At 68.1% G+C, this 52706-nt stretch carries 66 protein-coding genes and 1 tRNA gene; 31 read left to right on the plus strand and 36 right to left on the minus strand.

Features of this window, described 5'->3' with window-relative positions:
* The 6 genes from BM419_RS25700 to BM419_RS25720 form a co-directional block, all read right to left on the minus strand.
* The coding region (locus BM419_RS25700) for a transposase (RefSeq protein ID WP_139257113.1) at window positions 1–265 on the minus strand (265 nt) is incomplete at its 3' end.
* A gap of 104 nt (window positions 266–369) precedes the next feature.
* Window positions 370–1338 carry a hypothetical protein gene (locus BM419_RS25705; RefSeq protein ID WP_091928093.1) on the minus strand — a complete coding sequence of 323 codons (969 nt, stop codon included), beginning with the start codon at window positions 1336–1338 and terminating at the stop codon, window positions 370–372.
* Between the two features lie 167 nt (window positions 1339–1505).
* Window positions 1506–2354: a hypothetical protein gene (locus BM419_RS25710; RefSeq protein ID WP_091928094.1), complete on the minus strand. Its 849-nt coding sequence runs from the start codon at window positions 2352–2354 to the stop codon at window positions 1506–1508.
* A complete protein-coding gene (locus tag BM419_RS32040; protein ID WP_139257114.1) occupies window positions 2354–2680 on the minus strand; it encodes a hypothetical protein in 327 nt (108 codons plus the stop codon). Before BM419_RS32040 ends, BM419_RS25710 begins: the two co-directional genes overlap by 1 nt.
* A 30-nt stretch (window positions 2681–2710) precedes the next feature.
* Window positions 2711–4147, minus strand: a complete 1437-nt coding sequence (locus tag BM419_RS25715; RefSeq protein ID WP_091928095.1) for a hypothetical protein — start codon at window positions 4145–4147, stop codon at window positions 2711–2713.
* Window positions 4144–4527: a hypothetical protein gene (locus tag BM419_RS25720; RefSeq protein ID WP_091928096.1), complete on the minus strand. Its 384-nt coding sequence runs from the start codon at window positions 4525–4527 to the stop codon at window positions 4144–4146. The genes BM419_RS25715 and BM419_RS25720 overlap by 4 nt, the downstream gene beginning before the upstream one ends.
* A gap of 764 nt (window positions 4528–5291) precedes the next feature.
* Here BM419_RS25720 and BM419_RS25725 point away from each other — a divergent pair.
* Window positions 5292–5534 (plus strand): DUF6522 family protein, encoded by a 243-nt coding sequence (locus BM419_RS25725; RefSeq protein WP_091928133.1) that lies wholly within the window; start codon window positions 5292–5294, stop codon window positions 5532–5534.
* Window positions 5535–5575: 41 nt separating this feature from the next.
* Here the strand turns inward: BM419_RS25725 and BM419_RS25730 are convergent, their stop codons facing one another.
* The 14 genes from BM419_RS25730 to BM419_RS25790 all read right to left on the minus strand — a co-directional run bounded on the left by BM419_RS25730 (window position 5576) and on the right by BM419_RS25790 (window position 16034).
* On the minus strand, window positions 5576–6091 hold the full coding sequence (locus BM419_RS25730; RefSeq protein ID WP_091928097.1) for a hypothetical protein: 516 nt from the start codon (window positions 6089–6091) through the stop codon (window positions 5576–5578).
* A 721-nt stretch (window positions 6092–6812) separates the two neighbouring features.
* Window positions 6813–8051, minus strand: a complete 1239-nt coding sequence (locus tag BM419_RS25735) for an AAA family ATPase (RefSeq protein WP_244540860.1) — start codon at window positions 8049–8051, stop codon at window positions 6813–6815.
* A complete protein-coding gene (locus BM419_RS25740) occupies window positions 8051–8248 on the minus strand; it encodes a hypothetical protein (protein WP_091928098.1) in 198 nt (65 codons plus the stop codon). Before BM419_RS25740 ends, BM419_RS25735 begins: the two co-directional genes overlap by 1 nt.
* 32 nt (window positions 8249–8280) lie before the next feature.
* The gene (locus BM419_RS25745; RefSeq protein WP_091928099.1) at window positions 8281–8712 is read right to left on the minus strand and encodes a hypothetical protein; all 432 of its coding nucleotides are present in this window, start codon (window positions 8710–8712) and stop codon (window positions 8281–8283) included.
* 200 nt (window positions 8713–8912) lie between these two features.
* On the minus strand, window positions 8913–9140 hold the full coding sequence (locus BM419_RS25750; RefSeq protein ID WP_091928100.1) for a helix-turn-helix transcriptional regulator: 228 nt from the start codon (window positions 9138–9140) through the stop codon (window positions 8913–8915).
* Window positions 9141–9247: 107 nt separating this feature from the next.
* Window positions 9248–9832 (minus strand): hypothetical protein, encoded by a 585-nt coding sequence (locus BM419_RS32045; protein ID WP_139257115.1) that lies wholly within the window; start codon window positions 9830–9832, stop codon window positions 9248–9250.
* Complete coding sequence (locus tag BM419_RS25755; protein ID WP_091928101.1) at window positions 9829–11025, minus strand: tyrosine-type recombinase/integrase; 1197 nt, start codon at window positions 11023–11025, stop codon at window positions 9829–9831. Before BM419_RS25755 ends, BM419_RS32045 begins: the two co-directional genes overlap by 4 nt.
* 142 nt (window positions 11026–11167) lie before the next feature.
* Window positions 11168–11259, minus strand: a tRNA-Ser gene (locus BM419_RS25760).
* A 12-nt stretch (window positions 11260–11271) separates the two neighbouring features.
* Window positions 11272–12132: a glycosyltransferase family 2 protein gene (locus BM419_RS25765; RefSeq protein WP_175556373.1), complete on the minus strand. Its 861-nt coding sequence runs from the start codon at window positions 12130–12132 to the stop codon at window positions 11272–11274.
* The gene (gene lysA / locus BM419_RS25770) at window positions 12129–13397 is read right to left on the minus strand and encodes a diaminopimelate decarboxylase (protein ID WP_091928102.1); all 1269 of its coding nucleotides are present in this window, start codon (window positions 13395–13397) and stop codon (window positions 12129–12131) included. Before lysA ends, BM419_RS25765 begins: the two co-directional genes overlap by 4 nt.
* Before the next feature lie 167 nt (window positions 13398–13564).
* Window positions 13565–13912: a hypothetical protein gene (locus BM419_RS25775; protein WP_091928103.1), complete on the minus strand. Its 348-nt coding sequence runs from the start codon at window positions 13910–13912 to the stop codon at window positions 13565–13567.
* A gap of 168 nt (window positions 13913–14080) precedes the next feature.
* Window positions 14081–14383, minus strand: a complete 303-nt coding sequence (locus BM419_RS25780) for a hypothetical protein (protein ID WP_020094369.1) — start codon at window positions 14381–14383, stop codon at window positions 14081–14083.
* Window positions 14384–14526: 143 nt separating this feature from the next.
* Window positions 14527–15249, minus strand: a complete 723-nt coding sequence (locus BM419_RS25785) for a hypothetical protein (RefSeq protein ID WP_042671737.1) — start codon at window positions 15247–15249, stop codon at window positions 14527–14529.
* 158 nt (window positions 15250–15407) lie between these two features.
* Window positions 15408–16034, minus strand: a complete 627-nt coding sequence (locus tag BM419_RS25790) for a DUF1134 domain-containing protein (RefSeq protein WP_091928104.1) — start codon at window positions 16032–16034, stop codon at window positions 15408–15410.
* Window positions 16035–16248: 214 nt separating this feature from the next.
* Between BM419_RS25790 and BM419_RS25795 the strand changes: the two genes are divergently transcribed.
* Entirely contained in the window at window positions 16249–16770 is a 522-nt protein-coding gene (locus tag BM419_RS25795; protein WP_244540861.1) for a YHS domain-containing (seleno)protein, read from the plus strand.
* On the opposite strand, the gene BM419_RS25800 is transcribed toward BM419_RS25795, so the two are convergent.
* Together BM419_RS25800 and BM419_RS25805 are read right to left on the minus strand one after the other, a co-directional pair.
* Window positions 16751–17623 carry a 3'(2'),5'-bisphosphate nucleotidase CysQ family protein gene (locus BM419_RS25800; RefSeq protein WP_091928106.1) on the minus strand — a complete coding sequence of 291 codons (873 nt, stop codon included), beginning with the start codon at window positions 17621–17623 and terminating at the stop codon, window positions 16751–16753. The genes BM419_RS25795 and BM419_RS25800 overlap by 20 nt on opposite strands.
* A 72-nt stretch (window positions 17624–17695) precedes the next feature.
* Window positions 17696–20725, minus strand: a complete 3030-nt coding sequence (locus tag BM419_RS25805; protein WP_244540862.1) for a bifunctional [glutamine synthetase] adenylyltransferase/[glutamine synthetase]-adenylyl-L-tyrosine phosphorylase — start codon at window positions 20723–20725, stop codon at window positions 17696–17698.
* 407 nt (window positions 20726–21132) lie between these two features.
* Between BM419_RS25805 and BM419_RS25810 the strand changes: the two genes are divergently transcribed.
* From BM419_RS25810 to BM419_RS25835, 6 genes are all read left to right on the plus strand, one after another.
* On the plus strand, window positions 21133–21843 hold the full coding sequence (locus BM419_RS25810) for a histidine phosphotransferase ChpT (RefSeq protein ID WP_091928107.1): 711 nt from the start codon (window positions 21133–21135) through the stop codon (window positions 21841–21843).
* Between the two features lie 104 nt (window positions 21844–21947).
* Window positions 21948–24704 carry a hybrid sensor histidine kinase/response regulator gene (locus BM419_RS25815; protein WP_091928108.1) on the plus strand — a complete coding sequence of 919 codons (2757 nt, stop codon included), beginning with the start codon at window positions 21948–21950 and terminating at the stop codon, window positions 24702–24704.
* A 105-nt stretch (window positions 24705–24809) separates the two neighbouring features.
* Window positions 24810–25328, plus strand: a complete 519-nt coding sequence (locus BM419_RS25820) for a chemotaxis protein CheW (RefSeq protein WP_020094377.1) — start codon at window positions 24810–24812, stop codon at window positions 25326–25328.
* Window positions 25329–25339: 11 nt separating this feature from the next.
* A complete protein-coding gene (locus BM419_RS25825; RefSeq protein ID WP_012320961.1) occupies window positions 25340–25732 on the plus strand; it encodes a response regulator in 393 nt (130 codons plus the stop codon).
* 58 nt (window positions 25733–25790) lie between these two features.
* Window positions 25791–27008: a chemotaxis-specific protein-glutamate methyltransferase CheB gene (gene cheB / locus BM419_RS25830; RefSeq protein WP_091928109.1), complete on the plus strand. Its 1218-nt coding sequence runs from the start codon at window positions 25791–25793 to the stop codon at window positions 27006–27008.
* Window positions 27005–27868: a CheR family methyltransferase gene (locus BM419_RS25835; protein ID WP_091928110.1), complete on the plus strand. Its 864-nt coding sequence runs from the start codon at window positions 27005–27007 to the stop codon at window positions 27866–27868. The genes cheB and BM419_RS25835 overlap by 4 nt, the downstream gene beginning before the upstream one ends.
* Window positions 27869–27972: 104 nt before the next feature.
* Here the strand turns inward: BM419_RS25835 and BM419_RS32995 are convergent, their stop codons facing one another.
* The gene (locus tag BM419_RS32995) at window positions 27973–28287 is read right to left on the minus strand and encodes a hypothetical protein (RefSeq protein ID WP_244527049.1); all 315 of its coding nucleotides are present in this window, start codon (window positions 28285–28287) and stop codon (window positions 27973–27975) included.
* Here BM419_RS32995 and BM419_RS33000 point away from each other — a divergent pair.
* The 4 genes from BM419_RS33000 (at window position 28286) to BM419_RS25855 (ending at window position 31987) form a co-directional block, all read left to right on the plus strand.
* Window positions 28286–28690, plus strand: a complete 405-nt coding sequence (locus BM419_RS33000; RefSeq protein ID WP_244540863.1) for a hypothetical protein — start codon at window positions 28286–28288, stop codon at window positions 28688–28690. The two genes, BM419_RS32995 and BM419_RS33000, sit on opposite strands and share 2 nt — an antisense overlap.
* 192 nt (window positions 28691–28882) lie before the next feature.
* Complete coding sequence (locus tag BM419_RS25845) at window positions 28883–29899, plus strand: asparaginase (RefSeq protein ID WP_091682811.1); 1017 nt, start codon at window positions 28883–28885, stop codon at window positions 29897–29899.
* A gap of 347 nt (window positions 29900–30246) precedes the next feature.
* Complete coding sequence (locus BM419_RS25850; RefSeq protein ID WP_091928112.1) at window positions 30247–31149, plus strand: tetratricopeptide repeat protein; 903 nt, start codon at window positions 30247–30249, stop codon at window positions 31147–31149.
* A gap of 304 nt (window positions 31150–31453) precedes the next feature.
* Window positions 31454–31987: an isochorismatase family protein gene (locus BM419_RS25855; RefSeq protein WP_091928113.1), complete on the plus strand. Its 534-nt coding sequence runs from the start codon at window positions 31454–31456 to the stop codon at window positions 31985–31987.
* A gap of 32 nt (window positions 31988–32019) precedes the next feature.
* On the opposite strand, the gene BM419_RS25860 is transcribed toward BM419_RS25855, so the two are convergent.
* The 4 genes from BM419_RS25860 to BM419_RS25875 all read right to left on the minus strand — a co-directional run bounded on the left by BM419_RS25860 (window position 32020) and on the right by BM419_RS25875 (window position 35185).
* Window positions 32020–32616, minus strand: coding sequence for a sigma-70 family RNA polymerase sigma factor (locus BM419_RS25860; RefSeq protein WP_020094385.1), 597 nt, complete (start codon window positions 32614–32616; stop codon window positions 32020–32022).
* Window positions 32613–32870 carry a NepR family anti-sigma factor gene (locus BM419_RS25865; protein WP_042671734.1) on the minus strand — a complete coding sequence of 86 codons (258 nt, stop codon included), beginning with the start codon at window positions 32868–32870 and terminating at the stop codon, window positions 32613–32615. The genes BM419_RS25860 and BM419_RS25865 overlap by 4 nt, the downstream gene beginning before the upstream one ends.
* Before the next feature lie 324 nt (window positions 32871–33194).
* Complete coding sequence (locus BM419_RS25870) at window positions 33195–33953, minus strand: SDR family oxidoreductase (protein ID WP_020094387.1); 759 nt, start codon at window positions 33951–33953, stop codon at window positions 33195–33197.
* A gap of 17 nt (window positions 33954–33970) precedes the next feature.
* Window positions 33971–35185, minus strand: a complete 1215-nt coding sequence (locus BM419_RS25875; protein ID WP_042671735.1) for an ABC transporter substrate-binding protein — start codon at window positions 35183–35185, stop codon at window positions 33971–33973.
* A gap of 512 nt (window positions 35186–35697) precedes the next feature.
* On the opposite strand from BM419_RS25875, the gene BM419_RS25885 reads away from it, so the two are divergent.
* From BM419_RS25885 to BM419_RS25900, 6 genes are all read left to right on the plus strand, one after another.
* The gene (locus tag BM419_RS25885; protein WP_091928137.1) at window positions 35698–36903 is read left to right on the plus strand and encodes a tyrosine-type recombinase/integrase; all 1206 of its coding nucleotides are present in this window, start codon (window positions 35698–35700) and stop codon (window positions 36901–36903) included.
* Complete coding sequence (locus tag BM419_RS32050; protein WP_139257116.1) at window positions 36900–37340, plus strand: hypothetical protein; 441 nt, start codon at window positions 36900–36902, stop codon at window positions 37338–37340. Before BM419_RS25885 ends, BM419_RS32050 begins: the two co-directional genes overlap by 4 nt.
* A 129-nt stretch (window positions 37341–37469) precedes the next feature.
* Window positions 37470–37676: a helix-turn-helix transcriptional regulator gene (locus BM419_RS25890; protein WP_091928138.1), complete on the plus strand. Its 207-nt coding sequence runs from the start codon at window positions 37470–37472 to the stop codon at window positions 37674–37676.
* 3 nt (window positions 37677–37679) lie between these two features.
* Window positions 37680–37883: a hypothetical protein gene (locus BM419_RS32055; RefSeq protein ID WP_139257117.1), complete on the plus strand. Its 204-nt coding sequence runs from the start codon at window positions 37680–37682 to the stop codon at window positions 37881–37883.
* Entirely contained in the window at window positions 37880–38173 is a 294-nt protein-coding gene (locus BM419_RS25895) for a hypothetical protein (protein ID WP_091928114.1), read from the plus strand. Before BM419_RS32055 ends, BM419_RS25895 begins: the two co-directional genes overlap by 4 nt.
* Before the next feature lie 50 nt (window positions 38174–38223).
* Window positions 38224–39399, plus strand: coding sequence for an ATP-binding protein (locus tag BM419_RS25900; protein ID WP_244540864.1), 1176 nt, complete (start codon window positions 38224–38226; stop codon window positions 39397–39399).
* A 124-nt stretch (window positions 39400–39523) separates the two neighbouring features.
* On the opposite strand, the gene BM419_RS25905 is transcribed toward BM419_RS25900, so the two are convergent.
* The 3 genes from BM419_RS25905 to BM419_RS25915 all read right to left on the minus strand — a co-directional run bounded on the left by BM419_RS25905 (window position 39524) and on the right by BM419_RS25915 (window position 40568).
* The gene (locus BM419_RS25905) at window positions 39524–39769 is read right to left on the minus strand and encodes a hypothetical protein (protein ID WP_091928116.1); all 246 of its coding nucleotides are present in this window, start codon (window positions 39767–39769) and stop codon (window positions 39524–39526) included.
* A 78-nt stretch (window positions 39770–39847) separates the two neighbouring features.
* Window positions 39848–40090 carry a DUF6522 family protein gene (locus BM419_RS25910; protein ID WP_056533453.1) on the minus strand — a complete coding sequence of 81 codons (243 nt, stop codon included), beginning with the start codon at window positions 40088–40090 and terminating at the stop codon, window positions 39848–39850.
* A gap of 109 nt (window positions 40091–40199) precedes the next feature.
* Window positions 40200–40568 carry a hypothetical protein gene (locus BM419_RS25915; protein ID WP_091928117.1) on the minus strand — a complete coding sequence of 123 codons (369 nt, stop codon included), beginning with the start codon at window positions 40566–40568 and terminating at the stop codon, window positions 40200–40202.
* A 33-nt stretch (window positions 40569–40601) separates the two neighbouring features.
* On the opposite strand from BM419_RS25915, the gene BM419_RS32595 reads away from it, so the two are divergent.
* From BM419_RS32595 to BM419_RS25950, 7 genes are all read left to right on the plus strand, one after another.
* Window positions 40602–40991, plus strand: coding sequence for a hypothetical protein (locus tag BM419_RS32595; RefSeq protein WP_175556374.1), 390 nt, complete (start codon window positions 40602–40604; stop codon window positions 40989–40991).
* A 645-nt stretch (window positions 40992–41636) separates the two neighbouring features.
* A complete protein-coding gene (locus BM419_RS25925) occupies window positions 41637–42440 on the plus strand; it encodes a flotillin family protein (protein ID WP_091928118.1) in 804 nt (267 codons plus the stop codon).
* Between the two features lie 2 nt (window positions 42441–42442).
* Window positions 42443–42715, plus strand: coding sequence for a hypothetical protein (locus BM419_RS25930; RefSeq protein ID WP_091928119.1), 273 nt, complete (start codon window positions 42443–42445; stop codon window positions 42713–42715).
* Between the two features lie 231 nt (window positions 42716–42946).
* Entirely contained in the window at window positions 42947–43189 is a 243-nt protein-coding gene (locus tag BM419_RS25935) for a hypothetical protein (protein ID WP_132369076.1), read from the plus strand.
* Between the two features lie 159 nt (window positions 43190–43348).
* Window positions 43349–43906: a terminase small subunit gene (locus tag BM419_RS25940; protein WP_091928121.1), complete on the plus strand. Its 558-nt coding sequence runs from the start codon at window positions 43349–43351 to the stop codon at window positions 43904–43906.
* Between the two features lies 1 nt (window position 43907).
* Window positions 43908–45020: a phage baseplate assembly protein gene (locus BM419_RS25945; RefSeq protein ID WP_091928122.1), complete on the plus strand. Its 1113-nt coding sequence runs from the start codon at window positions 43908–43910 to the stop codon at window positions 45018–45020.
* A 27-nt stretch (window positions 45021–45047) separates the two neighbouring features.
* Window positions 45048–47549 (plus strand): hypothetical protein, encoded by a 2502-nt coding sequence (locus BM419_RS25950; protein WP_091928123.1) that lies wholly within the window; start codon window positions 45048–45050, stop codon window positions 47547–47549.
* Here the strand turns inward: BM419_RS25950 and BM419_RS25955 are convergent.
* Window positions 47546–48148, minus strand: coding sequence for a hypothetical protein (locus BM419_RS25955; RefSeq protein WP_091928124.1), 603 nt, complete (start codon window positions 48146–48148; stop codon window positions 47546–47548). The genes BM419_RS25950 and BM419_RS25955 overlap by 4 nt on opposite strands.
* Window positions 48149–48721: 573 nt before the next feature.
* Here BM419_RS25955 and BM419_RS32060 point away from each other — a divergent pair.
* Together BM419_RS32060 and BM419_RS32065 are read left to right on the plus strand one after the other, a co-directional pair.
* The gene (locus BM419_RS32060) at window positions 48722–49126 is read left to right on the plus strand and encodes a helix-turn-helix domain-containing protein (RefSeq protein WP_139257118.1); all 405 of its coding nucleotides are present in this window, start codon (window positions 48722–48724) and stop codon (window positions 49124–49126) included.
* A 49-nt stretch (window positions 49127–49175) separates the two neighbouring features.
* The gene (locus tag BM419_RS32065; RefSeq protein ID WP_139257119.1) at window positions 49176–49520 is read left to right on the plus strand and encodes a hypothetical protein; all 345 of its coding nucleotides are present in this window, start codon (window positions 49176–49178) and stop codon (window positions 49518–49520) included.
* Between the two features lie 53 nt (window positions 49521–49573).
* On the opposite strand, the gene BM419_RS25960 is transcribed toward BM419_RS32065, so the two are convergent.
* The 5 genes from BM419_RS25960 to BM419_RS25975 form a co-directional block, all read right to left on the minus strand.
* Window positions 49574–49762, minus strand: a complete 189-nt coding sequence (locus tag BM419_RS25960) for a hypothetical protein (RefSeq protein WP_091928125.1) — start codon at window positions 49760–49762, stop codon at window positions 49574–49576.
* A gap of 149 nt (window positions 49763–49911) precedes the next feature.
* Window positions 49912–50106: a hypothetical protein gene (locus tag BM419_RS25965; protein ID WP_091928126.1), complete on the minus strand. Its 195-nt coding sequence runs from the start codon at window positions 50104–50106 to the stop codon at window positions 49912–49914.
* A gap of 58 nt (window positions 50107–50164) precedes the next feature.
* Complete coding sequence (locus BM419_RS32070) at window positions 50165–50347, minus strand: hypothetical protein (protein WP_139257120.1); 183 nt, start codon at window positions 50345–50347, stop codon at window positions 50165–50167.
* 68 nt (window positions 50348–50415) lie between these two features.
* Window positions 50416–50724, minus strand: coding sequence for a hypothetical protein (locus BM419_RS32600; RefSeq protein ID WP_175556375.1), 309 nt, complete (start codon window positions 50722–50724; stop codon window positions 50416–50418).
* Window positions 50725–50750: 26 nt separating this feature from the next.
* Complete coding sequence (locus tag BM419_RS25975) at window positions 50751–50930, minus strand: hypothetical protein (protein WP_244540865.1); 180 nt, start codon at window positions 50928–50930, stop codon at window positions 50751–50753.
* Window positions 50931–51037: 107 nt separating this feature from the next.
* Between BM419_RS25975 and BM419_RS33005 the strand changes: the two genes are divergently transcribed.
* The 4 genes from BM419_RS33005 to BM419_RS25995 are packed head-to-tail and all read left to right on the plus strand — an operon-like array spanning window position 51038 to window position 52216.
* On the plus strand, window positions 51038–51394 hold the full coding sequence (locus tag BM419_RS33005; protein ID WP_244540866.1) for a hypothetical protein: 357 nt from the start codon (window positions 51038–51040) through the stop codon (window positions 51392–51394).
* On the plus strand, window positions 51391–51684 hold the full coding sequence (locus tag BM419_RS25985) for a hypothetical protein (RefSeq protein ID WP_091928127.1): 294 nt from the start codon (window positions 51391–51393) through the stop codon (window positions 51682–51684). Before BM419_RS33005 ends, BM419_RS25985 begins: the two co-directional genes overlap by 4 nt.
* Entirely contained in the window at window positions 51681–52043 is a 363-nt protein-coding gene (locus tag BM419_RS25990) for a hypothetical protein (protein WP_091928128.1), read from the plus strand. Before BM419_RS25985 ends, BM419_RS25990 begins: the two co-directional genes overlap by 4 nt.
* Entirely contained in the window at window positions 52034–52216 is a 183-nt protein-coding gene (locus BM419_RS25995; protein WP_091928129.1) for a hypothetical protein, read from the plus strand. Before BM419_RS25990 ends, BM419_RS25995 begins: the two co-directional genes overlap by 10 nt.
* Window positions 52217–52706: the final 490 nt, after the last annotated feature.

Consider the following 52706-nt stretch of genomic DNA (forward strand, 5'->3'; position numbering starts at 1 on the left):
GGGCCGCCTCCTGCAGGATCAACTTGTCCAGGGTGAGATCCGCGATGGCTTTTCTGAGCCGCTGGTTCTCCGTCTCCAGATCCTTCATCCGCCGGACCTGATCCGACTTCAGGCCGCCGTACTCACGCCGCCAGCGGTAGTACGTCACCTCGCTCACGCCGATCGCGCGGATCGCCTCCGCCACGCTCTGGCCTTGGCCGACCAGCACGTCCGCCTGCCGCAGCTTTGCGACAATCTCCTCAGGCTTGGGTCGCTTCCTCGACATCGATCCGTCCTCCAGGCTCGAAAGCCATACCAAAGGGCGGACCACTTCATTGGGGGCGGATCAAAACTGCGCTGAGTCGAGGAAGATTTGCTCGGCTTTCGTGTTCATGTCGGCGGCATCCCAATTCCGCGAGAGGATAGCGCGTAGGAAGAGGATAGCGCTTCCAGTTTCACGCAGATGAAGTTGGTAAAGAACGGCTCGCCACGGCTGTCGCCGACGTGACCCACGTAGAAAACTTTGTAGCGGCCGTCGCGGGAGATGCCGAATTGGTCGAGCAGCTTGTTGTTTGGGTCGCCCGTGACGCTCGGATCGTATTCAGCTTGCTGGATGGACTTCTGGTCGATCCGCACGACACAGCCGGGGAGCATGTTGCCGTTGAGTAGGCATACGCCCTCAATGCCCTGGATCGTCTGAACAGGCATGCCCACGAGACCGGTGCGGCTGTTCAGGACGATCTCGCCGCCCGGCAATGCCTTGTCGTTCGCCAGAACCTGCAGCTTGCCCTGCTGGATGGACCACGACGTACGCGTCGCCGCGCAGGTCTGCCGGAGCCAATCTTTTGCATTGCCGAACAGGGCCGCCCCGCGCGGGAATTTGGTCTTGGTCAAAGCCTCGGTGTCGATATAGCCGAGGCCGACGCCGAGGGCCTTCATAGGCTCGTAGCAGGCCATCACGCGGTCGTTGTAGGTGTGGCCGGCAGAGAGCGTCTTATTGACGACCGCATAGTTGCGCGCGTCGCCCTTGTCCGTGGCGAGGATCGCCAGCACCTTATCGGTGACGTCGGCGCGCAGGTTGCGGGACTGGATGATCTCGCCGTCGAACAGGACGTAGGACTGCCCGGTCACGTAGCCGGCGCTCACCTTCACCCGCTTGCCAACGTAAAAGGCCGGGTTGGTGGTGGCGTCCGTCAGATTGAAGATGCCGATCCGGGCGACGTTCGGCGTGCTGATGTCCTTCATGGTGATCTCGAACGTCATGCGCAGGCCCTGCCCGCCGTTCTCGTCACCGCGATAGGTGAACGTCTTTCCGCCTTCGATCTCGACGGACATGTTGCGCAGGTACTGTTCGGTCATCCGCCACCTCCAGGGGGCGCCCCCGGCACGTTGAGCGCGCCGGGGGCCTGCTCGGGGAGGATTGCCGGGAAGGAGCCGGCCCGGTCCTCCGACGCGGCATGGTCGACCGCGCCAGCCGAAAGATCCGATCGCCCGTCCCCACGGATGGCCGGACCCGCTTCGGCGTCTCAGTCCGGGTTGATCCCCGGAAGCTCTAGGCGGGCGTCGGCATCGGTCGTGAGCGCCGTCACGTAGGCGCCCCACGCCTCCCGCATCCGCCGGTTGGATGCCGTCTCGACGTTGGCCGCCTGCACCTTGATGATCGCGCCGCCGACCAACCGAGCCGTGGCGGATTGATAGGGGGCGCCGAGGCTGGCGTTCGGCCCGAAATGCATGCCGATCTGGCCAATGCCGCCAGCCAGGGCATCCGCCTCAGCCCGCATCGCCTCGACCCGGCGGGCGATCACCTCGGCGTCGCGGGTGACGACACGGTAGACCGCCTGCTGCACCCGGAGGCCGGCATCCGCGGCCGCCTGCTGCCGGGCCGTGGCAGTCGCCGCCAGGGCCATGCACGCCTGCTCGGCAGAGGCTGCGCGGGACTGGGCGGTGACGTGCCGGCCGTGCGCCTCACTGCTGTCGTCAGCTGTAGGGTGGGGGACGCTTTCCCCACCTTCGGCCCACCGGGCGAACCGGTTCGCCAGATCGTCGCCGATCCGGCTCACCTCGGCGGCAGCTTCCTCGACCGCAGCGACAGCCTGCCGGTGCAGCTCGCGCCCGCGCTCGGCCGCCTCAACAGCACGGGCATGGTCGGCATCCCGCAACGTGCGCTCGGCGATGGCGAGGCGCAGACGGTCGCGAAGCTCAGCCTCTCCGCCGATGTCGCTCTCCGGTGCCGGCAGGGCCCGGATCGGCTGCTCTCGTCGCTGCCGCTCCTCAATTCGAGCGCGGCGCTCGGCGAGCTGATCCGGCGTTGCGATCTCACCATCATCGGTGAGCGTGCGGACGCCCTGGCGCCCCATGCGGTCGAGGTAAGCCATCAGCGAGCCCTCCGGCCGGACTGGAGGAAGGCGCGCAACCGGCGCTCGTGGTCATGGCTGGCAATGGCATCGGCGACGCCCGCGCGAACCGCATCGGCCAGCGCAGCACGTCGAGCCGCCCGCCGGGCCGCCCGGTCGTTCGTGTGAGCGGGGTGGATGTGGCCGTGGCCGCCGCAACCGCAGGTGCCACCGCAGCCGCAATCGTGGGTGGCGGCGGGTGTCCGCAAATCTGCGGAGACACCCTTCAGCATCACGTCGGTTACGATGGCATCGCCGAACTGGTGGCGGGCCGCTACCGGGCCTTGGGTTTCGATGAGACGCTTCACAGCGCTTCGGTCAGTCACGGTCTCAGACTCCTATCCGGCTAATCGTGCGTAGAGGTCGAGGATCGACGGTTTGGACGCGAGCAGCACGAGGATGCCCGCCACGGCGTTCGCTACGTCGTCGTGCGCGACCTTCACCTGCGGGTGGTCGATGATGTCCCGGCCCGTGCCGCGGCTCGTGCGGCGCTCCAGGGAGACGAGCTGCTGCTCCAGCTTCGGCACCGGCAGCATGCTGCACCGCTGGCTGTTCAGGACCGGCAGAAACTCGCGGTAGATGTCGGACTTCGAGCGCTCGGACACCTCGTAGGTGATCCCGTGCGCCCGGAACCGCTCACGGGGCCACTCGCCCGCGTACCGGTCGCCCGTCACCGAGCCCAGGCCGTAGGTCTTCAGCAGATCCGCGAAGCTGGAGACCACAGCGTCCGGCGAGCCGCCGGGGTACATCTCCCGAACCGCGTCGAGGTAGGCGATGCCGTTCTCCGAATGCCCGATCGCCAGCGTCATGCTGTCCGCGCCGCCGCCCGACGGGTCGCAGAACGCCTGATAGGTCAGGCCGGGCGCAGGCGCCCGCTCCAACAGGTCGCCTGCCATACAGGCCTGCACCGCCTCCAAGCTGATGAAGGCCTCCACGTCCGCCCGGAACTCGGCGCCGTACTCAGCCGAGGCCGCTGCCGGGTCGCGGGTGTAGGCCCGCTTCACCACCGCAGGGTCCAGGCTCGGGTTCATGGTCTGCGACGGCGCCCGCAGCACCAGCACAGCCGGATCGCCGGTCGGCCCGAAATCCCGCTGGTGGGTGCGGTACAGCTCGCCCTTCCGGGCATACGGGCTCGACAGCACGCACAGCGGGCCGCCCGTCGTCGCCAAGCCAGGCCGGATTGCGTCCAGGATCAGCGTGTCAGGGTTCGCGCTGTTCTCCAGGTGCCAGAAGGCCACCTCGTCCGCGAGGCAGCCCGCCAACGTCTCGCCGCGGATCGTCTTGTAGTTCGCTGGCCGCACCTCGATGTCGATGCCGGACAGCAACCGGATGGTCTCGGAGGTCGGATCCCCGTCCACCATGTCGCGCAGCTCGGCCGAGTGCTCGAAGACGCCCAGCATGTAGGAGAAGATCTTGGTGGCCTGGACCGTCGTCGAGGCCATGATCGGGAGCTTGATCCGCTCGCCCGGAGCCTGGACGGCGCTGTAGTCCACCAGCCCGGCCAAGTAGGCGCCCAGCACGGAGAAGGCGCGGGACTTGCCGCCGCGACGGCCCACGATGCCCCACAGTTCGTCGACGGGGCGCTCAGGCTCACGCTCGCGGCCCGTCAGGGCAGTGAAGGTCGCTCGCTCGCCGTCGGTCAGTGTCTCGCCCCGGGAGGCGATCAGGATGGCGCGCCACGGCGCCCAGGTGTCGCCCGGCAGGATCTCCGCGAAGATGGCGGGGTCGGCCAGGGCCTCCCGCATGGTGCAGAGGGGGCGGCAGGCGGGGTTCATGCCGGGCGCCTCGCATAGCGCTCACGGACGCCAGGACGCTCGGGAGGGGTCGGGGGGCCCATGCGGCGGGCCTGCCGGTCCATCCGGTCCCCGATCTGCCCAAGGGCCTCCAGGTCGACGTTCTGGCCGGCAGCCATGGCCGCGTGCAGCTTGGCCAGCTCGACCGCGAGGCCGGCATAGGCCCGAGCCGCCTCGCGCTGGGTGACTGACATGGCCGCCTTGCCGCCCCGCTCGGCCTCCACCTCGTCCAGCACGCACTTGAAGTGCCGAGCCGCCTCGGTGCTGCCCGGCACGGTCACGAGGAACGGCCGGCTACCGTTGGCGAGCGCCGAGCGCTGCTTAGGCGAACGAGTACTGGCAGGTTGAGCTTGGAACGACATTCGACCGCCCGGCTACGACTATCTGAATATAAGCCAAAACTTTTCAAATGTCCAGTATTCGGCAGTATTGTCCGTAGACGTTCGCAGGCATTCGCAGGAGTTCGTTTTGAGTGGTGCCTCAAGTGCGCGCGATTGCTGCCTGATGCCCGAGAGTGGGGCCCGGGATATGCTAACAACGGGAAAACTAAGCTTGTTCGTGTTTTCAGTTGTTGCCAATATAATTACGACCAACGATTGTATTTTGCGTCCATGTATGGACTATCGGAAACATTTAGATGCATATTGGATTGCGAAGATACCGAAGTCGCCGCAGTGTCTATTGGGGCGGGTCCTGTGCGTTCTGTATCGGCTTGGCGGGCCGGCGAGTGAGACTTGTGTGCCCATCTTTCTGAGGGGTTATCATGTGCAATGATCAGTCGCCGGTTTGGATCAAGCGCCGTCTGCAAAGACTCATAAATAGAGGTGTCGATGTAAAAATAGCTCGGCGGTCCCTATTAAGGATCGAGAAAAGCCTGAGAAAAACTCAGAAAGAGGCCTCTCTGGCTAGCAACGTCATACTTTTTCCGAGCGTCACGACTTTGCGTGTGGTCGAGATCATCACTGACTAGCGGCCGTCATCGAGCGGCGTAGATCGCAGGTCTCTGCGTCGCCCGATGATATGACCGACGTACCTGCTCCAAGGGCCTTGATGGGTAAAGCGGGCCGATGTGCTATCCTCAGTCTCAGCCCCGCATCTCCTGCCGAGCTTCATGGAGGACTGCTCCATGAAGCTCACATTCGGTCACCAAGGCGATTGGATCGTCGACCCCCGGGAGTTAGCCGCACGGCTCGGCGTCAGCACCTCGATGTTGAAATCCTTAGAGCGACTCGGTCGCGTCGATGCCCGGATTGCCCCAGGCAGCGGCGACGATGAGGATCACACGCGTGTGACCGTCCGACTGGATAGCTGCGGGTGGCGAGGCACGTTCGATCAGGGCGGCTCGCTCATCAGCGAAGAGATGTGGTGATCGGCATCGCACAAGCCATTGAGCAGTTCGCAAGGCGCGACCTAGTGGTCGTGCGCGATGTTGCGCCTGTTGATCGTGTACTGGAATGACCGGCGATAAGCGCCCGTGTCGATCAGGGGCTTCGTGCCGGTGCGGCCGCGACGGATCCGGGCTTTGATGGTCCGCTCGGCCAGGGGCGCAAAAGCGCCGTCCGTGATCTCCTGCTGAACCGCAGAGACGCCTAGCAGGCCGGTGGCGTGCAGGGCCTTCTCCGGTGCGTCGAGGTCGCCCGCCAGGGCCTTGGCCGCCGCCGCCTTAAGCCGGGCAGCCGCTTCCTCGGCGATCCGCTCCACACCCGGCACGAGGTGCGCGCGGGCGGGCAGGTTCTTCTCAGGCTGGCCGTGCTCAAAGAGGTAGCCCAGGGCGGCGTTGCTGATCGGCGCCTCGCCCTTCTCGGCCGGGTGCATGCTGTCGCCCGGAATGCCGATGACGACGCGCTTCTCCAGCTCGCGCATGATGGCGCGGCCGAACGGGTCGAGCTGGCTGTCCTTGATCGTGAGCTTGCTGGTGATCGGCATGGCGTCCCCCGTGTGAGCCCGAAATCTGGTTAGAAATGCCCTCGAACGTGGGGGCGGATGTGGGTAGCAATCTACCTCGAAATCTAACGCTCTGAGACCGCATGGATTTCCGGCGAAGTCGGCGGATAGCGGTTCCGCCATCTGGGGTTTTCGGAGAGTCGCGCTACCCGAGCTAGATTAAATCGGCGGTGCGACCCGCGTGTGGGGTCATCCCTCAGCCCCAATCCCGGAGTGGGCTGCACAGCGCGCGGGTGGATCGCATCGCCCCTGAGGCCGCTCAGCAATTCGCCTTCGTCCTAGCGGCTGTCGTCCGGCTTTCCCGCATCAATGGGCCAACTAACCGGCCTCGTCTCCTCGCTGCCTGCCTCACCTCTCAAAGGTGTGGCGTTGCAAGGTGAGGCGGTGAGGCGCTTGAAGTGTTTTGCCCCACTGCCACACCTGCCACACCCCCTTTAGGGGGTGGCAAGGTGAGGCGTGGCAAAACACCGGCATTTCAGACCTCATTGGAGTGTGGCGGGATGTGGTCAACGCTGAGGTTTAAGGTGCCAGCCGCCCAGCGGCATACAATGCTAGATGACGCCGCGTTCCTGGCCGCAATACCCGGCCTTCGGTGCGCACCAATCATAAAAGAGCAGGTCGATGGTGTGGCGCTCACGATTGATCCTCGAGATGCCGTTTCGATAAATCTTCGTCGCCCGCTTGGATGGAAGCGGAAGCGTTTCTAATCACAAGCCGCCTCGCCGACCTCAATGAAGCTGCGCTTGTTCCGCTTCTCATCCTGGCCCTCGACGACCACGAACATTCCGGTGTCGATCCACGTCCGTAGCATCGCCTTCACGCGGTTCTTGCCGGCAGTGTCGAGGTCTATGCCGAGCGCGGCGGCGATCGGAATGCCGGCCCAATCCTTCGATTGAGCATTCTCCCGCCACCGGCCTTCAGCGACTGCGCGCTGGGCTTTGCGGAGGTGATCGACAGTCAGTCCTTCGAGCATGTCGGGCCACTGCCAGGGCTCGACGACCGCGACGTGATCGCCACCGTCGATAGAGTCCGCTGGGCCATTGCCGAGTTCGACCGGCACGAGGTGAAACCACTCGCTGCGCTCGGGTGGCGGGGCGAGGTTCGCCTTGCCGTTGTCGGCACGGAAGTAGCCACGGTTCGTCGGCAGCCCGGCGCGGTCCGCCTGCTCCTTGGTCATGGGGTTGAGCACCCGAGCGCTACGGGCGGCTGCCAGCAGGGCGCCGGCTCCGCGGCCGTCCTCGACAGTGTATTCGCCCGTGGAGCCGCTCTGACCCTTCCGGACATGGTGGATCAGCTCAACGGCGGCGCGGCCTTCCTCGGCGACGCGGTTCCAGGCCTTGGCGACGATGTCGATGGCAGCGTTGTCATTCTCGGTGACGCGGTGCGAGCTGACGAACGGGTCGATCACCACCACGTCGATCCGGTTGTCGAGGATGGCGCGGGTTAGCCCCTCCACAACTGGCTCGGCGACCTTGGTACCTTCGCGGGTGGTGGTGGCGATGACGATGCTGGTGGTCCGGCCGGAGTTGAGGAACAGGCGCCCTTCAATCTCGGCCGGCTTGATCCCGTAGTGCAAACAGATCGCTACGACGCGGCGCTCGATCTCCTCCATCGGGTCTTCGAGGTTCAGGTACCAGCACCGGAGCGGCTTCGGGACCGACACGCCCAGCAGGGGTCTGCCGGTCACCATAGCGATGACCTCGACCAGCGCGAGGCTGGACTTGCCGACGCCGCCGGGCGCCGCCGTGGTGCTCAGGAACCTACGGATCAGATGCCGGCCATAGACCCACTCGCGTGGCGGGATCGTCGTCGGATCCCGCCACCGGAAGGGTTGGGCACGGATCACCGGCTTGGCTTCCGGCATGGAGTCGGGATCCGGGCCGGGCCAGCCACAGAACGGGTCCACGTCGACCGATGCCCGGTTGAACGAGCGCTCTGACATCAGGCACCTCCGCGCGAGCCGGAGGGCCGGAGCGTCGCCGCCACGTCTGCGGCGCTGGCGATTGCCATGGCGGCCTGCCGGAGGGCGTAGTTCATCCCTCTGCTGTCGCCGATCATAGCCATCTCGACTGCCGTCCGGGCGTAGGTCTCGGCGATGCCGGCCGCTTCCGCGATGGTCTCGAAAGTAAGGGCTTGCATGGCCGCGCGATCGGGGTTGCGGACGGGCGCATTCATTCCGAGCCTCCCTGGTTGTGGAAGGCCTGCATGGCCCAGGCGAACCGGTCCTGCGTGTCCGGCAGATGCGCCGTGAGCGCGTTCATCGCGGCGACACCAGCACGGGCGTACTCACGGTCGACGAAGTCGGGCGTCGTGGTGATGCCCTTCCCAACTTCTTGAGCCATGCCGATCAAGCCCTGAGCGACGAAGTGCGGCGCAAGTAGCACCGGCTCTCCCTCGACCTCGACCGTGTGGCAGGCATCCTTCCAGCCCTTCAGAAGTGCCGCCTTTAGGGCCCGTCGCAGGTCGCGTGGCAGCGCGAGCGCCGCCAGCAGCTCATCGTGGGCGTGCCACGGCATGTCGGGTCCATCAGCCGGCCCGCGGAAGAAGCGGACCGACACGCCGTTGATGGTGGTGACGTGGATGGGGGTGGCGCTCGCGATCATGCGCGCCCCCACCGGTCGGTGACGGCGAACGCCAGCTCAGCCACAACGCCAGCCATAGATGGCGTCAATCCAAACCGGCTCGCGAGATAGTCTTGCCGTAGCGCTTGGGCTGTCGTATCTCTGTGCGTGTCGACTTGCCGGAAGACACTTTCAGAGACCCGCCGCAGCCCGCGCTGTGCGCGGGTTTTCTGCTTCATGGCTTAGGCGGCCTCCTGCACCAGCGAGGCGACGTAGGCCCGGATGCTCTCGTCGGGCACAAAGGTGGCCGACCCGATCTTTACGATCTTCAGCTTTCTGCTCGCGACCAAACGATAGAACGTGGTCTTGCCGATGCTGAGTAGGTTCAAGACATCGGCCGTCCGATGCAAAAGCTTACCGCTCGGCGCGCGCAGTTCTCCTGCGGCGCCCTGAAACCCTTGGAGGCTCATGGCTGAAGTCCTTGTGACTCCGCTGGTGCCCCAGCGGATGGCTACGAACGTGGACAGCCGGGACTGGAATGAAAATACGGCTCGTACAGGTGGTTTCTTCCAGCCGCTTAGTCGGAGAGCGGTTCTCCGTGGAAATCTTCGTAAGCGGCCTTCGCAAAACCACTCGGTTTGACGTCGAGATCTAAAATCTCGATCACCAATCCAGATAGACGCAGGAATTCACCTGCCGACGAGGGCTTTTCTCCGCTGACGCGATAGTATGTATCCGCTACAATCCGGCGAATAATCTTGATGGGTCCTCTGGCGGGCCTTCCCAGTTGCGCGGATGTGTTATCTGGATCAATAGCTGCTCGGCTCGCGAGCGATGCTATGACCTTCAGCTCCTCGGCGACGGCACCGAGCCGGTCACGCGTGAGCCCGGCTTTAGCCAAGGCTATAATCGTAGGCCTGTGCAGATTTTCAATTTGCGCAGCAAGGTTGCGAGCGGAGTGCGAAATCAACTTTTTCTCGCTATCCGCATCGGCAAAGCTGGTGTTGCTGAAAGCCGCTGGCACAGTAGTGGAATGCGGGCCTGCCATTAGGCTCAGCTTGTCTGTGGCGATTTCAATTAACTGACCGGCAGCCTCGCTGCTTAGCCCGGGGCGGATTTTCAGTGTATGAAATGCGCTGGCCAGCGCCTCCTTGCGGCTCATGATGACCGCACGTCGATAGCGGCACACCACGAAGCCCAAGCCGCCATCAGCTCGCGCCGTTTCTCGAACAGGTCGCCGCGCCGATAGGCCCGCTCGACCTTGGACTCGACGGTGTGGGCAAGCGCCATCTCAACCACTTCGGACGGGAAGTCCGTGGTCTCTGAGGCCCAATCCCGGAACGAGCTGCGGAAACCGTGGACCGTCAGATCCTCGCGCTTCATCCGCCGGAGTAGCACCAGCATGGCCATGTTGGAGAGCGGCTTCCCCCGCCGACCGCCCGGGAACACGAACGTGTCGTCGAGGCCCTGCAGCTCGGCTAGGACGCCCACCGCGCCCGGCGACAGCGGCACCCTGTGCTCGGCGCCGGCCTTCATCCGCTCGGCCGGCACGGTCCAGACGCCAGCCTCAAGGTCAATCTCGGACCAGCGGGCGCCCAGCGCCTCACCCGTGCGTGCGGCTGTCAGGATCGTGAAGGCCATCAGCTTCGCGGCGAGGCCGGGCTGCTCGCCGACCTTCTTCAGGAACGCTGGGACGTCCTTGAAGGGGAGGGCGGCGTGATGCTCGACCTTCCGGACCTTGGATCGCTTCGGCAGCAGGTTCGCGAGGTGACCTTTCCAACGGGCTGGGTTCTCGCCGCGCCGGTAGCCCTGAGTCGCGGCCCAGTCGAGAACCGACTCGATCCGGCCGCGCACGCGCGTCGCCGTCTCAGGCTTCGAGGTCCAGATTGCCTGCAGCGCCTTCAGCACCAAGCCCGTGTCGACCGCCTGCACCGGCAGGTCTCCGAACACCGGGTATGCGTAGGTCGCCAGCGTCGCGGTCCATTGAGCGGCATGCTTGTCGTTGCGCCAGCCGGCCTTGTGAGCCTCGATGTAGCCTTCCGCGCAGGTGCAGAAGGTGATCGCCTTGGCGGCCTCTATGGCGGCTTCCTGGCGCTGCCCACGCCGCATCTCGATCGGGTCGATGCCCTCGTAGCAGAGCTTCCGGCAGGTCAGGGCTTTGTCGCGGGCTTCGGCGAGCGTGAACGTGCCGGCCGAGCCGAGGCCCATCTCGCGCGATTTGCCGCGCAGGGTGTAGCGGAAAATCCAGCTCTTCCCGCCGGCCCCGGTGACCTGAAGCCACAGGCCGCCGCCGTCCCCGTACATGCCGGGGTTCTTGAGCTTCGCGACCCCAAGTGCCGTCAGCTTGCCCGCCATGTCGGTTCTGCCCACGTCGCTACCCACATGGTAGTCGCGGATTTGGGCGAACGCCAGCGGCCCGCCGCGAACGGCAGGCTGAAAAATGCTGAGTAATTTGAGGCCGTTACCGGTCCGCTGCGGATGGCTGCGGACGGGTAAATGGCGGAGACGGAGGGATTCGAACCCTCGATACCCATTTCTGGGTATGCTCATTTAGCAAACGAGTGCCTTCAGCCGCTCGGCCACGTCTCCGGCGCTCTGGCTCTAGAAGGTCGGATCCGGCGGGTCAACCCGATCCTGGCGGGCGGCGGCCACGCGGCGGCGCTCGACGTGCTTGGCGACGCGCAGATGCCGCGAGATCGCGTAGTTCATCGCCGTCAGGAAGCCGTAGGTGCCCCGCACGAAGTGGCGGCGGCCGAGATAGGCCTTTAGGAAATTGCCCGGCAGCTCGACGAACACCCGCCAGGTCGGGATCACCACGCCCCGCGACTCCAAGTCGTCCGCCTGCTGGTCGGAGTAGCGGTTCAGCTTGTCGAGCTGGTCGCCGAGCGAGCGCACCGAGAAATGGTGGATCACGCCCCGGAGCCGGCCCGGCTTCACCCCCGGTTCCAGCGCCACCCGGTCGTGGACCGGCGAGGCGGCGTAGCGGCCCTTGTCCTTCCGGTAGAGCCGGACCGGCGTCAGCGTGTAGGCGAGCGGGTGCGGCTGGCCCTCGCCGGGGAAGATCTCGGCGATGCCGATCCGCCACGCCGGCCGGCGCGGCTCGCCCGCGGCCCAGAGGCCCCGGATCTCCCGGGCCAGCTCCGGCGGCACCACCTCGTCGGCGTCGAGGTTCAGGAGCCAGACGTGCCGGCACTGCTCCTCTGCGAAGCGCTTCTGCGGGCCGTAGCCCGGCCAGGGATGGTGCAGCACCCGCGCGCCCAGCGACTCCGCCAGGGACTGCGTGCCGTCGGTGGACCCGGAATCGACCACCACGAGGTCGTCGGTCAGGCCGCGGACCGCCCGAAGCGTCGCGCCGATCCGGTCCACCTCGTTGTGGGCGATGATGAAGACCGACAGCGGCAGGGGCCCGTCGGCTCCCGGGACCGGCCTGGGGGCGGCGGTGCCCGCCGGAGCGCGGCTCACGCCAGCCAGTCCGGCACCCGGTCGAGGGCGATCAGGGCGTCGACGTCGAGGCGCGGGCGGACCACCGCCGCGCGGTCGCCCCGCACCAGAACCTCCGGCACCAGCGGCCTTGTGTTGTAGGTGCAGGACTGCACCGCCCCGTAGGCGCCGGCGCTCATCACGGCGATCAGGTCGCCGGGCCTCACCTCCGGCATCTCGCGATTGAGGGCGAGGTAGTCGCCGCTCTCGCAGACCGGGCCGACCACGTCGGCGACGAGGCGCGGCGTCTCGGGACCCGGCTCGATGACCGGCCGCAAGCCGTGATAGGCCTCGTACAGGGTCGGGCGGATCAGGTCGTTCATCGCCGCGTCGACGATCACGAAGGTCCGCCCCTCGCTGTGCTTCACGTAGAGCACCCGCGTCAGCAGGATCCCGGCATTGCCGACGATCATCCGGCCGATCTCGAAGACCGGCCGCAGGCCGAGCGGGGCGAAATGCGGCCGCAGGGTCGCCGCCAGCGCGGCCGGGTCCGGCGGCGGCGCGTTATCGTCGCGGTAGGGGATGCCGAGGCCGCCACCGAAATCGATGTGGCGCAGGGGATGGCCGGCCGCCAGCAACTCCCGGGCGAGGCCGGCGAGCAGCCGGGCCGCGTCGGCGAAGGGCGCCAGATCGGTGATCTGGCTGCCGATATGCATGTCGACGCCGTGCACCGCGATCCCCGGCAGGGCGGCCGCAGCGGCGTAGACAGCCGGCGCCCGGGTGATCGGGATGCCGAACTTGTTCTCGTACTTGCCGGTGGAGATCTTGGCGTGCGTGCCGGCGTCCACGTCGGGGTTCACCCGGACCGAGACCGGCGCGCGGAGGCCGAGGCCCACCGCCACCTCGGACAGGACCGCGAGTTCCGGCTCACTCTCCACGTTGAAGCAGAAGATGCCGGCCCTCAGCGCGGCCTCCATCTCGGCGCGGGTCTTGCCGACTCCCGAGAACACGATCTTGCCGGGGTCCACACCGGCCGCCAGGGCCCGCTGCAGCTCGCCGCCGGAGACGATGTCCATCCCGGCGCCCCGGGCCGCGAGGGTCCGCAGGACGGCCTGGTTCGAGTTCGCCTTCATGGCGAAGCAGACCAGCGCGTCGTCGGCCGCGAACGCCTCCGCGAAGACGCGGAAGTGCCGCTCCAGCGTGGCGGTGCTGTAACAGTAGAACGGTGTGCCGACCTCCGAGGCGAGGCCGGTCAGGTCGACATCCTCGGCGTGCAGGCGGCCGTCGCGATAGTGAAAATGGTGCATCTCGGCCGTGTCTCGTCGCCGTATCTCGTCCCGCCGGAGCGCGGGCTGTTTCCCGTGAAACACCCCGCCGCAGGCCGCGGCGGGCGCGCGCCGGTGGCGGGGTCCGACCGAGTCCGAGCGGGGTCACCGGGCGCGCGGCACCGCGACGGCGTTCCGGCCTCCGCCCTCTACAGCAGCGGATCCAGAATGAAAGGCTCCTTCGGCACCCGGTAGCCGCGCCGCGCGCCGCGGCTGGTCTCGACCGGTGCCTCGGTGCCGCCCGGCGGGACCGCCGCCGCGGAGAGCTCGTCGCCGGCGCGCACCGAGGCCGGGTCCGGCTCCGGGGCGCCGCCGCCGAGGCCGACCGAGACCGGCAGCGTTCGCCGCCCGGTCGGCGCGTCCGCGCCGGTCTGCGCACCCGCCCGCGGGGCCGCCGTCTGGGGCGGCTCCAGCGCACCCCGCCGCCCGCAGGCGGAAGCCGCCAGGGCCACGAGGCCGGACACGGCGAGGAGTTTCAGGGCGGGTTTCGACAACATCGCGCGAGGGTCCGGCGGGCTCGGCACCGGCACGCGAGGGCCGGCGGGAGCGCTACCTTAGCCGTTGCCGCGTCCCGGCGCGAGCGCCCGTCCGCCACAGGCCGGCCGCGGCGCATGGTTGGGGCCCGTTCCCGCGGCTCCCGGCCCGGCCTCGACAGCCGGAAGGCGTCAGCCCCGACGCTCCTTGCCGCCCTGCGAGCCCTGCCGGTTCTTGGCGGGGGCGTTCTGCTGCTGCTCGGCCTCGTAGGCGTCGATCGCCCGGCGGCAGTTCTCGCTGAGCTTCTTCCAGTTCTTCTGGAAGCAGGCATCGGTGGCCGGATCGTCGGGGGCCAGGTTGCCGCAATAGGTCAGGTAGTCCCCGGTGCAGTACTTCTTCAGGGTCTCGTTGCCGCGCTTCGTCTGCTGCGCGGCTGCCGGCAGCGTCAGGGCAACGGCCGCCGCGACGGCGAGGACGATCGGCTTCAGGCGCATGGGTATCCGTACCATCTGTCGAAGTTGTGAATGCAGGACGCGTCGGCGATGCGATGATGCCTTTGCGTGGTCGAAACAAGGCAGTCATCGCAGGTTTTCGGTTGCGTTCCGGTCGCCAAACCCCGTTTCGGGGGTGGATCGGCTCAGACCCGCTCGGGTTCCGGCATCGCCGCCGCGGTCCGCGGCATCCGGCCCGGGGCCGTGAGGGCCTCGGCGACCTCGACGATTCGCCGGCGGAGATCGGCGTTCTCGCGCTCGATGCCGGCCTGCCGGTCCGGCGACAGGTTTCCGGCCCGGTCGTGGCGTTCGTTCTGGCGGTCGGCCACGGTCAGGGCCAGAGCTTCCTCGGCCGCCTTCAGGCTCGCGCGCAGGTCGTCGCGCTCGGCCGCCAGCGCGGCGGCGTCCGGTGCCGGCGCCGCGCCCTGCCGGAGCGCCAGGAGACTGTCGAGCAGGTCGGCATGGGCGTCCTCGAGAGCCTGGAGCGTGGCGAGGCTCGCGCTCCCGTCCTCCCGCGCCAGCGTCAGCTCGGTCTCCAGCTCCCGGGTCTTGGCCTGGGCCTGGGCGATCTCGGCGTCGCGGGCAGCGACGTCGCGCGCCAGGGCGGCGACCCGCATCGTCCCGGCCCCGATCGCCGCCATGTCGGCCTGCCGCCGCGCCTCGACGGTCTCGACCCGGCGCTCCAACCGGCGCTGCTGCACGGCAAACTGCGCGCGCAGGAAGTCGCGCTCGGCGGCGATCTCGGCCGGCGACAGGGGCAGGCGCGCCTCGGCCCGCCGACGCTCCAGGCGCGCGGCGCGGGCATTCAGGGCCGGCAGAAGCAGCAGGCCGCACAAGCTCGCCGCCAGGAAGCCCAGCGCGAAGATCATCACCGTTTCGATCACGAGGGTGCAGCCCGCGCATCCGGCCGGAAAACCCGACCCAACTCCACTCTAGCCCAGGTTGGCCGCGAGGGTGAAATCCCGCGGGGCCGGTCAATCAGAACGCGTTCCGACGCCGTCCCGGATCAAGGCCGGCTCAGGCCGGATCAGAACGGGTTCCACGTCGGCTCACGGGTGAACTTCAGATAGCCGACATTGATCCCGAGCCGCGCGCCGACGCCGCTGCGGATCGGCACGACGATGACCCGGTCGTTGACCACCGCGGTCATCCCGAAGCCGCCCACCAAGTAGGCGGAGCCGTCGACGCCGGCGAAGCGGCGGTACAGGTCGCGCACGTTGGGCAGGTTGTAGACCAGCATCATGGTGCGGGCGCCGTCGCCGCCGACATCGAAGCCGAGGGACGGGCCCTGCCAGTAGATGCGCCGCTTGCCGGCGTTGCGGGTGTAGAGCGTGCCCTCGCCGTAGCGGACGCCCGCCACCACGGCGCCGCCGCCCTCCTGGCCGAGGATGTAGCCGTTGGGCTCGCCCCAGCGCCGGCCCGCCTCCTCGACGGTGAGCGCGAGGCCGCGCGACACCGTACCGAAGAACCGGTGGCCGGATTCCACGATCTCGCCGGGACGGAAGGTCTCGGGCGTGTCGAGATCCTCGCCGGCCGCGCGGGCCGCGCCCGCGGCGCCGAGGAGGGAGCCGCTGAGGGGCGCACCCAGCGCCAGGCCGAGGCCCGCGCGCAGGAGGGTGCGGCGGTCGGTGCCGCGATCGTCTCGTGCCGTCATCGTTGCCTCCTCGCCCGGTTCGATTAACGGTTCGTGCGATGGACCTGTGCCGCTCTGTCCCGCCGGGCCGGCAGAGGCCGCGCCGGGCGGATGAGTCGGACCAGCTTCTGAGGGAATCCGCAAGATGTGGTTAACGCGTCCTGACCCCGCACTCCGCACGGCCGGGCGGTCGGGCGCGGGCGTCCCGCGTGCGGCGCTCACGCTCGCGCGGGCGGTGGGGCTGTCAGCCGCGCTGTCAGCCGCGCTGGCGGCCCTGCCGGCGGTGGCCCCCGGCCGCGCCGCCGCGGAGGAGGGCCTGACGGCCCGGACGCGGATCGAGCTGCTGACGCTCAACGGCTTCGACCCGGTCAGCTACTTCCTGGAGGGCGGGCCGCAGGCCGGTCTGGCCCGGTTCGAGCTGTCCTGGGGCGGCCAGGTCTGGCGCTTCTCCAGCGGCGCCAACCGCGCCGCCTTCCGGGACGACCCGCCCGCCTACGCGCCGCGTCTCGGGGGCTACGACGCCGCCGGGATCCTGGATGGCCGGCTGGTGGACGCCGATCCCCTGGTCTTCGCGGTGATCGACGAGCGCCTCTACCTGTTCCGGGATGCCGGGCGCCGCGCCCGGTTCCTGGCGGAGCCCGGTCTTGCCCGGCAGGCGGAGGCGGCCTGGCCGGCCGTGCGCCGCCTGCAGGATGTCCCGCCCGACGCCTCGCCCGACGCCTCGCCCAAGGTGCCGCCTACGGATGCGCCGCGCTGAGCGCCGCCGCCGGCCGGTCGCTCGCGCGGGCCGGCAGGGCGAGCCGCGGGGCCAGGGCGGGGTCCCCGAGGGCCGCGAAGGGACCGTTGCGGTGATCGGGTCCGTGCTGGCCGTAGCGGATCGGGCCGCCGCCCGGCACCACCACGCAGCCGCCCGCCGCCGCGACGATGTGGTCGCCCGCGGCCGTGTCCCATTCCATGGTCGGGCCGCAGCGGACGTAGATGTCGGCCTCGCCTGCGGCGATCAGCCCGAACTTCAGGGCGGACCCGACCTGGCGCGTCTCCACCACCGGCAGCGCCGCCAGGCAGGTGGCGGTCTCGGGATCGCCGTGCCGCCGGCTGCCCAGGGCGACGAGGCCCGTCCCCGGCGCCGCCCGCGCGCGGACCGGCCGCCCGGCCCCCGGCCGGCCCGCGATCACGGGGCCCTCCAAGGTCGCAGGGCCGGCCCACCAGACGCGGCCGAGGCCGGGGGCCGCCAGCGCGGCCGCCACCGGGCGGGCGCCAGACACCAGCGCGATGTTGACCGAGTAGTCCGGCGTCCCGGCGAGGAAGTCGCGCGTGCCGTCCAGGGGATCGACGAGGAAGAAGAGATCGGCGGGGCGGGTCGCGTCGCTCTGGGCGCGCTCCTCGGCCACGACCGCGATCCCGGGGAAGCGCCCGGCGAGGGCCTCGACGATCAGGTCCTCGGCCTCGACGTCGGCAGCGCTGGAGGGTGAGCCGTCCGGCTTCAGGGCGTGGGGGCAGGGACCCCGGTGGTAGCGGCGCAGGATCTCCCCCGCCGCGCAGGCCATCTCGGCGAGCGCCGCGGCGATCCGCTCACGCTCCGGTCCCGAGATCGTCGCCGCGCCCATCATGATGCCTCCCGACACCGCCCTGAATGCCCGAGCGGGGGGTGAATGTCGACGGCCACCGGCCGGAGCGCCGCCTCATTGGCGCTCCGGCAGCTCCCGCGCGGCGGCCGGCATCCGAACCGTCCGCCGGATCCGCGCCAGCAGGGCCTGGCTCCGGCGGCGGTGGCGGCGCAGCTCCGCCGCGAGGCCGCGCGCGTCCGGGAGGCCCACCGCCTTGGCGATCTGCCGGGACGCGGTCTCGGACGGTTCCGCGGCGGGATCGGTCATCACGAGCCGCTGCCACTGGTAGACGGCGTCGAGGAAGCCGTAGGTCTCGGCGAGGGCCTCGCCCGCCGCCGCGGGCAGGAGGCCGCGCGCCGCCGCCTCGCGGAAGAGCGACTCCGCGCCGAGGCCGATGCAGCCGGGCCAGTCGCGTGCCTGGCTCAGCACGATGGCCTGGGCGAGGAAGTCGAGGTCGAACAGCGCGCCGGGGGCGAGCTTCAGGTCGTAGGGGCCGGCATGGCCCCGCTCCCGCGCGACCAGGGCCCGCATCGCGCCCGCCTCGGCGCAGACGGCGGCGGTCTCGCGCGGCTGCCGGAGGATCCCGGCGATCGCGGCCGTGACGTCGGCCGCCAGGGTGGCGTCGCCGGCGACGACCCGGGCACGGGCGAGGGCCATGTGCTCCCAGAGCTCCGCCTCGCCGCCGTGATAGGCCGCGAAGCCGCTGAGTTGCACGGCGGGCGGGCTGTGGCTGCCGTAGGGCCGCAGCCGCAGGTCGACCGCGTAGAGCCGGCCGCGCCGCGTGGCCGTGGTGAGCGCCGCGAACACGCGCTGCGCCAGACGGTTGTAGGCCACCACGGCGTCGAGGGGACGCCGTCCGTCGCTGGTGCGGTTCTCCGGGTCGAAATCGTACAGGAACACGAGGTCGAGGTCGGATTCCGCGCTGAGCTGGCGGGATCCGAGGCGGCCGAGCGCCAGGATGCAGCAGCGCCCCGCCGGCACCGCGCCGTGGTCCAGGGCGAATCGGCGCTCCTCCGCCTCCAGGCTCAGCGCCACCGTGGCCTCGGCGATCGCCGCGTAGGCCTCCCCGGCCTGGCGCGGGGTGAGGATGCCCGACAGCAGGCGGGCGCCCGTAACGAAGGCCATCTGTCGGGTGGCGTCCCGGCAGCGGTCGAGGCTCTCCTCGTGGCTTGCCGGCTGGCCCAGGAGCGACCGGTACTGCGCGCGGACCTCGTCGGGATCCGTGGTCGGCGTCACGAAATCGGCGTCGAGCACGGTGTCGAGGACGTGCGGGCTCAGGCCGACCGTGTCGGCGAGGCGCGGCGCCGTCCCCAGGATGTCGGCGAACAGCAGGCGCAGGCGCTCGTGCGAGCGCAGGATGGCGAGGAGTTCGGCCACCGCGGGCATCCGCGCGAAGGCCCGGTCGAGGGCGAGGAGCGCCGCGTCGGGGTCGGCGGTGCCGCCGAGCGCGCGCAGCAGCGCCGGGAGCATCTCGGCGAGGATCTCCCGGGCCCGGCCGGTCCGCAGGGCCGGGCGGCGCCCGAGATGCCAGCCCTGCACGGTCTCCCAGGCCAGGGGCGGATCCCGGAACCCGAAGGCGCCGAGCCGCGCCAGGGTCTCGGGATCCGGCTCGCTCTCGCCGAAGACCAAGGCGGTGCCGTCGGCGCCGGCCTCCGGCTCCGCCTCGAACAGCAGGGCGTAGTGCGCCTGGACCCGGCCGGCATGGTGGAGCAGGGCCGCCTCGAAGGCGGGCAGGTCGGGGAAGCCCGCGAACAGGGCGAGCGCGGTCAGCGCCTCGGTCCCGGTGGGCAGGCGCTGGGTCTGCTCGTCCCGGATCATTTGGATCCGGTGCTCGAGGGTGCGCAGGAACGCGTAGGCCGCGGAGAGCTCGTCCCGGGCCCGCCCGTCGATCCAGCCCTCCGCGACGAGCTCGCCGAGCATCGCCACGGTCCGGCGGCCCCGCAGGGCCGGTTTGCGGCCGCCGAAGACGAGCTGCTGGGTCTGGACGAAGAACTCGATCTCCCGGATGCCGCCGCGGCCGATCTTGATGTCGTGGCCGCCGACCGCGATGGTCTCGTGGCCGCGGACCATGTGGATCTGCCGCTTCAGGGCGTGGATCTCGGCGATGGCCGGGAAGTCGAAGTGCCGGCGCCAGATGAACGGCGCGAGTTCCGCCAGGAAGGCCTCGCCGGCCGGGATGTCGCCGGCGATCGGCCGGGCCTTGATGAAGGCCGCGCGCTCCCAGTTCTGGCCGAGCGTCTGGTAGTAGTCGAAGGCGAAGCCGGTGGAGAGCGCCACCGCGGTCGAGCCCGGGTCCGGCCGCAACCGGTAGTCGATGCGGTGGACGTAGCCGTCGGCGGTCCGGTCGGCCAGGAGCTTCACCAGCCCCTGCGCCAGCTTGACGAGGAAGGGCTTCGGATCGCCCCCGGTCGCCGCGGCGGCGGGCTCGGCCTCGTAGAAGACGACGAGGTCGATGTCGCTGGAGTAGTTCAGCTCGCAGCCGCCGAGCTTGCCCAGGCCCAGGACGATCAGGCCCGAGCCGTCCTGCGGCGCCTCCGGATCCCTGGGCCGGTACCGCCCGGCCGCCATCCCCTGCCGGAGGAGCGCCTCGACCGCCCCGCTCACCGAGGCGTCGGCGAAGGCCGACAGGGCGCCGGTCACCGCGTCGAGGTCCCAGCAGCCGCCGAGATCCGCCAGGGCGACCAGGAGGGCGTGGGCCTCCCGGTTGGCGCGCAATTGCCGGCCGACCTCGGCGAGGTCGGGATTCGCCCCGCAGGCGGCGCCGACGGCGCGCTGCCGCGCGATGATATCCCGGCTCGCCGCGTCCGGCGGCTGATCCAGCAGGGCGACGAGCCGCTCGGGCGACCGGGTGGCCGCCCGCCAGAGGAAGGGGGAATGATCCGCCAGCCCGAGGAGCAGGTCCCGGCAGGGCGGCGTCAGGAAGCCGGCCGGCAGCGCCGGCGCGAGCTCGGCGAGCCGGGCCCGCGCGGCGTCGGGGTCGGCGAGCCCGAGCTGGGGGCGCAGGCCCGCGCGCAGCGGCGTGGCTGACCCGGCGGCCGCTCCCTTCGCCGCTCCCTTCGCGGGGGCCTTCGCCGGTCCGTTCGGGAGACCGGTCTCATCTTTCATGCCGCATCCTCCCTGGCGCGACGGGGCCGGCATCGTAGCCGACCGGGCCGCCCGTGTCCGGTCCGGCGCGCATGGCTTGCGGCGCCCGCCGCGCGTTCGCGATGCGGCCAGGACCGGGCAGCGGCGACGCGTTCGCGGCCGCGCGGGCCCGGAATCGGGGGCCGTCCCGGCCTTCCGTCCGATCCGGTAACGCTTTTCAAAGCCGACCGTGGCGTCTATCCGTGCGGACCGGTCGTCGCCCCCGGTCCGGCCCGCGGGCCGCGCGGGATCCCTTCGGGCGACTCGATCGCCGCAGGGGCGGCCGAGGACCGGGCGACCGAGAACCGGGCGGCCGGGAACCGGCAGCCCCAATCGGGGCCCCGGCCCGCAGACGTCCGCACCTCAGATCCGCCCGCCCGGAGCGCACCATGTCCTCCCCGACCTCGCCCACCCTGACTCTCGACGGCCTCGACCTCGCCGCCCTGCTCTGCTCCCGCGTCTGCCACGACGTGATCAGCCCCGTCGGCGCGATCGTGAACGGGCTCGAGGTCCTGGAGGACGACCAGGACGAATCGATGCGGACCTTCGCCCTGGAGCTGATCGGGAAGAGCGCCCGCCAGGCCTCGGCGCGGCTGAAATTCGCCCGCATCGCCTTCGGGGCCGCCGGCTCGGCCGGCGCCTCGATCGACCTCGCCGACGCCGAGAGCGTGGCCAAGGGCATGTTCTCCGACGACAAGACCAAGCTGACCTGGAGCGCCCCGCAGGCCCTGTTCCCGAAGAACAAGGTCAAGCTCCTACTCAATCTCGTGATGGTCGCCACCTCGGCGATTCCCCGGGGCGGCCTGATCGACGTAGTCGTCTCCGGCGACGGCGAGGCGCCCACGCTGGTGCTGAAGGCCAAGGGCTCGCATGCCCGCATCCCGCCCCACGTCGAGGAGCTGATGGCCGGCAGCCCCGAGAGCGGCACCGTCGACGCCCACGGCATCCTGCCGTTCTACGCCGGTCTCGTGGCCCGGGCCGCCGCCATGGATGTCCGCTTCGCTATCGAGGGCGATGAAGTGACTATCACCGCCACGCCCGCAGTGATCGACGCGCCCGAAGGCCGCGATGGAGAGGCTTCGGACACGGCGCTGGCGTGAAACTCTGAAAAAGGTGCCGCGCGGGGCCGGGATGGAAACGCTTCCCTAACCCCGCGCGAGTAAGTAGGTTGCGCGAGACCTTCTCCGCGTAACGAGTAGCGCCTATGGACGACCTGCTTCGCGAGTTTCTGACCGAGAGCGGGGAGCATCTCGACACGGTCGATGCAGAATTGGTTCGATTCGAACAGGATCCGAACAACGAGACTATTCTGCGGAACATTTTCCGACTCGTTCACACGATCAAGGGAACCTGCGGGTTCCTCGGCCTCCCGCGGCTGGAAGCTCTGGCGCACGCTGCCGAGACCTTGATGGGTCGCTTCCGCGACGGGCTGCCCGCCACGTCGAATTCCGTCACCCTGATCCTGCTGACGCTGGACCGGCTGAAGGCGATCCTGGCCGATCTGGAGGCCACCGGCACGGAGCCCGCGGGCTCGGACGACGACCTCATCTCCGCCCTGGAGCGCATGGCCGAGGGCTCGCCCGAGCCGGAGGCCGCCGCCCCGCCGCCGCCGCCCGAGCCGGTCCTGCCCGATCCGGTGGTCCGCGAGCTGAAGCCCGGCGAGGTCTCCCTCGACGACCTGGAGGCCGCCTTCCTGGCCGCTCCCGGTCCGGACGAATCGGACTTCCTCCCGCCGCCGGCCCCCGTGGCCGCGATGCCCGCCCCCGCGGCCGCCGTCGCCCCGGCGCCCGCGCCCGCCGTCAGCGCGGCGCCCAAGGCCGAGAAGAAGCCCGAGCCCGTCGAGGCCGAGAAGACCGAGAAGGCCGAGCCGGCGCGCGCCGAGAAGGTCGAGGGCGCCGAGGGCGAGACGACCGCCGCCGCCAAGAACCAGACCATCCGGGTGAACGTCGACACGCTCGAACACCTGATGACGATGGTCTCCGAGCTGGTGCTGACCCGCAACCAGCTCCTCGAGATCGCCCGCCGGCACGAGGATTCGAGCTACAAGGTTCCGCTGCAGCGCCTGTCGCACGTCACCGCCGAGCTGCAGGAAGGCGTCATGAAGACGCGCATGCAGCCGATCGGCAACGCGTGGCAGAAGCTGCCGCGCGTGGTGCGCGACCTCTCGGCCGAACTCGGCAAGCAGATCGACCTCGTGATGGTCGGCAACGAGACCGAGCTCGACCGCCAGGTCCTCGAGGTCATCAAGGACCCGCTGACCCACATGGTCCGCAACTCGGCGGATCACGGCCTCGAATCGACCGCCGAGCGCGTGGCGGCGGGCAAGCCCGCCCGCGGAACGATCCGCCTCGCCGCCTACCACGAGGGCGGCACGATCACGATCGAGATCGCCGACGATGGCAAGGGCCTGAACCTCGCGGCCATCCGCAAGAAGGCGGCGGAGCGCGGCCTCGCCTCCCAGGCCGATATCGAGCGGATGACCGACGCCCAGGTCGCCAAGTTCATCTTCCACGCCGGCTTCTCGACGGCGGCGGCGGTGACCTCGGTCTCGGGCCGCGGCGTCGGCATGGACGTGGTCAAGACCAACATCGAGACCATCGGCGGCCTGATCGACATCGCCACCACCGCGGGTCGCGGCACCACCTTCACCATCAAGATCCCGCTGACGCTGGCGATCGTGGCCGCCCTGATCGTCCGGGCCGGCGAGCACCGCTTCGCCCTGCCGCAGGTGGCGGTGCTGGAGCTGGTCCGGGTCGATGCCGGGGCGCAGCGGGTCGAGCACATCAACGGCGCGCCGGTGCTGCGCCTGCGCGAGCGGCTGCTGCCGATCGTCTCGCTCACCGGCCTGCTCGGCCAGACGAGCCCGGGCGCGGAGACGGACCAGGCCGGCTTCGTGGTGGTCGCCCAGGTCGGGCGCGAGCGCTTCGGCATCCTCGTCGACGAGGTCTTCCACACGGAGGAGATCGTCGTGAAGCCGATGTCGGTGAAGCTGCGGCACATCCCGATGTTTGCCGGCAACACGATCCTCGGCGACGGCGCCGTGGTGCTGATCGTCGATCCGAACGGCGTGGCCCGTCAGGTGGCGCAGGGCGTCCAGGGCAGCGGCGGCCACATCGACGCCGACGCCGACGAGGCCGTCGAGATGGCCGACACCAAGACCACGCTCCTGGTGTTCAAGGGCGGCCAGGGCAGCTTCAAGGCGGTGCCGCTGTCGCTGGTCACCCGTCTCGAGGAGATCGAGTGCGCCAAGGTCGAGTGGCTCGGCGGCCGCGCGCTGATCCAGTACCGCGGGCGCCTGATGCCCCTGGTCCCGGCCGACGCGGCGATCACCATCAAGTCGGAGGGGACGCAGGCCCTGGTGGTGTTCTCCGACGGCGAGCGCGCCATGGGTCTCGTGGTCGACGAGATCGTCGACATCGTCGAGGAGCGCCTCGACATCGAGATCGCGGCCGACCGGTCGGACCTGATCGGCTCGGCGGTGCTGCGGGGCCGGGCGACCGACATCATCAACATCGCCCACTTCCTGCCGCTGGCCTACGACGACTGGGCGCGCGGCCTGAAGCGGCCCGAGCAGATCTCCACGGTCCTTCTGGTCGACGACTCGGCCTTCTTCCGCGACATGCTGAGCCCGGTGCTGAAGGCCGCGGGCTACCAGGTGGTCACGGCGTCGAGCGCCGAGACGGCCCTGTCGACCCTCCAGTCCGATCTGCAGATCGAGGTGGTGGTCACCGACCTGGAGATGCCGGGTCGCAGCGGCTTCGACCTCGTCGCCGCGATGCGGCGGGCCGAGCCGCGCCTCGCCGGGCTCCCGGTGATCGGCCTCACCGGCGCGATCGGCGCCGACGCGGTGGAGAAGGCGCGGGCGCTGGCGATCAGCGACCTCGTGGCGAAGTTCGACCGCAGCGGCCTGATCTCGGCGCTGGCCGAGATCGGCGCCGCCACGGTGTCGAAAGCCGCCTGAGCCGCCGCGCCGCCCGCCCCGGGCGATCGACCCCGGCCGATCGCTCCAAGCCGATCGACCCAGGCCGATCGCGACGATCGCGACGAACGAATCCGGAGAGTTCCGATGCAGGCTGCCAACGCCAACACCAGCGGCGCCACCACCAACGGCGCCGAGACCGGCGCCACCGACGACTTCGTCACGGTCTTCGTCGGCGAGACGCTGTTCGGCCTGGCGATCGAGCGGGTCCACGACGTCTTCGTCCCGTCGGGCGTGACGCCGGTTCCCCTGGCGCCGGCCGAGATCGTCGGCCTGCTGAACCTGCGCGGCCGGGTCGTGACGGCCATGAGCCTGCGCCGGCGCCTGGGCCTGCCGGACGCGGAGGCCGAGGCGGACGGCAGCAAGGCCAGCCCGAAGATGGCGATCGGCCTGGAGCAGGCCGGCGAGACCTTCGCGCTGGTGGTCGACGGCGTCGGCGAGGTGCTCAAGCTCGGCGCCGACAGCCGCGAGGCGGTGCCGATCAACCTGGATCCGCGCTTCCGCGACCTCGCCACCTGCGTCCACCGCCTCGACGGGCGGCTCCTGGTGATCCTCGACGTGGACGCGCTCCTCGGCTTCACGCCCGCCGGCGCCAAGGCGGCTTGAGGGAGAGGTCGATGAAGGCGCCCCACGAGACCACCTGCCTGGTGGTGGACGATTCCGCGGTGATCCGGAAGGTCGCCCGGCGGATCATCGAGGATCTCGGCATGAACGTCAGCGAGGCCGAGGACGGCAGCGCCGCCCTCGAAGCCTGCGCGGCCAGCATGCCGGACGCGATCCTGCTCGACTGGAACATGCCGAACATGGACGGCTACGCGTTCCTCCAGGCCCTGCGCCAGAGCGAGGGCGGGGGCGCGCCGAAGGTCCTGTTCTGCACCACCGAGAACGACGTCGGGGCGATCGCCCGCGCCCTCCGGGCGGGGGCCGACGAGTACATCATGAAGCCCTTCGACCGCGACATCCTGACGGCCAAGCTCGAACAGGTCGGACTCGTCGCCGACGCGGCCTGATCGCCTGCTCCCTGACCCGCGGCCCGAGCCCCGCGACCCTGCACCCGAGGCAATCATCATGGCCCTGAGTCCCGCGGTCGCCCCGCTGCGCACGCCGCCAACCCAGAGCACGACCTCATCGGCCACGGCGATCCGTGTCCTGGTGGCCGACGACTCGGCCGTGGTGCGCGGCCTCGTGGCACGCTGGATCGGCGAGGCCGGGTTCGAGCTCGTCGGCACGGCCTCGAACGGCCGGATCGCCCTCGAGCTGATGGCCAAGCACGACCCGGACGTGGTCCTGCTCGACATCGAGATGCCGGAACTCGACGGCACGACCGCGCTGCCGCGCATGCTCGCCATGAGCCCGAGCGTGCAGGTCGTGATGATGTCGACGCTGACGACGCGCAACGCCGACATCTCGCTGAAATGCCTCGCCCTCGGCGCGGTGGACTACATCGCCAAGCCGGAGAGCAGCCGCGGCGTCACCACCTCGGACACGTTCCGGGTCGAGCTGATCGAGCGGGTTCGCGTATTCGGCTCCGCCCGCGCGCGGAACCGGCGCCCGGTCACCGCGCCCGCGGGCCACGCCCCGGGGCATCACGCCGCCCCCGCGCCGGCGGCCGCGCCGGCCGCGGCGCATCCGGCGCCGGCCGCCGCGGCGCGCCCCGCGACCCCCTTCACCCTGCGGCCCAAGGTCCGCACCCGGACCCAGCCCCGGGCCCTTCTGATCGGCTCCTCCACGGGCGGGCCGCGGGCCGTGGGCGAGATGCTGGAGGGCATCGGCGCGGCCGCCCTGCGGCGCCTGCCGGTCCTGATCGTCCAGCACATGCCGCCGATCTTCACGGCGGTCTTCGCCGAGCACCTGTCCACCCGCACCGGGCTCCCTGCGGCCGAGGGCAAGGCCGAGGAGCGGGTCGAGCCGGGCCGCATCTACGTGGCCCCGGGCGGCCGCCACATGGGGCTGGCCGCCGGGGCCGGCGGCCCGATCATCAAGCTCACCGACGGCCCGCCGGTGAATTTCTGCCGTCCCGCGGTCGACGTCCTGTTCAAGGACGCGGCGGTGGTGTTCGGCGCCGCCACCGCGACCGTGATCCTCACCGGCATGGGCTCGGACGGGACCAACGGCGCCCGGGCGCTCACCGAGGCCGGCGGCCCGGTCCTCGCCCAGGACGAGGCCACCAGCACGGTCTGGGGCATGCCGGGCAGCGTCGCGCGGGCCGGGCTCGCCGAGGCCGTGCTGCCGCTGCCCGAACTCGCGACGGCGCTGCGCGCCATGATCACGGGGCAGCCGGCATGACCGAACTCGAGTTCGAATTCCTGCGCACCTTCCTGAAGCAGCGCTCCGGCCTCGCGCTGACGCCGGAGAAGCGCTACCTCGTGGAGAGCCGGCTGACCCCGGTCTGCCGCCGCTTCGGGCTCGCCAGCCTCGGCGACCTGATCGGCACCCTCAAGCTCGCCCAGAACAGCACGATCGAGCGGGCCGTGGTCGAGGCCATGACCACGAACGAGACCTTCTTCTTCCGCGACCGGATCCCGTTCGACCTGTTCCGCGACACGCTCCTGCCCGACGTGCTGGTGCGCAATGCCGGCCGTCGCCGGCTGCGGATCTGGTGCGCGGCGGCCTCCACCGGGCAGGAGCCGTACTCGCTGGCCATGCTCCTCCAGGAGGCGGCGCCGCGGCTCGCCGGCTGGCAGGTGGAGATCGTCGCCACCGACCTGTCGACCGAGGTGATCGAGAAGGCCAAGCTCGGGCTGTACAGCCATTTCGAGGTCCAGCGCGGCCTGCCGGTGCAGTGGCTGATCAAGTACTTCACCCAGGTCGGCGAGCAGTGGCAGATCGCCCAGAGCCTGCGCAGCATGGTGGATTACCGGCAGCTCAACCTGCTGCACAGCTTCGCCTCGCTGGGCCAGTTCGACGTGATCTACTGCCGCAACGTGCTGATCTACTTCGACGCGCCGACCAAGTCGGACGTCCTGGCGCGGCTCGCGGCGCAGCTCGCCCCGGAGGGCGCGCTCCTGCTCGGCGCCGCCGAGACGGTGATCGGCCTGACCGACCGGCTGTCGCCGAACCCGAAGCATCGCGGCCTCTACGGCCACGCCGAGGCCGCGGCGCGCCCGGCCGAAGCGGCGCCGCTGCGCATGGCCGCGAGCCTCTGAGCGGCGCGATCGGGGTTCTTCCCGGCCGCGCCGACGCGGCCGTCCCGTCACCGAGGCCGTCCCCTCACCGCAGCGGGGATCCGGGCGATCGCGGAAACGCGGCCTTAAGGATCGCGTGGGTAATTTGCACACGGACCCGCCGCCGGGCGAATCCGGCTCATCCGTGACCCGAGCCCCCCAATGAGTACCGTCTCATCCACCGCGACAGCGCAGCTCGCCGCGCAGCGATGGTCGCCGCCGCCGTCGCCCAAGACACAGATGTCGGACACGATCAGCAGCGCGCTGTCGGCCGGCACGATCAGCAGCACTGACGCGACGGCGCTCACGAGCGCCCTGAGCAGCATCGATTCGAGCCTGTCGTCGGACAGTTCGGCCTCGAGCAGCACCGCGACAGGGTCGAAGCTCGATCCGTCCTCCATGAAGGACCGGATCGACGGCCTGATCGCCGATCAGGTCAGCAGCGGCAGCCTCACCGCCGACCAGGCCACGGAGCTGAAGAACCTGTTCGCCAGCCACGGCCGGAGCACCCAGAGCACCGACGCCGCGGGCGACGAGACCGGCGCCGTCGCCGGTCCGGACGGCCCGCCGCCCGGGCCCCCGCCCGGCCCGCCCCCGGGAGACGCCGCCGCGGGCGGCGCCGGGACTGGCATGTCGGCCTCCGCGTCGGCGACGACCACCTCGGCGGCGGGGACGACGAACGACCTGCTGTCCACCTTCATCCAGCAGCTCCAGAGCAGCCAGTCGGGCAGCGCCGGCTACGGGGCGAGCGGCACCGCCAACAGCGGCACCGTCTCGGCGCTCCTGCTCGACTTCCGCAGCTGAGGCCGCGGCCCGTCCCGGCGAGGGGCCGGGGCGCGAGGTCGGGGCGCGAGGTCGGGGCGCGAGGTCGGGGCGCGAGGTCGGGGCTCGCTCGGCGGGCCTCCCGCCCGGCGCATCGCCCGCCTGCGCGCGGCGGGGTCGACCCCGGCCGCGCGACGCGGCATCACGGCGTCGGACAGGGTCGGGAGAGACGGCATGGCGGCAGGATCGGGGACCGGGTTGCCCAAGGTCGCGTTCATCGGCACGGGCGGGACGATCTCGTCCCTCGGCCGCGACGCCCTCGACATCCTCGACTACACCGCCACCGACCGGCGCCTCGAGGCCGGCGCGATCCTGGACGCCGTCCCGGAACTCGCGACGGTGGCCGCGGTGGTGCCGGTGCCGTTCCGGGCGGTCCCGAGCCCGGCGATCGGCTTCGCCGAGTGGCGCGACCTCGTGCGCCTGTGTGAGCGCCTCGCGGCGGAGCACCCGGATCTCGCCGGCATCGTCATCGGGCACGGCACCGCCACCCTGGAGGAGACCGCCTACGCCCTCGGCCTCACCCTGACGGTGGATCTGCCGGTGGTGCTGGTCGGCTCGCAGCGGCCGATGAGCGCCCTCTCCACCGACGCCAAGCTCAACCTCGTGGCGGCCGTGCGCACGGCCGCGGCGCCGGCCTCCCGCGGGCGCGGCGTGCTGGTGGTGCTCAACGACGAGATCCAGGCGGCCCGCGAGGTGACCAAGACCTCGGTGGCCCGGCTCCAGACCTTCCGGACCCCGGATTTCGGCGTGCTCGGCCACGTCGATGGCGAGTCCGTCCGCTACTACCGCCGCTCCGAGCGGGCGCACGCGCCGGGCACGCCCTTCGACATCCGGACCCTGCCGGCGCTGCCGCGGGTCGACGTCGCCTACGGGTACGCCGACGCCGACGGCACCGCGGTCCGGGCCTTCCTGGCCGCGGGCGCGCGCGGCCTCGTCGCGGCCGGTCTCGCGCCGGGCATGACCCCGCCCGCCGAGGCCGAGGCCCTGGAGGCGGCGGCAGCCGCCGGGATCGTGGTGGTGATGTCGACCCGGGCCGGCAGCGGCGTGGTCCCGCTCACCACCCGGCTGCGCAGCCGCGGCATCCTCAGCGCCGACAACCTCACCCCGCAGAAGGCCCGGATCCTGCTCGCCCTGGCGCTGACCGTCACGGCGGAGCCCGAGGCGGTGGCGCGGCTGTTCGCGACCTACTAGCGACGCGTCCCGGGACCGGTCGCCCGCCCCGCCGAGCCCTCAACGCCTCCTTCCGGCCGGTCCCGCACGGTCCCCGCCGCGCGCGAACCCTGTCGCGGCCCGTGGCGCGCGCCGGCGATGTCGGCCGACCATGCGGGCCGCATGTGCGATTTGGTCCAGAAAGTCCTGCCGGGCCCGGATAGGTCAAGGATCAGTCCGGTGCAGTCCAGCCGAAGGGTTTTTCGCCCGGAAGACTGTCAGCGGACGAAGAAGGTTCGGGAACACGCCTTCAGCATTGCGGAAGATGCTCGGGATCGGCTTCCGCGCAGGGCATGACGGTTCGCGTGCCCGCACAGGGATTCACGGCCATGCGCGCGACATCCATCGTCTCCATGTCTCTGGCGCTCTCGGTCCTGTCCGGGCTGGGCGCACAGGCGGAGACCGCCGGGAGCCTCTCCACGACGACGGCCGTCAGCGGCAGCGCCGCCGCGATGTACAATCTCGGAATCCTCTACATCAACGGCCAGGGCGTGAAGCAGGATTTCGGTACGGCCGGACGCTGGTTCGAGAAGTCGGCTGCCGGCGGTGACGTCGACGCCATGCTCAACCTCGGCAGCCTGTACTACAACGGCCAGGGCGTGAAGCAGGACTACGCCGCCGCGGCCGCGTGGTTCGAGAAGGCCGCCCTGGCGGGCAACGCCGAGGCCATGAACAACCTCGGCAGCCTCTACGATGCCGGCCAGGGCGTGACGCAGGACTACGCCACCGCGCGCAGTTGGTACGAGAAGGCGGCGGTCGCCGGCGCCGCGTCGGCCCTGTACAATCTCGGCCTACTCTACGCCAACGGTCAGGGCGTCGGGCAGGATTACGGCGCGGCCGCGTCCTGGTTCGGGAAGGCCGCCGCCGCCGGCAACGTTGACGCGATGAACGCCCTCGGCAGCCTGCACCTCAACGGTCAGGGCGTGAAGCGGGACGCCGCGGCCCGCCGCTGGTTCGAGCGGGCGGTCGCCGGCGGCAACGTGGACGCGATGAACAACCTCGGCAGCCTCTACCTGAACGGCCAGGGCGTGAAGACGGACGCCGCCGCGGCCCGCCGCTGGTTCGAGAAGGCGGCCGCCGCCGGCCACGCGGAGGCGATGAACAATCTCGGTTTCCTCTACGTCAACGGTCGCGGGGTGAAGCAGGATTTCGAAGCCGCCCGGCGGTGGTTCGAGAAGGCCGCCGGCGGCGCCGCGGCGGCGAACATCCCCGGCGACATCGCGCTCCGCTAGAGCCGTTCCCTGTCGGTTCGGGACGGAGGTGATCGCCGGGCCCGTGCCGAACGAGGCACCGGTGCCCTCTTCCGCGAGGGAGAGGGGGCCTGGCGCGGCTGCCGGGACCGGAGTTGCCGCCCTTCCCAACCGTCGCAAAACGATCGGGAGCGGCTCTTGGGCGGGGTCGCGGTCGGGGCGCGCACGTGTCATGCCTGCGGGCGCGGTCCCCACCGGACCGGATGGGGCGAGGATACGGCTCGGATGGGGCCAGGATGGGCCCCCTCCGTCTCCGACGCGACCCGTCCGCAGGGACCAGACATCGATGCCGCTGATCGACCCCGCCCGCTCGCTCCTCCTCGTCATCGACGTTCAGGCCCGGCTGATGCCGACGATCGCGGAAGGGGACGGGGTCGTCGCCAATGCGGGCCGCCTCCTCGCCGCCGCGCAGCTGCTCGACGTCCCGGTCCTGGTCACCGAGCAGAATGCCGGCGGCCTCGGGCCGACCGTGCCGGCCCTGGCGCCCGAGCCCGGGACGGCTTTCGCGAAGATGAGCTTCGGCGCGACCCGGACGCCCGGCTTCCTCGAGCGCCTGCCCGCGGACCGCGACCTCGTGGTCAGCGGCTGCGAGGCGCATGTCTGCGTGCTGCAGACGGTTCTCGGGCTGCGCGAGTCCGGCCGCCGCGTCGCCGTGGTGGCCGACGCCGTGGGCTCGCGGCGGATCGAGAACCGGGAGGCGGCGCTCGCCCGTATGGCGGCCCACGGCACCGAGATCGTCACGACCGAGATGGTGGCGTTCGAGTGGCTCGGCACGGCGCGGCACAGGCGGTTCCGCGACGTCGTCAGGCTCATCAAGTAGGCGCCGCGGCGGTCCTCGCAGCGGCGCGCGCCTCAGGAGCCGTCGAGGGCCGCGCGGGTCTGCGGATCGGGTCCGATGTCGTCGGTGCCGGTCATGCCCAGCACCTCGATCAGGCGGGTCCGGGCGCGGCTGACCCGGCTCTTGATCGTGCCCACCGCGACGCCGCAGATGGCCGCGGCCTCCTCGTAGGTGAAGCTCTGGGCGCCGACCAGGACCAGCGCCTCGCGCTGGGCCGGCGGCAGCCGGTTCAGCGCGCTCTGGAACTGCGCCATCTCCATCCGGATCTCCTGCTCGGGGAGGGCGGTCAGGCGCCCGGCATGGAGGCCGTCGGCGTCCTCCACCTCGCGCTTGCGCTTGCGCTGCTCCGAGTAGAACAGGTTCCGCAGGATCGTGAACAGCCACGCGGTCAGGTTGGTCCCGCGGCGGAAGCTTGCGGCGTTGACCCAGGCGCGCACGAGCGTGTCCTGCACGAGGTCGTCCGAGCGGTCGAGGTCGTAGGTCAGCGAGAACGCGAAGGCCCGCAGCGCCGGGATCGCCCCCAGCAGGAGGTCGCGCATCTCCGCGTCGGCGCCCCGGGGGGCCGGACCGGATCCGCTCCCCGCGGGGGCGGCTTGCAGCATCAGGGTCATCGCGAGGCCTCCGTGTCGGAGTGTGCGGCGAGCTCGTCGAGCAGCGTCCGGAGCCGGTCCGGGATCGGCAGGGCCAGGACGCCCGCGTAGTGCAGGCGCAGGCCGCGCCCGATCCGGTCCCGCGCGCCGTCGTCGATCGGCCGGCCGGGTCCGCCGACCGGCACCGGGCGTGATGCGGCCGCGGCGCCCGGTCCGGCCGGGTCCGCCGCGCCGGCGGAGCCCGGAATCCCTGGATCGTCCTCGGTCCCTGACATGGTCGCGCCCCCCGGTCGTGCGCGATGGGGCCCCGAGGGGCCCGGCGGTCCGCCGGACCGTTGTCCCCATCGGTTCGGCGAAGACGCGTCTCATCGCCTTCCGGCAGCGCTGGTAAGCGCGACGGATTTAATCGGTTCTGAACCCCGCATTCATCCAATTTTAATCTTAAAATAGCCCAGCTTGCGCCGAGTTTAGTCCATAAAGTCTCAGATACAATTCAGAAATACTTGTGTTCAGCTTGGCCGTGGCGACACTCGTCCTCCGTGCCTGAACGCGGGATGAGCGCACCGCGCCCCCGGCCAAGCGCGCCGCGACGGCCCCGCTCAGAGCTTCACGCCCTCGAGATAGCCGCGGTTCCAGGTCGGGCTGATCAGGATCTCGTTGACGCAGACGGAGGCCGGCAGGCGGGCGACGAACAGAATCGTCTCGGCGAGATCCTCCGGCTGGAGCATGCGCCCGCGATCCTCCGCGGTGACCGGGACTGGCCGCTTGTCGAGGAGGGGCGTCGCGACCTCGCCGGGGCAGATGCAGCAGGACCGGATGCCGTGCCCGCACTCCTCTTGGTTCAGGCTCTCCGAGAGCGCCACGAGCCCGTGCTTGGCGGCGGAATAGGCCGGTCCCGTCAGCTTGGAGACGTAGCGGCCGGCCCAGGAGGAGACGTGAATGATCAGGCCGCTCCGCTGCGCCCGCATGGTCGGCAGCACCGCCCGCGCCGCGTAGAAGGGGCCGTTGAGATTGACGCCGACCACGGCGTCGATCCCGGCCGGCGTGATCTCGCTCCAGCCGCGCCGCGGCACGTTGAGGCCCGCCGAGTTCACCAGCAGGTCGCAGCGCCGCCACGCGGCGTGAACCGCCTCCCAGGCGCGCTGCACGTCGTCGGCCACGCCCATGTCGGCCGGGGCGACCAGCGCCTCGCCGCCCGCCGCGCGGACCATCTCCGCGGTGCGCGCGAGGGCCTCCTGACCCCGTCCGGTGAGCGCGACCCGCATGCCGGCCCGCGCCAGCGCCACGGCGGCCGCCTGCCCGATCCCGGATCCGGCCCCCGTCACCCAGGCGGCCTGCCCTTCGAGCGCGCGCATCATGGCGTTCGGCTCCCGCCCTACGGCTTGGCGACGAGCGGGCAGCCGCCCTCGGCGAGGGGGCGGAAGGCCTGCTCGGCGGGGATCGTCTCCAGCACCTTGTAGAGGTCCCACGGGCCCTTCGACTCGGACGGCGCCTTCACCTCGAACAGGTACATCGGGTGGATCTTGCGCCCGTCCGCCCGGACCACACCCTTGCCGAACAGCGGGTCGTCGGTCGGGTTGGCCTTCATCCAGGCCATGGTCTTCTGCGGGTCCGTCGACTTCGTCGCCGCCACGGCCTTCAGGTAGTGCAGGAGCCCGGCATAGACGCCCGCGTGGTTCATCGTCGGCATGCTGTTGCCGTTGCGCGGGTAGAAGCGCTCCGAGAAGGCCCGGGTCTCCGGGTTGAGATCCCAGTAGAACGACTCGGTCAGCACGAGGCCCTGCGCGGTCTGCAGGCCGATCGCGTGGACGTCGACGGCGTAGATCAGCAGGGCGGCGAGCTTCTGGCCGCCGTCGGTCAGCCCGAACTCGTGCGCCTGCTTGACCGCGTTGACCGTGTCGCCGCCCGCGTTGGCCAGACCCACAACCTTCGCGCCCGAGGCCTGCGCCTGCAGCAGGAACGAAGAGAAGTCCGTGGCGGGGAACGGGACCCGCGCGGCGCCCAATACGCGCCCGCCGCCCGTATCGATCACGGCCTTCGCCTCGTTCTGAAGGGAGAGCCCGAAGGCGTAGTCGGCGGTGAGGAAATACCAGGTGTCGCCGCCGCGCTTGAGCATGGCGCCGGCCGTGCCGTGCGCCAGGGCGTAGGTGTCGTAGGTCCACTGGATCGTGTTCGGCGAGCACTGCTTGCCGGTCAGCTCCGTGGTGCCGGCCCCCGAGTCGATGAAGACCTTGTTCTTCTCGCGGGTGACCTGACTCACCGCCAGCGCAACCGAGGAGGTCGGCACGTCGAGGATCGCGTCCACGCCGTCGCGGTCGTACCACTGGCGGGCGACGGCGGCGCCGATATCGGGTTTGTTCTGGTGGTCGGCCGAGACGATCTCGACCTGCACGCCCGGCTCGGTCTTGGCGAAATCCTCGACCGCCATCTGCGCGGCGACGACGGAGCCCTTGCCGCCGGTATCGGCGTAGACGCCCGACATGTCGTTGAGGACGCCGACCTTGACGCGGATCGGCTCGGCAACGGCCGGCCCGGCGAGCGCGGCGAAGCCGATCGCGACCGAGAGCACGCAACTCCGGATCGACGCCATGGCAGACCGTCCTCCGCGGCAGTTTCTGTCTTTCGGCCAGGAGGGCACGCTGGCATCCCAGCGTCAAGCAGCGGTCCGCGACCGGATCCGGGAGCGGTGAGACAGGCCGGCGCCGGATGTGTCGCGGCGGCGGTGCCGACGGAATCGGGCCGGAACTCCCACCCGAGACCGGCCCGTCGCGACATCGGGATCGGCGCGGTGGCGCGGCCTCAGCCGACGCGCTGTGCCGGACGACGGTCACGCCCCACGGGCGCGAGGCCCGGCCTCGGCGATCGAATGTCGTGGTGCCGGCGGAGGGGATCGAACCCCCGACCTTCGGTTTACAAAACTGACGAAATACCATCTCGCAGCCTAACACAGCCTCACAGCGTGCGGCATATATAAGCCGTTGTGAAAGATTGTTTTTTCCGGAGTGTTGGCTAATGTTAATCACGGAGCCTAACAGGGCCAAACGCGCCTCGGGTGTTACCCTGGTGATACCCCCAGAAGGCCAGCGGTTTCGGAGCGAGGTCATGCCGAAGGCGCTCACGGTCAGAGGGATTGAGGCCTTGAAGGGCGGACCGGTCCGGACCGAGGTCCCGGACGGTCTGATCCCTGGCCTCTATCTCGTCTGCCAGTCGTCAGGTGTGAAATCCTGGGCCGTCCGCTACCGCGCTGGCGGCCGGACCCGGAAGCACACACTCGGTCGCTACCCAGCCATCGATCTCGCGAACGCCCGCGAGATTGCTCGGCGCACTCTCGTGGCAGTCGCATCGGGCCGTGATCCCGCTGCCGACAAGGCCGAGGCGCGGCGCTTGGCTGGCGAACTGGCCGGGCCCGCACGGGATCGCTTCGACGCTGCGGCTGCACTGTTCATCGAGCGCTATGCCAAGGCCAACACGAAGGAGCAGACCTGGCGGGAGAGCGAGCGGCTGCTCGCGACCCATGTCCTGCCGCTCTGGCGCGCCCGCCGAGTACAGGAGATCGCAAAGCGTGACGTTGTCGAACTGATGGATGCCATCGTCGACCGCGGTGCGCCGGTCTCCGCTAACCGAACCCTCGCGGTAGTACGGCGCATGTTCGGGTGGCTGGTCGAGCGCGGCGTGATCGTCGCCAATCCCTGCGCGGACGTGAAGGCGCCGACGGCGGAGAAGAGCCGGGACCGCGTCCTGTCCGATGTCGAGCTGCGAGCTATCCTGCAGGCCTGCGACAGGCTCAACGAGCCGTTCGGTGCGCTGATCAAGCTGCTGGCGCTCACCGCTCAGCGCCGTGACGAGGTGGGCCAGATGACTTGGCGGGAGGTGGACCTCAATGCGCGGCTCTGGACGATCCCGAAGGAGCGGGCGAAGAACGGGATCGCGCACGACGTGCCGCTCTCCGACGCGGCAGTGACGGTGTTGACCGGGGTCCGCCGCATCGCGGGCAGCCGAGGCTTGGTGTTCACCACCACAGGCGAGACGCCAGTCTCAGGCTTCAGCAAGATCAAGAAGCGCCTCGACGACGCCGTACCGGATGCGCCGCCATGGGTGCTGCACGACCTGCGCCGCACCGCTGCTTCGGGCATGGCGCGGCTCGGAGCTAATCTGCCGGTGATTGAGAAGGTCCTGAACCACACGTCCGGCTCTTTCGGGGGTGTGACCGGGATCTATCAGCGCCACCATTTTGCGGATGAGAAGCGGGCGGCGCTGAATGCGTGGGCGGCGCATGTCGAGGCGATCGTCGGCAAGGAGGCTCGGTGAGCGACAAGCCCGACATGAAGGCGTTGGCCGAGCAGGTGCGAGCGTTTGCTCAAACGCCGCGCATGCAGGAGCTTAGACGGCAGTTAGAGGCGCTTCAGCAGTCACCGCCGGAGCATATCCGCAAATTGCGGGAAGATCTCAAAGAGTTCAGTATTAGACAAAGAATGCAATTGGGCCAACGCGGTCAGTCTGGCGTTGAGCCATCGAAGCCTAAGAAGCGTTCTCGGGGACGTCCTCCCGGTGCGAAATACCCAGAAGATGCAGCGCTGGTCGCCGCAATGCATAGAGAAATACTGTCAACCGGAGCGAAAAAAATCCTGCCGATCGCTCGCAAATTCGCCAGTTCCGCAAAGGGCAGCTTTGAGGAAGAGAATAAGGCCCGCCGTCTAGAGCGAGCCTACCGCAAGCGCTTCGGATCAGCCGTGGAGAGAAAATAGCCGAATTTCTCTCCATATCAGCTGATTATTACTCCATAGAATTCAATTTTAAATCCTTCGCAATCCGCGGCGACCGCGAGCATGTTTGCTTTGCGGTGCGAGAGTTCGCGCGCGTTTGGAGGTGTGAAGATGAGCGAACGACAGAAGCTCTACTGCACCGCGACCCAGGTCCGCCGTCGCTATGGCGGGATCTCTGAGATGGGTCTGTGGCGCTGGATCCATGATGGGAAGATCGACTTCCCGAAGCCCGATCTGATCGTGAATGGCCGGCGACTCTGGAGCGAGGAAACACTCGACCGCTTCGACGCTCGCCTTTCGGTGAAGGAGGCCGCGTAGGCCATGAAGCAAGAAACCCGCGCATCGCGCGGGGCGATGGCGGGTCTCGAATTGTCTGCTGTGGCGGCTGACAAGTTCGTAGATACCGCGAAGCCCCTCACTCTTCAAGCATCCACGCTCGCAAAGCGCTTCGGGTTGACGCCAGCGGTGGCCAATCTTGTTGCCGAGCTGGCGCTCACCACCACAGATCGTTGGGGGCGCGCATGAGCGCCCCCACCCTCAATCCCGACGACTTCGAATTCGGCGACCCGAACAAGCTCCGCGCCTACATCGCCGAGCGGATGGCGGCCGTCGCCATGCGGGCCGATCTCGTCAACACCTACGCCGTTTTGGGCGACGACGCCGGGCTCCGGTACTCGATGCGCTGCGCCGCTGCCGAGTTTCGAGCTGCCCTGAACCTGCTCGGCGACCTGACCGAGCAGACCGAACGCGTGCGCCAGCGGCGACAGCCCTCGCCCGCTTCCCATCCCCAACCCAACTCGGAGGCGCGCCAATGAGAGCGCCACATTTTGCAGCCGAACTGGACCGGCTCAGCGAGCCTGCCCCCGTGCCCTTCAAGCGCGATCCGCCTCACGTGGTCAGTTCATCCCCCATCACGCTTCGATGGCACGGCGAAGCGGACCCCGACGCCGATCGTGCTTGGCTGGTCCAGGATCTGATCAGCGAGACCGGTAAGGGTCTGATGCCCGGTCAGTGGGGGTGCGGGAAGACCTTCACGGCCATCGACTTGTCAGCGTCCGTGATGACCGGCCAGCCGTTCGCCAGGCGGCGCGTTGTCCGGCAGGGCGGCGTCCTGTTCGTTGCCTCCGAAGGAGCCTTCGAGATCCCGATCCGGCTTCGCGGCCTCGTGCAGGGTAAGCTTGGCTCTGACCCCGCCGAGCACCTGCCTTTCGCTTGGATCGATGATTGCCCCCGCCTCCTCAGCACTGAGGCGGTCACTCAGCTGGTCGCGGTAGCCAAGGCAGCGGCCGAGCATCTGCGCCAGGTGTTCGACCTGCCACTTGCGCTGATCATCGTTGATACCGTCGCGGCTGCAGCCGGCTTCGGAGATGAGAACTCGGCCGCCGAGGCGCAGCGGGTGATGAACGCCATGGAGGCGCTGAGCCGTCAGACCGGCGCGTTTGTCCTCGGCGTGGATCACTTCGGCAAAACCACCGAGACTGGCACTCGAGGATCCTCGGCGAAGGAAGCGGCTGCGGACGCGGTTCTCGCCGTGCTCGCCAATCGTGATGAGGGCGGCGCCATCAGCAACACGCGCATGGCGATCCGGAAGGTGCGTGGCGCTCGCTGCGGGTATGAGATCCCGTTCGATCTGGAGGTGGTCACAGTCGGCGAGAACTACGACCGCGAGCCGATCACTACCTGTGTCGTGAACTGGCAGACGGACCGCACGTCTGCGGCAGCCGTCGCGGCCGGCAAGGAGCGTTGGCCGACATCGTCGAAGGTATTCCGGCAAGCGCTCCTGACGAGCCTCGCCGACCACGGCATCCGCGCGTGGCCGTTCGGCAATGAGGGCTCCGAGGTTCGTGCCGTCCCGCTGCAGGCCGTCAGGACGGCGTTCTTCGCCATCTACCCGGCGGATGGCGACGACGAGGCCAAGCGGACAGAAGCCAAGCGCAAGGCTTTTAAGCGAGCCGTCGAAGCATGCCTCGGCCGCAGCCTGATCGGCTCGGTGGCTCTCAACGGCGTCGACCACCTCTGGCTGATTGAGGTGTCAGAGTGACCCGCCGACCGGACGGACAGGACAAAACCCTAGGGATCTGTCCTGTCCGTCCGGTGCCGGACGCCGGACAAACGGGACATCTGTCCGGAATGTCCGGTTTGTCCGCATCTTCCGGCCGCGAGGCTTAGGCGGCTTTGTCGTCGACCACCGGCACGGCGAAGAACTTGAACGGGTCCTCGACGACCCCGCCCTGCGCATCCATCGCGTCGGCACAGTGCTGGCTCTCGATTGTCGTCGAAGGTCGAGACGTGAAGGTGGCGGTAGGCGCCTCTAGGCTCGCGGCTCTGATTTGCTTTTCCACTTCGCCCTCATGGGTCGAATGGCAGAACATCCAAGGCTCGCCATCCTTCTCGATCGTCACGTAGGCCATGTCGCTCCTCCTGCGGTTCGGCAGGGACAACGCAGCAGGATGCGATTGGGAAGCGGGGGGGGAGGCGTCGCGGTGACGTCACCAAAAATCTTCGCCGATCAGCGCGCCGCTCTGGTCGAAGGTGCCGCGCCAGCCTCTATCGGTCAGGCGGACCGTCACTAGCGTCTGACCGGCATCCTTGCCGCTGCCGGCTTTGATCCGAGCTTCGACCTGGCCTTGACGTTCCATGCGCTTCAGGTCTGTCGCGCTCACACCGAGACACAACGCCAGTTCGCGCGGGTCGACGATCCAATCGCCCTGATGTCCGAAGGTGAGCCTCATGGAGCCGCCCTCCATCAGCTCGGCAGCAGATGCGGGGCTGAAATCGAAGATAACACTTCATACAGTCTTCGGCACGGTCCTCGGGTGAGGTCGTGCGCCAATCCGTGCTTCAGATGCCAGCGCTCGCGGCGCCCGCTTCCGCTGCCTGCCTGACGGTGGCCCCGTTTCGAAGCGCCGTAGCTATCTCGGACGACATGGTATCGACGGCGGCAGCACGATCCTGGCCATGGTCGTAGGTGCCGCTCCCGTCCGTTCCCAGTCTCGCGCGGAAGTTGTCCGGAAACCGTCTATCCATACGTGTCTTCAGTAACTCCGTGGCTTCCCTGTAATCATCATCGAAGTTCCTGGCTCTGATGAACCTGCTCCCTCCAAGCGAGCTATTTTCCTGCTCAACATTTTCCGATGTGCTTCTTCGCTTATCGCCACCGTCAGCGAAGAACTGGATGAACCTGCTGATCAGCAAAATGAGAGCGTTCATCTCGGTTCCCCAATCGGACGAGGCTTAATCTATTTGGGCCGGCACGTAGGCGGCGGGCGCAATGACAATTTTCACAGCGATGACAGCTGTGCCGTTGTTCCTGAGTTTGCCAAGTACAGCATCCATACGATCATGAAGATTATGAAGGCGGACACCGTCGTGATGATCAGCGTTTTCCAGGTAGCTGGAGCGTGGTCGACATGGTCGGTGGGCATCTGCAATTCCTCGCTCTCGTCAAGTGAAAGCGATGGCAGGTGCGAAAGGTCCAGTTTCAGTGCGCGCGTGTCGAATGGCCACGGAGAACGCGGGCGCGGATCTGAAGCCTTGCACAGGTGGCCGATGTTCAGCGACGCGGTGATGGGCTACGCCGCGCCGCAACGCTCACCCAATTACCAATCGGATTATCAAAGCAGCTACCGCTGAGCCCGCTAGAGCGATGCCAAGCAGGTACGGGCTGGGAAGCTGGTCCGTTGTGTCGACGTCCTCACCCTGACGGTGAACAGTCCTATTTGCGGCTCGGTTGCTCGCCGAACTCGTGTTCACGTCGGGATAGATACGCGCTTTCATGGCGAACTCCTTTCAGCAAATTGGCTGATGCGGAACTCTCTGAACGTTCACGGCGCAGCTCGGCTGTTAGACCCCTAAATGAACGTTGCCTTTCAGGGTGCGGCATATTGGCATAAATATGCCGGGCTGAATATCACAAAACATAACATCGCATAACTATGGACGAACAGGCAGTGGCGAGCGAGATTTAATTAGTATCGGCAACTGCTTGCCGCATCGCAGTATAAGATCCATCGTTCTAGCTACGCAGTGATTGAGGCGTAGCCACATCATGACCAATCCTCTCCGACGAGACGCCCTGCTCCGGCTGAAGGTCGAGACAGACCTCGCCCGAGCGGTGGAGATCACAGCCCGCCAGCGCGGCCAGACCATGAGTGAGTTCACGCGCCAGAGCCTGCGCGCGCATCTCGCCCGTCACGGTGTTCGGCTCGGTCCCGACGACGGCCCCCGCACCCCGCCGGCCGCTCCCGCTCTCGCTCGTGCAGCTTGAGGGAGACCGGCATGCAGTACGTCAACATCCGCCACAACCGTCACGACGGTAACGTCGCGCCGCACGTCAGCCTAGGTCGCAGCTACCTTGACCGTCTGCCGGTGACGGTGCCGGTCGAGCCTCGGACCGCCGCGCAGATCCTGGTGGAGCGTGACGCCGCCCAGGCCGAGCGCGAGTCCTTGGAGGCTTCTCGCTTCGACCTGCTGGTGAACGGCTCGGTCGAGGATCTGCTCGCACTCGACACCCGCATCGCGTTGGCGAAGGCCAAGCAGGATCAGGCCGAGGCACAGCACGCCGCTGCCGTGATCGCAGAGTCCGAAGCCAAGGCCGAGAACGAGGCCGAGCAGACCCGCCGCAAAGCCCTTCGCAAGGTCGGCATGAAGGCCAGCGCCGAGGCCGGCAAGTTGGCCGAGCGGTACGTCACGATGGCCCAGGAGATGGCCGGGCTGCTCGGCCAGTTGCGCGAGCACGAGCGGGCAATCGCTGAGGCCAATCGGAACCTGCCTGAAGGCGCCGAGCCCGTGCCGCCCGGCGAGCCGTTCAATGGCACCGAAGGCACGCCCACCCGCTACGAGACGACCCACAACCTCGTCTGGGTCGACAGCCGCGACGGCTCCCGTGCGAGCGCAATGGCTGGCGACGATCTCCGGCACCGCGTCGCAAAGCGGGTTGAGCAGGAGGTCTACGTGCCCGGCACACCCGGAGAGCCGCACATCCCGCTCTCTCATCGCGTCACGCTGCCCGGCCTTGGCCGCGACGCTCCCCGGATCTGGGGCGGCATTCCCTCTCTCATCAACTCCAGCGCGGGACGTTGAGCATGACCATCGATCGACAGAACCCCGGCGAGCACGCTGCCTTTTGGCGCCGCGTCCTCAATAAGCCCGAGCCGGTGACCGCCGAGCGCAAGCCGACCCAGGCCGAGCGCATCGCGGCATGGTCGGCACAGAACCGCCAGAACGAAGCTAAGGCTACCCAGACCCGGGCGGCTGTCGAACTGACCCGGCGCGATCTCCACACTCCAGGTGCCGCCTACAAGGTCGGCGCCGAGCGCTTCGCAATGGATGGCACCCGCTGGAAGCGCGTCGCCTGATCCAGAATTGCGTGGGCCAGACCCGCAAGGGCCTCCTTCACCCGCGCCATTGAGGGCGACGCAGTCAGCCCAACACCGGAAAGCCAGCCTGTCCTCCACGCCATGGGAGAGGATCCAAAGGCCGGCGCGACTGCACTCCCGTCGACCAAGCGGCGGACCATCGGAGATCGCGGCGGTGTAGTGGCCTGCTGCGGTCTCCTTCCCGCACACCACAGGGAGATGGACAGCGTCATGTCGAAGGACACCCGCAAGCAGGTCGAGGCGGCCATCATCGCCGTCATGGCTCAGGCCGAGGTGGACAGCCGATGCCCGCTCGCCGCTGCCGAGGCTGCCTTCCCCGGCACGCCGGCCATGGTTCTCGGTGGCTGCTACGCCGAGCTTCAGATGGCCCAGGAGGACGCGTGGTGGGAGGCGGTTGAGCGCACCATCGACAGCACGGTGATCCGCGATGCCGTCGCCGCTGCCGCCCAGTGAGGTGGGACCCAACGGGGATCTCCGCACGGAGGGTGCCCTGATGCGAGTTCCTAGGTTCTTCCGGACCACCCCCCAAGCCGAGGGTCCGCCCGAGCGCAGGTTCTCTCTAGGTGCAGAATTTCAAAACCGCTTTATGTTATTTATTCCGAGGCTTGACGCATGACCGAAGTCGTCTCGCGCAATGATCTAGCCAATCAGCTTGGTGTCAGCTTGCCGACGGTCGACTCTTGGGTTCGACGGGGCTGTCCGATCTTGAAACCTGGTCGCCGTGGCGTCGCTGCGCAGTTCGATCTGCGCGCCGTCCGTGGCTGGGTCGAGCGGTACATCTCGACGGGGCGGGTTATCCGGCACGAAGGGCAGACTTTCCAGCTGCCGTCGAACGAGCAAGCGCTACTCGTCAAAGCGTTCGGCCACCTAATCACGGAACATTACAGCCGCATAGCAGAGGCCGCCTTCGCGATGGGCCTGACCTCGAAGCAGATCTTCGCACTAGAGTATGTGTCCGCCACTCACATCGGTGGATGCATGGCCGACTATCTCGCCGAAAATGGCATCAGCGATTTTGTGATGGACCGGTACAACAAGCCGAACACAGAGCCTGATTGGGACCGAGTCGCCGCTATGCGCGGCGAAGCCTACGATCACGACGATTTCGAGCGCTATTTCAACGAAGTCCAAGAGCGCATCGTTCGTCTGCCTCGAACCGGAGAGGCCTGACATGCCCAAGCCGCAGGAAGTCGCCTCCATCAAGGTGAAGGGCAAGAACTACCTGAACTGGCAGACCGTCAGCGTGACGCGGAGCGGCGTCGAGCTGTTCCCGAAGTTCGCCTTCACCGCGGCGGCGCCGGCCGAGAGTGCCCCGGACTTCGCTTCCATGAAGCTCGGGATCGGCGATCCTTGCGAGGTGATCCTCGGTGGTCGGCAGGCCGTCTCCGAGGGCCGTATCACCGGCCGGCAGCCGGCCTACGATGCTCGCGAACATGGCCTGCAGATTACGGGCACGACCCGCTCGCAGGTGATCGCGAGATCGGCGGTCAACCACGAACAAGGTGAGTTCAAAGGCTACAGCCTCAGCCAGATCGCGAACTCGGTGCTGAAACCCTACGGCGTCAAATTCAGTCTGAAGGGCGACACGTCCGACGCAGACAAGGTGTTTCCGAAGGTCAACGTGCTAGTTGGCGAGAGCGTGTTCGACTTCATCGAGCGTCTGTGCCGGTTCCGGAACATCTACCTGCTGCCCGGCCAGGGCGCCGACATCGTCGGCTACCGGCTGAAGCCCCAGGCCGGCGCCATCGCCGAGTTGCAGGAAGGCAGGAACATCCTCGCGGCCAACGCGGTGTTCGACTACGCCGACGCCTTCTCTGAGATCCAGTCTATCGGTCAGCAGCCTGGCAACGATCAGACGTTCGGCGACGCCTCCCGGGACGTGACCGCCACGGTGAAGAACTCGGCCGTCACTGAGCATGCGCCGTATCGCTTCCTCGCTGAGCAGCCGGGCGACCAGGCCGACATGAGGATGAGGGCGGCGCACGAGAACGGGTTCAACCTCGCCAACCAGATCAGCGTGAACATCAAGGTGCAGGGCTGGTTCAAGGACCAGAACAGCCTCTGGCTGGAGCACATCGGCGATGTCGTATCGGTCTACTCGCCGATGCTCTTCACCAAGGACCACATGCTGCTAGCCATCCAAGCTGTGACCTCTTCGCAGGGGCCGCAGGGCACCACCACCGACATCAACCTCGTCTTGCCGGAAGCCTACAACGGCGGCGGCCAGACCCAGTCCGGCGGCGCTCAAGGCTCCGGCGGCACCCCTGCGGGGCTCTACACCTGAGCGCCCTCAAAGACATAGGAGGCCGGCATGGCCGATGAGACCCTGCGGATGCAGGCCGAGGTGGTCGACCGGTTCAGCGGCCCATTGAAGAGCCTGCGGGCGCAGCTGCTCGACACCAGCCGGCAGGGTGCCTCGCACGGCGAGACCTTGGCAAAGGGCATGGGCAAGGCCGAGGCCGCGATCCAGTCCACCGCGCGCTCGGCGACGACGATCCTGAACCCGGCGCTGGCGACGGTCGGTGTCACCGGCCTGACGGCGGGCGCGGCGGTGGCCGGCGTGGCGATGTCGCTGAGCAAGCTCTCCAGCAACCTGTCGAGCCTCGGCGCACTGTCGCGCGAAACCGGCGTGGCTGCCGGCACGCTGCAGACCTTCGGCGCCGTCGCCCGCAAGTTTGGCCTTGAGCAGGACGCGGTTGCCGCCGGTACTAAGACCTTTGCCGGGAACATGCGCGAGTTCTCCCGCGGCATCGGCGACACCTACCAGTGGATCAACCGGCAGGGCACGGACGCGGCCGGGCGGAAAGCCTTTCAGGACTTCGCCAAGGACATCCGTGGCACCTCGGACGAGGGCGAGAAGCTCCGCAAGAGCCTCACCTTCATGGAGACCATCAAGAACCCGGTTGAGCGGGGCATCTTCGCCCAGCACGTGTTCGGCAACGCGGATTTCGGTCGGCTCGGCGACGAGCACCTCGGCAAGCTGGCTGATGTCTGGAACAAGCAGAAGGAACGGCTGGGCCCGCTCGACCCGAAGGCGATCCTCCAGGCCGAGAAGTTCGAGCAGGCGATCGCCGACCTGCGCACCTCGATGCAGACGATCGGCATGACCATCGCCCGGCAGGTACTCCCGTTTGCGTCGGAGCTTACCCAGTGGATCGATAACATCGCGAAGGACCAGCGCGGCGACTTCGTGAAGGGCCTGCGCACTGGCTTGGAGGATGTCAGCCGCGAACTCAGGGCTATCGATTGGAAGGGGGCCGGCGACTCCGCGAAGGAGATGCTGTTGGCGACCACGGCGCTGGTGAAGCCGCTGGCCGACGACATCAAGGAGATCGCGGCGGCGATCCGCTCGTTCGGCGAAGGCAAGTACGTCGAGTCGTTCCGGCACCTGGACGGTGGCAGTGGCCCCCTCGCGCGCCGGCTCGCGCCCATGAAGGGTGACGACGAGATCGCGGCGCAGGAGGATGTGGATCGCCTTCGTAAGCTGCGGGACGTGGCAAAGGATGCCTCGGACCACCTCATCGGTCGCACGCAGCAGCGCATGGGCCTGATCGATAGCCCGGAGGCGGCGCAGCAGAAGCTCACGGCCGCGGAAGCCGAGTTGGCCCGCCTGAAGGCCCGCACGCCGGAGGAGCGCGACCGCGATTATAGGGAGTCGACGGAGAAGCTGCGCCGATCGATCGAAGGCCTGACCGACGAGATGAAGGCGCGGCGGGATGGCGCGACCGCGCAGAAGTCGTCTGCCGATGGCGATGGGCTCTTCGGTGGAGCGCGCGTTCAGTCCGCGGCCTACCTGGGCGGTGGAGGCTTCCGCAGGCCTCCCGGCCTCGGTGGCGGCGCGAACCTGCCGGGGGGTGGCTCTGGGCCGGGCTACAGCGGTGAGCAGGGCGAGCGCGATGCGATGCGCGAGCGCTTCCGTGAGCACCTGAAGCGGACCGTGCCGGGATATAACGGTGGCGATACCGTGCCACTCGCCCCGGGCAGCAAAGTGCCGGAGATGGAGGGCGGTAACGGGCGCCTGTCGGGAATAGGCCGGGGGGGCGGCTCAATCCCGGGGGTTCCTGACAACGTGCCGATGACGGCCGACGAGCGCAACACGCTCGGGCTCATCATGAAGTACGAGGGCGGCGGCAAGAACCAGATGAACTACATGGGCAAGCGACTCGGCGTCGACCCCATGCAGGCCAAGGGCTACACCGCTCAGGGCTACTACCAGATGCTGAACTCGAACTGGCGCCGAATTGCGCCGGGTCTCGGGATCACGGCGCCCAACGCGATGTCAGGCAGCCTGGAGGAGCAGACTCGCGTGGCGCTCCACCTCTTGCGGAACGGCGGGATCCGCAACTGGTCGAACTACAATCCGGCGCTTCGAGGCGCGCTCGCCCGCGGTGAGCGAGCGCCGGTTGCGAGCATCCCGCCAATCGGCGAGCGCCCGCGCATCTCATCGAACGACCCTGATTTCCTGCCGAATGGCACACCCCGCGTCCTCAAGCCCAACAGCATGAAGGATGCGCCTGGGATCACGATGGAGGAGGCTAACCGCCTCCGCGGCGGCCAAGCCGACGGCGAGGGCTGGGCGGCCCGGGAGAAGGCCAGGAAGGCATTCGAGGCGATGCAGCAGGGCGAGGGACGCCTCGATGCCTCGGCTGGCAGGGCCGGCATCGTGGCTGGGCCCAAGGTCGAGAACAACGGCTCTGTGGTGGTCAACGTGCAGAAGGCCGGGCCGGACGCGCGGGTCACAACCTCAGCCACCGGCAACCTCTTCCGCGACATCGTGCAGAACCATGGGCGGCAGATGGCGAAGGCGGATTAGTTTTCCGCCCAGCACGCCTCACGATCACCAAGATCCCTGACGGCGCCTCTTTGGAACGCATTCCCCGTCCAGACGATCTCCTCGAACTTGCACCGCTCGTTCGATATGTAGCGAGCGGCGATCAGTCGGCTGTCGATTTGGTATTTCATGTCGAGCGACAGCATATCCTCGCCTCCCAGAGGGGAGTCGAGCACGCGTCCTGTCTGCACGTCGACCACCGGCACGAAGACGCAGCTTGAGCCACAGCCGATCGGCACGAGAGCGAGGTGGCCCGCGAAGTTCGGACCGGCCTTGGCACCAGCTAGGATGCGGGTTCTGTACGAGGCATGCTGGCGATCACGGCCCCGAAAATCCGGAAGGCCTATGGGTCCGCGGTATGGAGCGACGGCGTAGGCCGCAAAGTCGGGCACCTTCGCTTTAGTCGTGTTGGCACCCGCAGAGGGCGCCGCCTGGGCGGCCGGCTTTGAGACATCATCGAAGCACCGCAGGCGTAGCAGCGAGTCCTTCACGTCCCGGCAGGCCGCGATGTCCGCTGTGCTCTGAGCCTGCGCCCCACCGGCAGTGACGACGAACGCGATGGCGGCGAGAGCGTAGCGCATCCCGCCAAGATAGCCACCGAGATGGCGGTGTCGAGCAATATGGCTCGTTGCGAGCCTGTCAGTTAGCCGCCATTGTGACGGGCGAGCCACTGGTCATGCAGGCCGTGTTGACTTATATGGCAACAATTGCGAGCGCGGTTGCAGATGGCGTCTTGGTGCCATTCACGTTGCCCAGATGGGAGCTGCGACAGGCGATCCGGCCGATCTATGTTGCCCCGGCCCTTCGGGAGTGGATCCTAGAAACTGATGAGCTCTGGGATGAAAAACTTGGTAGCGGGCGAAGAGTGCGAGCGGACCATCTTGAGCAAATGTTCTGCGACTTCTGTTGCGCCGAACATCCGGGAGCCGGGGAGATCAGGCGCGTAGTACCGACAAAAGACGGTATTCTAAAATTTCAACCATTCGGATCGCGTGTCTTAGGATGGTGTCCGGCACCACATCAGTTCGTCGCCGTTGCAGGATGCCTAAAGCTTAAGGAAGGAAACGCTCAGCTCGTAAACGATGCAATGCGAAGGGTGAAAGATTTTATTAGAGAGCATAGGCTAACAGGCACCGTTTTGAGAGGAGAACTAAATGAGCTTTTTCCGAGATAGAAACGATCGACGCAAAGAAATCTTTCTATCGTTGGTGGGCTCCATTGAGACACAGCTCCGCGACGCGTTTGCGAAGAAAAACGCCGACGGGCTCATCAACCAGTCTCAGCTGGCTGACAAACTCGGTGTTGATCGTTCGGCTGTGAACAGGCGTCTTACTGGTCAGACGAATATGCGCATTAGCACCCTGGCGGATATGATCTGGGCGCTTGATCAATGTATTGATGTCAAGATATATGACCCGGCCGAAAATAGACTTATTAACCATCCGTTGGGCCCAGAAACGATCCCTGAAAATAATGTCGTTGAACTAGATAGGCACAGAACTCCGACCGCCTCGACCTCATCGGCGGTGCGCGTCTCTAAAATAGAAGCAATGCTCTGAAATGGCCAAGAGGCTTAAATTCGGAAATGTGGTTCTCTGCGAGCACGTCGTGCCCTCTGAGAACCGCAAATATTCGCTAATTAACGTTTACTCTGGAGACATAATCGTCGCAGAGATGCCGTCGACTTTAGCTCTCGGCTTGTTCATCGAGCTAATCCCTCAAGACCTCGATCCGCTTGATGCTACAATTAATATATTCTACGGCAAGAAGCATGTCGGGAAAATAAAGGCGGACGTTCGGCCAACTACAAAAGGAGAAGTTGGGGCCATACCGATACCTTTGTTTATGCTGCCGGTGGATGTGGACGCCAATATCAAAGTCGTCGCATCAGCAGAAGGCTATCAAGATCAGACGATTTTGGATAAGAAGATCTACCTGCAACAAGCAATTTGAAGCTGGCGCAAAATATAGTGGCCTTAAGTGCCTTCCGCCTAGCGACTGCATCGTCAGGACCCTTCCGGCTCACCGTTCTCCTGCGCCAGCCGCATCGCCCGCAGCTTCGCTGTCCGCTCATCGACGGCTCGACGCTCCGCTTCAACCTCCGCCCAGACTGCGTTGGCTTGATCGTACCTCTCGGCAGCCTTCGCCGCCTTGGTCTCACGGTAGCCTTGAACGTGGCTGGGGTTCTCGGACATCGGCGCTCCTCTCAACCTATGGGCGAAAAACCTAGGGCGCGTTTCGCCTACGTCAGTAGCCGAAAGGCTCTAGGTTGCGGTGGGTGTCGCCTTCCGGAGCCGCAATCCGGGCCCCTCGCTGTTCTCGTCGATGAAGATGACGCCGGCGGCTACCACAGGCGCAGCAGGAAACCACCGGCCAGCACGACGACGATAAGGGTCACGACGGAGACAGCGATCTTCTGCGCCGATCCGGACATCCGGTAGGGACTGCGTTGCTTGGCTCTAGGCCTGAAGGCGACGATCTTCGGATCGGAAAGGGGCTGGGTCAGGCTGTCGGGCAGCTTGGGCTTCGTGCGCCTCATTGCAGATAGCCCTTCGCCTTCAGGTGCTCGGTGAGGGCTTCGCCTATGGCGTCGTCCATCATGGCTTTTTGGACCCAGCCTTGGCGGCATCCCGTTCGAGGCGCGCAGCCTTCAGGCGAGCGGTATTCTGATCCGTAGCACTAACCGGCGGCTGATCAGACACCTGACCGCCGGAACGGTCCTGCGTCTTTGCAAATGCGGCCTCAGCCTGCATTCGCTCTTTGCTGTGGTTGTCAGCCATACAAGGCTCCTCAATTCGCGCCTTCCGCATCCTCGCGGTGCCGCACATAGCCCTGACCAGTGTGGCAATCAGGACTCCTCGCTGTAACCCTTCTCACGGCGAAAGGCGGCCATGAAGCGCGTCAGGCCGGTCACAGGACCATTGTCATCCGCCACCGCCTTCGCGGCTTCGATATCCGCTCTGCGGCCGGCCATGTCGTCAGCTAACTCGTGAAGCACCTGCTCCAGCAGCGGCGGCCATGGCACGTTGTGATCCTTCAAGAACCCTGCCGTGCGCATGAGTGCGGTGACTTGGCTTGTGGCAATTTGGTGCTGCATGATCTGCGCCTCTAGCACGCGAGCGGCCACCGCCGTTGCCAAGCGCAGAACCTCAGACATCTTTGTAGGCTCTGCGCTTGAGTCAGTCATCTCAAGTAGCCCTTCGCCTTCAGGTACTCGGTGAGGAGCTTCTCCATGAAGCTGGACACAGACCGAGTATCGTCCTTCGCGGCCTTCTCAGCCGCCGCCTTCACTTCTGGCGGCAGCCGGAACGACACCGGCAGGGTTTTCGGGGTGTCGACAGGCGGGCGGCCCATGGCGTCCATTAAATGTAGTTGACAGCGGATCTAACTACATTTAATCACAAAGGCAGGCCGAGCGGAAGCGGTAACTTCCTCTCGGCCCTGACCATCAACGTCTGGGATCTCCGTCAATGGCTATCCACCACCCTACACCGCCCCTCGGCGGCGGTGAACGCCCGCGCTTGCCTTCAGCACAGGTAGGACCGGTCACACAGGCCATCCGCGCGATGCGGGCGGTCGATGCAAGCGCCAACTTGTCGTTTGCATGCGCCAGGCCGGTCCGCGCTCTGTCCCGCACTGAGGTCGAGGATCTGATCGGCGGCCTGATCGACCTCCTCGACGCCATGGACGGCGACGCAGATGCAGAGGACGTCGACGCGGACCTGGAAGACGGCCACGACGCCGAGGGCAACACCGACGACAACGGCATCGCCGACTACGACGCGATCGGCGAGCAGGGCTTCCTGGGCTACGGGAGGTGCGCATGACCGCCGCCCGAACCCCGACCGAGCTTGCGACTTGGAACGAGGAATTAGGCAGGCGCTATCGCGAATGCGAAAGCGATATCTGCGACCTACGGCTGCGCGGCATCGTCCTCGAAGCGTTCTTCTCTGAGACCATCAGGGAGACGGAGGGGGCACCGAAGTTCGGCAAGAACGTCACGATCGTCCTAACCCGGGAGCAGATCGAGGCTTTGGACTTCCTGATCAGCCAGCAGCAGACGCAGGTCCTGAGCCTCCACCGCCGTTTCTATGCCGATGTGGAGGGCGGGCAATGACCGCCTCCACCCGCCGCGCCGCTCTCGGCGCCATCCTCGCGGTCCCGCTGGCCTCCGTGCCGGCTATCGCTGCCCTGACCTCAGACCTGGCTGCGGCCTGCAACGCTGCGGCTGAGCGTTGGAACTGGGTGAAGGATCCATCTCATCCGGACTGCGTCTGGCCGGATGAGCGCATGAACGCCGAGCTCGACCGCTTCATGGCGGTGATCGAGCGATCCATTCAGGAGCCCAGCACCTCACTGGGCGACCTCGCCGCCAAGGCGCGCCTGATGATCGCGGAGCACGACGACGGCGACAGGTATCAGGGGCACCGGGCCCTCATCGCACTCTTGAATGAGGTGGTGGCACTATGCGGCTGATCTACGCCTTCCTCGCGATCCGGATGCTCCGGCTCGCCCGCTTCGACCTGTTCCGGCACGAGCTGCTGATGGCCGACGCAGACGCGGCCCTCGCTCGTTCACGGGATCGAGTGCGGATCGCCGAAGCCCTGGCCGCCCGGGCGGACCTGCCGTCGCTGGCAGCCGGGCGGTGAGTCCAAGTCGCCAACTTGGCGACTCGGTCAGTCTAGGGTTCGCCAAGTTGGCGACGGCTAAGGGGGTAGCGTTTCGCGATCCCCTTGGCATCCACGCCCGCCCGGGAAAGCTCTGGCGGGCTCATCAGGCGGGCGCGGAGGTCGGCGACCCATCCCGAGCGCCAACACCGGTAGCCTTACGCGCGGACGGGCAAATGCGAAACGATTTCGCTTCTGGAAAACGGAAACGGTTTCCGTTTTGCCGAGCATCCACGCCCTCTCGTCAGCTCTGAGGGGTGATGAGCTTTCGAGGGGGCGTGGATCGTCAGCAAGAAAGCCAACGAACGAAAAATAACTCAGGTTAGGCGCTCTGCCATTCACAAATTCGACAGCATCCACGTCCGCGCTGGCAGCTTGAGGGGCACACCAAGCGGCGGACGTGGAGATCAACCGAAGTCGACGGGCCCGCAATGTTCTGTTCAGCCAAAGCGTTCGATCACATTCCCGTGTT

Source organism: Methylobacterium sp. yr668, from assembly GCF_900116245.1.
GTDB lineage: Bacteria > Pseudomonadota > Alphaproteobacteria > Rhizobiales > Beijerinckiaceae > Methylobacterium.

What these genes read in the sequence shown, in the direction of transcription:
- BM419_RS25705 (WP_091928093.1), bottom strand. Translation starts at nt 1,338, where the DNA reads ATGACCGAACAGTACCTGCGCAACATGTCCGTCGAGATCGAAGGCGGA.
- BM419_RS25710 (WP_091928094.1), bottom strand. Translation starts at nt 2,354, where the DNA reads ATGGCTTACCTCGACCGCATGGGGCGCCAGGGCGTCCGCACGCTCACC.
- BM419_RS25715 (WP_091928095.1), bottom strand. Translation starts at nt 4,147, where the DNA reads ATGAACCCCGCCTGCCGCCCCCTCTGCACCATGCGGGAGGCCCTGGCC.
- BM419_RS25720 (WP_091928096.1), bottom strand. Translation starts at nt 4,527, where the DNA reads ATGTCGTTCCAAGCTCAACCTGCCAGTACTCGTTCGCCTAAGCAGCGC.
- BM419_RS25725 (WP_091928133.1), top strand. Translation starts at nt 5,292, where the DNA reads ATGAAGCTCACATTCGGTCACCAAGGCGATTGGATCGTCGACCCCCGG.
- BM419_RS25730 (WP_091928097.1), bottom strand. Translation starts at nt 6,091, where the DNA reads ATGCCGATCACCAGCAAGCTCACGATCAAGGACAGCCAGCTCGACCCG.
- BM419_RS25735 (WP_244540860.1), bottom strand. Translation starts at nt 8,051, where the DNA reads ATGTCAGAGCGCTCGTTCAACCGGGCATCGGTCGACGTGGACCCGTTC.
- BM419_RS25740 (WP_091928098.1), bottom strand. Translation starts at nt 8,248, where the DNA reads ATGCAAGCCCTTACTTTCGAGACCATCGCGGAAGCGGCCGGCATCGCC.
- BM419_RS25745 (WP_091928099.1), bottom strand. Translation starts at nt 8,712, where the DNA reads ATGATCGCGAGCGCCACCCCCATCCACGTCACCACCATCAACGGCGTG.
- BM419_RS25750 (WP_091928100.1), bottom strand. Translation starts at nt 9,140, where the DNA reads ATGAGCCTCCAAGGGTTTCAGGGCGCCGCAGGAGAACTGCGCGCGCCG.
- BM419_RS32045 (WP_139257115.1), bottom strand. Translation starts at nt 9,832, where the DNA reads ATGAGCCGCAAGGAGGCGCTGGCCAGCGCATTTCATACACTGAAAATC.
- BM419_RS25755 (WP_091928101.1), bottom strand. Translation starts at nt 11,025, where the DNA reads ATGGCGGGCAAGCTGACGGCACTTGGGGTCGCGAAGCTCAAGAACCCC.
- lysA (WP_091928102.1), bottom strand. Translation starts at nt 13,397, where the DNA reads ATGCACCATTTTCACTATCGCGACGGCCGCCTGCACGCCGAGGATGTC.
- BM419_RS25775 (WP_091928103.1), bottom strand. Translation starts at nt 13,912, where the DNA reads ATGTTGTCGAAACCCGCCCTGAAACTCCTCGCCGTGTCCGGCCTCGTG.
- BM419_RS25780 (WP_020094369.1), bottom strand. Translation starts at nt 14,383, where the DNA reads ATGCGCCTGAAGCCGATCGTCCTCGCCGTCGCGGCGGCCGTTGCCCTG.
- BM419_RS25785 (WP_042671737.1), bottom strand. Translation starts at nt 15,249, where the DNA reads ATGATCTTCGCGCTGGGCTTCCTGGCGGCGAGCTTGTGCGGCCTGCTG.
- BM419_RS25790 (WP_091928104.1), bottom strand. Translation starts at nt 16,034, where the DNA reads ATGACGGCACGAGACGATCGCGGCACCGACCGCCGCACCCTCCTGCGC.
- BM419_RS25800 (WP_091928106.1), bottom strand. Translation starts at nt 17,623, where the DNA reads ATGATGGGCGCGGCGACGATCTCGGGACCGGAGCGTGAGCGGATCGCC.
- BM419_RS25805 (WP_244540862.1), bottom strand. Translation starts at nt 20,725, where the DNA reads ATGAAAGATGAGACCGGTCTCCCGAACGGACCGGCGAAGGCCCCCGCG.
- BM419_RS25810 (WP_091928107.1), top strand. Translation starts at nt 21,133, where the DNA reads ATGTCCTCCCCGACCTCGCCCACCCTGACTCTCGACGGCCTCGACCTC.
- BM419_RS25815 (WP_091928108.1), top strand. Translation starts at nt 21,948, where the DNA reads ATGGACGACCTGCTTCGCGAGTTTCTGACCGAGAGCGGGGAGCATCTC.
- BM419_RS25820 (WP_020094377.1), top strand. Translation starts at nt 24,810, where the DNA reads ATGCAGGCTGCCAACGCCAACACCAGCGGCGCCACCACCAACGGCGCC.
- BM419_RS25825 (WP_012320961.1), top strand. Translation starts at nt 25,340, where the DNA reads ATGAAGGCGCCCCACGAGACCACCTGCCTGGTGGTGGACGATTCCGCG.
- cheB (WP_091928109.1), top strand. Translation starts at nt 25,791, where the DNA reads ATGGCCCTGAGTCCCGCGGTCGCCCCGCTGCGCACGCCGCCAACCCAG.
- BM419_RS25835 (WP_091928110.1), top strand. Translation starts at nt 27,005, where the DNA reads ATGACCGAACTCGAGTTCGAATTCCTGCGCACCTTCCTGAAGCAGCGC.
- BM419_RS33000 (WP_244540863.1), top strand. Translation starts at nt 28,286, where the DNA reads ATGAAGGACCGGATCGACGGCCTGATCGCCGATCAGGTCAGCAGCGGC.
- BM419_RS32995 (WP_244527049.1), bottom strand. Translation starts at nt 28,287, where the DNA reads ATGGAGGACGGATCGAGCTTCGACCCTGTCGCGGTGCTGCTCGAGGCC.
- BM419_RS25845 (WP_091682811.1), top strand. Translation starts at nt 28,883, where the DNA reads ATGGCGGCAGGATCGGGGACCGGGTTGCCCAAGGTCGCGTTCATCGGC.
- BM419_RS25850 (WP_091928112.1), top strand. Translation starts at nt 30,247, where the DNA reads ATGCGCGCGACATCCATCGTCTCCATGTCTCTGGCGCTCTCGGTCCTG.
- BM419_RS25855 (WP_091928113.1), top strand. Translation starts at nt 31,454, where the DNA reads ATGCCGCTGATCGACCCCGCCCGCTCGCTCCTCCTCGTCATCGACGTT.
- BM419_RS25860 (WP_020094385.1), bottom strand. Translation starts at nt 32,616, where the DNA reads ATGACCCTGATGCTGCAAGCCGCCCCCGCGGGGAGCGGATCCGGTCCG.
- BM419_RS25865 (WP_042671734.1), bottom strand. Translation starts at nt 32,870, where the DNA reads ATGTCAGGGACCGAGGACGATCCAGGGATTCCGGGCTCCGCCGGCGCG.
- BM419_RS25870 (WP_020094387.1), bottom strand. Translation starts at nt 33,953, where the DNA reads ATGATGCGCGCGCTCGAAGGGCAGGCCGCCTGGGTGACGGGGGCCGGA.
- BM419_RS25875 (WP_042671735.1), bottom strand. Translation starts at nt 35,185, where the DNA reads ATGGCGTCGATCCGGAGTTGCGTGCTCTCGGTCGCGATCGGCTTCGCC.
- BM419_RS25885 (WP_091928137.1), top strand. Translation starts at nt 35,698, where the DNA reads ATGCCGAAGGCGCTCACGGTCAGAGGGATTGAGGCCTTGAAGGGCGGA.
- BM419_RS25890 (WP_091928138.1), top strand. Translation starts at nt 37,470, where the DNA reads ATGAGCGAACGACAGAAGCTCTACTGCACCGCGACCCAGGTCCGCCGT.
- BM419_RS32055 (WP_139257117.1), top strand. Translation starts at nt 37,680, where the DNA reads ATGAAGCAAGAAACCCGCGCATCGCGCGGGGCGATGGCGGGTCTCGAA.
- BM419_RS25895 (WP_091928114.1), top strand. Translation starts at nt 37,880, where the DNA reads ATGAGCGCCCCCACCCTCAATCCCGACGACTTCGAATTCGGCGACCCG.
- BM419_RS25905 (WP_091928116.1), bottom strand. Translation starts at nt 39,769, where the DNA reads ATGGCCTACGTGACGATCGAGAAGGATGGCGAGCCTTGGATGTTCTGC.
- BM419_RS25910 (WP_056533453.1), bottom strand. Translation starts at nt 40,090, where the DNA reads ATGAGGCTCACCTTCGGACATCAGGGCGATTGGATCGTCGACCCGCGC.
- BM419_RS25915 (WP_091928117.1), bottom strand. Translation starts at nt 40,568, where the DNA reads ATGAACGCTCTCATTTTGCTGATCAGCAGGTTCATCCAGTTCTTCGCT.
- BM419_RS25925 (WP_091928118.1), top strand. Translation starts at nt 41,637, where the DNA reads ATGCAGTACGTCAACATCCGCCACAACCGTCACGACGGTAACGTCGCG.
- BM419_RS25930 (WP_091928119.1), top strand. Translation starts at nt 42,443, where the DNA reads ATGACCATCGATCGACAGAACCCCGGCGAGCACGCTGCCTTTTGGCGC.
- BM419_RS25935 (WP_132369076.1), top strand. Translation starts at nt 42,947, where the DNA reads ATGTCGAAGGACACCCGCAAGCAGGTCGAGGCGGCCATCATCGCCGTC.
- BM419_RS25940 (WP_091928121.1), top strand. Translation starts at nt 43,349, where the DNA reads ATGACCGAAGTCGTCTCGCGCAATGATCTAGCCAATCAGCTTGGTGTC.
- BM419_RS25945 (WP_091928122.1), top strand. Translation starts at nt 43,908, where the DNA reads ATGCCCAAGCCGCAGGAAGTCGCCTCCATCAAGGTGAAGGGCAAGAAC.
- BM419_RS25950 (WP_091928123.1), top strand. Translation starts at nt 45,048, where the DNA reads ATGGCCGATGAGACCCTGCGGATGCAGGCCGAGGTGGTCGACCGGTTC.
- BM419_RS25955 (WP_091928124.1), bottom strand. Translation starts at nt 48,148, where the DNA reads ATGCGCTACGCTCTCGCCGCCATCGCGTTCGTCGTCACTGCCGGTGGG.
- BM419_RS32060 (WP_139257118.1), top strand. Translation starts at nt 48,722, where the DNA reads ATGAGCTTTTTCCGAGATAGAAACGATCGACGCAAAGAAATCTTTCTA.
- BM419_RS25960 (WP_091928125.1), bottom strand. Translation starts at nt 49,762, where the DNA reads ATGTCCGAGAACCCCAGCCACGTTCAAGGCTACCGTGAGACCAAGGCG.
- BM419_RS25965 (WP_091928126.1), bottom strand. Translation starts at nt 50,106, where the DNA reads ATGAGGCGCACGAAGCCCAAGCTGCCCGACAGCCTGACCCAGCCCCTT.
- BM419_RS32070 (WP_139257120.1), bottom strand. Translation starts at nt 50,347, where the DNA reads ATGGCTGACAACCACAGCAAAGAGCGAATGCAGGCTGAGGCCGCATTT.
- BM419_RS32600 (WP_175556375.1), bottom strand. Translation starts at nt 50,724, where the DNA reads ATGTCTGAGGTTCTGCGCTTGGCAACGGCGGTGGCCGCTCGCGTGCTA.
- BM419_RS25975 (WP_244540865.1), bottom strand. Translation starts at nt 50,930, where the DNA reads ATGGACGCCATGGGCCGCCCGCCTGTCGACACCCCGAAAACCCTGCCG.
- BM419_RS33005 (WP_244540866.1), top strand. Translation starts at nt 51,038, where the DNA reads ATGGCTATCCACCACCCTACACCGCCCCTCGGCGGCGGTGAACGCCCG.
- BM419_RS25985 (WP_091928127.1), top strand. Translation starts at nt 51,391, where the DNA reads ATGACCGCCGCCCGAACCCCGACCGAGCTTGCGACTTGGAACGAGGAA.
- BM419_RS25990 (WP_091928128.1), top strand. Translation starts at nt 51,681, where the DNA reads ATGACCGCCTCCACCCGCCGCGCCGCTCTCGGCGCCATCCTCGCGGTC.
- BM419_RS25995 (WP_091928129.1), top strand. Translation starts at nt 52,034, where the DNA reads ATGCGGCTGATCTACGCCTTCCTCGCGATCCGGATGCTCCGGCTCGCC.